Source organism: Streptomyces sp. NPDC020192 (assembly GCF_044388685.1).
In the GTDB taxonomy this organism is placed as follows: Bacteria; Actinomycetota; Actinomycetes; order Streptomycetales; family Streptomycetaceae; genus Streptomyces.
The window spans coordinates 1-57671 of record NZ_JBIRXG010000029.1 but is presented as its reverse complement, the minus strand read 5'-3'; the positions used below and the strand labels follow the sequence as shown (position 1 = coordinate 57671).

The window sequence follows — 57671 nt, the reverse complement described above, 5'->3', positions numbered from 1 at the left end:
TGCCGGACGGCGCCGGCACGGGCGTGGTGCCCGGTCGCCACCAGTAGCCCTGCCGGAGCGCGAGCTGCCGGGGCAGTGCGGGGCCGCCGGCAGGTCCGGCTCGGCGTGCTTCGGCGACCGCCGAGGCCACGTGTCCGGCCCAGCGGGTGAGGACGCCGTCGGGCAGGTCCAGCCAGTGGCCGTCCAGGGCACCCTCCTGGGGGGCGACCTCGACGGGCCCGGCGAGCAGCGCCAGTTCGGGCCTGTCCACCGTTCCGCCCACGGGCCGGGCACCGTACGACAGCCACCACACGCGTGGGGAGCCGGTCCGCCCGGACAGCGCCCGGGCCAGGGCCGCGGTGGTGTCCAGGCAGGCGTGGCGGGCGTGTTCCAAGGTGCCGGGACCGACCGGCCCCGTCACGTCCAGGGGCAGCGCGTGCACCCATTCCGCGTCGGCCAGGCCGTCGTCGGCGCCGTCCTCGGACAGCGCGTCGAGCAGCAGGCGCAGGGACGCCGGGTCGGCCGGGTCGGCCTCGAAGGCGTCGGGTCCCCTGCGGGCGAAGGTGCCGGACGGGTGTACCCGCACTACCCGCGACGCCACGGCCCCGAACGGTGCGAACGCTGCCTGCGGCGTGCTCGCGGCGGCCACGATGACGACGACGGACGCGCGGCCGGCCGGTGCGGCGGTGCCCGTGGTGGTGGCACGGCGCTGCCGGACCCAGTGCGGTTGGTGCAGCCAGTCGGACTGCGGCAGCCGCTGGGGTCCCGCGGCCACGGCCGCGGGCGTGCGGTCGAAGTCGTAGTGCGCGAGCGCGAAGGACGGGGGCGGGAAGTCCCAGGGCGCCGGCGCCGGGCCCGGTCGCCAGGCCACGGGCCTTCCGGCGGTCCAGTCCTCGGCGATGTCCCGTGCCGTGCGCCCGGCGGCCGGAACCGTCGCGGCGTCCGGGTCCGCGGTGCCGTGCGGGACCTCGCCCGCGGCCACCGCGCGCAGCCAGCGCACCGCGGCCGCGGCGTCCGCGACGGGTGCCGCCGTCCGCAGGCGGCGGGCCGCACGTCCGGCCTGCAGGTGGCGCAGCACCGACTCGTGGTGTTCCGGCCGCAGTTGGAGGTAGTCGGCGATCCGGGCGGCGTCGGCGGCGAGGGCGTCCGTGCTTGAGGCGGAGAGCACCAGGCACCCGGGTACGTCGCCGGGTGCGGCGGCGCCGGTCCCGGTGTCCTGTTCCACGACGACGTGGGCGTTGGTGCCGCCGATCCCGAAGCTGCTGACCGCGGCCACCCGTTCGCGTCCCTCGGGCCAGGGCGTGGCCCGGGTCGGCACATGGAAGGGGGCGGGGTCGGGTCCGATCTCCGGGTTGAAGGCGCGGAAGTTGATGGTGGGCGGGACGATGCCGTGGTGCACGGCGAGGACGGCGCGGACGAGGCCCACCACGCCTGCGGCCGCGCCCATGTGGCCGAGCTGACTCTTGACCGAGCCGAGCGCGCAGCGACTGGACTCGCTCACACCGAACGCCTGGCGGAGCGCGCTGACTTCGATGGGGTCGCCCAGCCGGGTGCCGGTTCCGTGCGCCTCGACGTAGCCGAGGTCCGCACCGGTGCGTCCGGCGCGGGCCAGGGCGGTGCCGATCACCTCGCGCTGCCCGGCCAGGGACGGCGCGGTGTAACTCATCTTGGCCGCACCGTCGTTGTTGATCGCGGAACCTGTGATCACCGCGTAGACGGTGTCGCCGTCGCGGCGTGCCTGCCGCAGCCGTTTGAGGACCACGACGCCGACACCGCTCGCGCCGACCGTCCCGGTCGCGTCGTCGCTGAAGGGCCGGCAGTCGCCGTCCGCGGAGAAGATGTGCTGCGGGCGGTAGCGGTAGCCGCCGGTCAGCCTCGGGTCGACGAGCACCCCTCCGGCAAGCATCACCTCGGCCTCGCCCTGCCGGAGCATGCCGGCCGCGAGGTGCACGGCGACCAGGGAGCTGGAGCACGCCGTCTGGGCGCTGAAGGCGGGACCGGTCAGCCCGAGGTGGTAGGCCACCTTGGTGGCCAGGAAGTCCTTCTCGTGGTGCAGGGCGAGCTGGAAGCCGTCGGGCAGCCGGCCGCGGTCCGCCTCGCGCAGCATGGACTGGAAGTAGGTGCTCTCCCCGGCGCCGGCCACCAGTCCCACGCGCGTGGTGGACGTGTCCGCGACGCCGGCATGGGCCAGGGCCTGCACACAGGCCATCAGCAGGTGACGCTGCTGGGGGTCCATCAGGCGCGCTTCCTGAGGGCTGATGCCGAAGTGGCCCGGGTCGAAGCCGAGCATCCCGTCGAGCGTGCTGTGCGCGCCGATGACGCCCTCCGGGGCGTCGACCCGGCGGATGCCGGTGCCGCCGGAGACCACCAGGTCCCAGAAGGCCGCCAGGTCCGGGGCGCCGGGCACCCGCACCGCCATGCCGACGACCGCGATCGGTTCGCCGGTCTCCGGGGCTCGGCCGTCCCGCGCGGCTGGCGCGGCAGGTGTCCGGCGGTCGCGGTGGTCGTCCCCGGCGAGGTGGCGGGCCAGGGAGCGGACGGTGACGTGCTCGAACAGGTCCGCGACGCCGAAGCGCAGACCGAGTTCCGTGGTGCAGCGCAGATGGAAGCGCATGAGAACGAGGCTGGAGGCACCCGCCTCGAAGAAGGTCTGGTCCGGTTCGATCGTCGCCCCGGTGACCTCCTCGAAGGCGGCGGTGAGCCGCTCCTCCTCGGCCGACAGCCAGGTGCGGGCGGGCGCCGAACGGCCCAGCTCCTCGCCCGGCGCCCGAAGCGCCGCCTTCCGGTCCAGCTTGCCGCTGGGCGTGCGCGGCAGCCTTTCCAGCATGCGGAAACGGTCCACGCGCACGTAGGAGGGCAGCAGAGCGGAGAGATGCGCGGTCAGGTCGTCGGCGGACGCCGGCTGACCGCGGAACTCCAGGCAGGCCGTCAGCCGGTCGCCGTCACGCGCGACGACGGCGCTGACCACCGCCGGATGGCGCAGCAGGGCCGCTTCGACGGAACCGAGTTCCAGCCGGTGCCCGCTCAGCTTGATCTGCTGGTCGTCGCGGCCCGCGTAGTGCAGCAGGCCCTCGCGGTCGAACCAGGCCCGGTCCCCGCTGCGGTAGAACAGGCCCTCGCCGGGCACCTCGACGAAGCGGGTGTCGTCGACAGCGGGTTCGTCGAGGTAGCAGCGGGTGGTCATGGTGCCGCCGATCAGCAGTTCGCCGGTGCACCCGGGCGGAACCGGGTCGCCCTGGGCATCCACCACGCGCAGGTCGGCGCCGGCCACCGGGCGCCCGATGGCGGGCCGCGCGGGCCACTGACCCGGATCGCCCTCCAGGCACAGGGCACTGACCACGTGCGTCTCGGTCGGCCCGTAGTGGTTGAACAGGCGGGCGCCGGGCAGTCCGGCGAACCAGCGGCGGATGGTGTCGGTGCACACCAGCTGCTCGCCCGCGGTGACCACCTCACGCAGCCGGGAGGGGAACCTGCCCAGGCGGACCCCGTACTCGGCGAGCAGTTGCAGGGCCACGTAGGGCATGAAGATCCGCTCGGTTCCCGCGGACTCCAGCCGCTCCAGCAGCGCGGGGGCGTCCTGACGCCACTCGGGGCGTATGAGCTGCAGGCTGCCGCCGGTGCACAGCGTCCCGAAGATCTCCTGGAACGACACGTCGAAGGCCAGCATCGAGAACTGCTGGGTGACCGCCGGGGCGGTCAGGCCCCCGGAGAGGGACTGCCACCGGATCAGATCGCACAGCGTGCGGTCATGGACCTGGACGCCCTTGGGGACGCCGGTGGAGCCTGAGGTGAACAGTGTGTACAGCGGTCGGGCGCCGTCGTGCGTGCGCGCGTCGTACGGCACCGTCGCCCCGGCGTCCGGCCGCGGCGCCGGGTCCGTCAGGGCCACGAGGTGACGGTCCACGCCGTAGGCGAGCAGCGTGTCCAGTGCCGGCGCGGCGTCGGGCGTGACCAGGACGCACAGCGGGTCGACCCGCTCCAGGACGCGGCGCAGCACCTCGACCGGGTAGGAGGGGTCGAGGGGGACGGCGGTGACGTTCAGCCGCGCCAGCGCCAGCAGGGCCACGACGTGCTCGGCGGACGGGTCCAGGTACAGGGCTGCCCGGCAGGGGCTGCCGTCCGCCGGGATCGGGTAGCGGTCGGCCAGGTCGGCGGCGAGGACCGCGGCGCGGGCGTCCAGCTCCGCGTAGCTCAGGGTGTCTCCGTCGGCGGTGACCACGGCCGGGGCGTCCGGGGTGCGGGCGACCTGCCGTGCGAAGCCCTCGGCGATCGTGGTGAAGCCCGGTTCCGGGGCGGCCCCGCGCCCGTGTTCCGGCAGGGACCGACGGTACGGCGCGACCAGCTCCCGCGCGGTGGAGCGGCCACCGGAGGCGAGCGCGTCCACGCCCCGCCGGAACAGGTCGGCCATCGCCTCGACGGCCTGGTCGGTGAAGCGGTCCTCGGCGTACTCCCACAGGACGTCGAGGCCGTCGGGGTGCTCGACGACGGCGACCGTCAGCGGGCACTTGGCCTCGGGCGCGGCCCACCACAGGGGGCGCTGGACGCAGCCGGGCAGCCGCAGCGCCCCGAAGTCGGTGTTCTCCAGAACGAACAGGACGTCGAACGGGGTGCCGTCGCCGACAGCCTCCCAGCCGGTCAGCACGTCCGCGAGTGCCACGTCCTGGCGTCGCAGCACCTCCCCCGTGCCGTCCCCGGTGCGGGCGAGCTGCGAGCGCAGGTCCTCACCGGGCGCGACGGTCACGGGCAGCAGCACGGTGTTCGCCAGCATGCCCACGCTGTCCTCGAACTCGCGTACCGGGCGGTTGGCGACGGGGGCGGCGATGCGCGGGCGGACCAGGCCGGTCACGCCGTACAGGCTCCAGGAGAACACGCCCAGCAGCACCTGGAAGCGGGTCAGCCCGAGTTCGGCGCAGAGCCGGTCCACTGCGGCCCGGCGCATGACGTCGAGGGAGGTCTGCAGCAGCCGTGCCCGCGGTGCCGGATGCACGTCCTCGGCGGGCAGCGGTTCCTGTGGCTCCTCCAGGTCCTGGTAGTACGCCAGGAGTTCGTCGCGCTGTGCCTGGTAGGCCGCCGTGGCGAACCAGTCGCTCTGCCAGGCGGCGAAGTCCAGCGGGTTCGGCGCGGATGCCCTCTGCCGGCCGGCTTCGCCGTCGCCGTCGTCGCCACTGCTGTCGGTGTCGGCGTCTGTGGTCTCGGCGTAGGCGGCGGACAGGTCCTGGAGCAGGACGCTCAGCGACCAGCCGTCGACGGCGATGTGGTGCAGGTGCAGCAGAAGCGTTCCGCCGCCGTCGTGCGGCAGCCAGCAGGTACGCAGCATGCGGGGGACGGCGAGGTCGAACGGCTCGGCGAAGAAGTTGTCGGCGAAGGCGTGCGCTTCCTCCTCGTCCCATGCCTGCAGCGTGCCCTGATCGTGCCAGGGGTCGTACGGTTCGCCGACTGTCTGCCGGAGTCCCTCGGCCCCGAGGGCGAAGCCCGTGCGCAGGGCCGCGTGGCGTGCCACCAGGGACCGCAACGCCCGCCGGAGGGCAGCGGTGTCGACGGGTCCGTCCACGCGGAACGCCTGAGGGACGGAGTACGCCCGGGAGCCCGGGGCGCGGCGCTGCAGCAGCCACAGCCGCTGCTGCTCGCTCGTGGCGGCTGCCGACAGGGCGCCGGTGATCACCGGTGCCGGACAGGTGCTCTTCTCGCCGGGGCGGCCCGCGGTGACGGCCTGGGCGATTGCGGCCAGGTCCCCGTGGAGGACGGCCGCCTGCGTCAGGTCGCGGCCCCACCGCCGCCGGACGGCGAAGCAGAACCGCAGGGCCTTCAACGAGTCGCCGCCGGCGGCGATCCACCGGTCGCCGAGCCCGAGGCCGGTCGTCCCCAGGATCTCCTCGGCAAGCTCCAGCACCTCGCGCTCCGTTCCCGTCGCCGCCGGTCTGTCGGAGGCGGCCGGCCGCCAGGGCCGGTCGGCCTGCTCCAGCAGCGCGGCCTGGTCCACCTTTCCGTTGGCGTTGAGTGGCAGTTCCGTCACGAGATGCATCTGGTGCGGCCGCATGTAGGCGGGCAGGTGGGCCGCGAGGTGGCTGTCGAACTCCTCGTAGGACAGCTCCCGTTGCAGGACGACGAACGCCAGCAGTTCGTTCGGCCCCTCCTGACCCGCGCGGCGTGTGCACACATAGGCCCGCCGGACCGCCGGGTGTGCCAAAACCTGCCGTTCCACCTCACCGGGCTCGATCCGGAAGCCGCGGACCTTGACCTGGCGGTCGGTCCGTCCGACGTACTCCACCAGGCCCTCGTCGTCGGCTCGTACGAGGTCACCGGTGCGGTAGTACCGCTCCTCGCCGCCGTCGAGCCATGCGAGCCGCACGAAGCGCCGCTCGGTCTCCTCGGGGAGGTTGCGGTACCCGACCGCGAGTCCGGCGCCGCTCAGCAGGAGTTCGGCGACCTCGCCGGGTGCGGCGATCCTCTCCTGGCCCGGCACGACCAGAACGGCACCGGTCTGCGGCAGGGGCCGGCCGATCGGCACCACGTCACCGGTGAAGTCCCGCGGGATCGGGTGGCACAGGGCGAAGGTGGTGGACTCCGTCGGCCCGTAGACGTTGAACAGGCGGGTGCCGCTGTCGGGGTTGTCCCGGTACCAGCGGCGCATCACCCGGGGGTCGACCCGCTCACCGCCCACCAGAACCTCGCCGGCCGCGGCGAAGCAGTCCGGCACGGCCGTGACCACCGCGTTGAACAGCGCGGTCGTGATGAAGACGGTGTCCACCCGCTCGCGCCGCAGTGCCGCGGCGAGCCGTTCGGGGGTCTGCACGTCCCCCTCGCGCAGGATCACACAGCAGCCGCCCGTCAGCAGGGGGGTCCAGACCTCGAAACTCAGCGCGTCGAACGCCGGATTGGCCAGACAGGCATAGCGCAGACCGGGCTCGACCCGGATGTAGCCGGGCCGCGCCAGCCGCATGACTCCGGCGTCGCGGACCTCGACGCCCTTGGGCCGTCCGGTCGTTCCGGAGGTGTAGAACAGGAAGGACACCTCGGACGCCTCGCCGGCGGCGGCCGGCGCGGGCACCGTGTCCACGGCCTCCGGGAGTTGGGTCAGCAGAGTGTCCACGGTGATCACCTTCACGCCCCGCACAAGCTCGGGGGTGCTTTCGGGATCTGCGTGCACCAGGGCGGCCGCCGCGGAATCCTCCAGGATGAAACGGCGGCGTCCGACCGGGCTCTGTGTGTCCAGTGGCACCACCTGGGCACCCAGCCGCAGAATGCCCAGCATCACGCAGACCAGACGCCACGAGCGCGGCAGCGCCACCGCCACGGCCTGTCCGGGAGTCACGCCCTGGCGGTCCAGCGCCTCGGCCACGGTGGCGGCCGCGGCGTCCAACGCCGCGTAGTCCAGCCGTACGTCGCCGTCGGCCACCGCTTCCGCCCGGGGTGTGCGCAGGGCCTGGCGGTGTACCTCCAGCGCGAGCCCGGCCGGTGCACCCGGATCCTCGGTCACGCCGGCGGGGGACGTTTCGACGCGCGGTTTCATCATTCCTCCGAGGCGCAGGAAAGGGCCGGGCGCTCCGTCACGGCCGCGCCGGGGCCGGTTGCCAGCCGGTCCAGTTCAGCGGCGAGGACGGCGGCGACGCGTGGCAGCTCGTCGCTCTCCAACATGTCCCAGTGACCGCAGGCCACCGGCTCGACCAGGAATCCGCCGCTGACGCGGCGCCGCCAGAAGGCGCGCAGGCGGTCGGCCGCGTCGGCGCCGTCCTCGTCGTCCACGGCTGTCGCCTGCATCAGCACGACACGGGCCGGCGATTCGGGTACGGCGTAGTCGCGCGCCGTCTCGCGATGGTGGTTGTACACGGTCAGGTACCGAGCCACCTGGTCGTCGTCGATGCCCGGGTACATGCCGTTGAAGCGCACCAGCTTCTCCCGGAACTCCGCCATGCCGACCGGCTCGGTGGCGGCGTGCCGCTCCGCGTCCTCCGCGCCGTGGGTGTCGAGCAGGACCACGCTCACCCTCTCGTGCCCGGCCGCCGCCAGGAGCCGGCCCATCTCGTACGCGATCAGGCCGCCGTAGGAGAGCCCGCACAGCAGCAGTGCCTCGTCCGGGCGGGGATCGACGAGCCGCAGATACTCCCGGGCCATCGCCTCGACACCGGGCAGGGTGGACTCGCCGGGGTTGATGCCGGGCGCCTGGAGGCCCACCACGCCGACCTCGTCGGGAAGCGCCGTGGACAGCGGCAGGTAGCAGAACGCGGTGCCGCCGGCCGGGTGCACGCACACCACGCGCTGTCGGCCGTCGCCGGCGCGGAACTCCACCAGGCTGCCGGGTTCCGCCGGCTGTCGGGGCTCGGCCCCGTCGCTGCGCACCCGCTCGGCGAGCGCCTCGATGGTGGGGTGCACCATGACGTCCCGGACCGGCAGCGTCACGCCGAGCTCTTCCTGGACGGCGGACGCCATCTTGATCGCCGAGATCGACGTGCCGCCGAGTTCGAAGAAGTTGTCGCCGATCCCGACGTCCGGGGCCAGCAGCACGCGCCGCCAGATCCGGTACAGCGCCATCTCGACGTGGTCGCGGGGCGCGGCCGTGTTGACCCGCCTGGAGCGGGCCCCCGCCGTGGCGCGCAGCACTGCCGTCCGGTCCACCTTGCCGTTGCGGTTCAACGGAAGCCGCGGGAACTCGGCCACCACGACGGGGATCATGTAGTCCGGCAGGCGGTCCTTGAGCGCCGCGCGCCACTCGTACGGCGTCCGCGTCGCTCCGGCGTCACATCCCACACCGGCGACCAGGTGGGGGCCGCCGGGTGTGTCGCGGTCGGCCAGCACCACGGCCTCCCGCACACCGGGCACCGCCAGGAGTGCTGACTCGACCTCGCCGGGTTCGATGCGGAAGCCGCGCAGCTTGAGCTGGTCATCTCGACGGCCGACGTACTCGGCGTTGCCGTCCGGCAGCCAGCGCGCCAGGTCGCCGGTGCGGTAGACGCGTTCACCGGGCACGAAGGGGTCGGGGAGGAAGCGCTCGTCGGTGAGGTCCGGCCGGTTCAGGTATCCGCGGGCCAGGCTCGCTCCGCCGAGGTAGACCTCACCGGTGACTCCCACGGGTACCGGGCGCATGCGGTCGTCGAGCAGGTACAGGCGGGTGCCGCGCAGCGGCCGGCCGATGGGGCACGAGCGCTCGTACGGCTGCGGGTCGGTGTAGGCGGTCGAGTAGAGCGTGGCCTCGGTCGGGCCGTAGCCGAAGCAGATGCGAAGACCGGGCAGCAGCTCGCGCATGCGGTGCAGGGCGCGCTCGGGCAGTGACTCCACTCCGGTGAGGAGTTGACGCAGGCTCAGCCCGGCCAGTCGCGCGGCCGGATCCTCGTCGATCCACAGCACGTAGGAGGGGGGAAGGAAGGCCTGGGTGACCTTGTGTTCACGCAGCCAGTCCATGAGGGCGGCCGGGTCGCCCCGCAGCTCGTCGGGAACCATGTGGAGCACGGCCCCGGTGGTCAGTGGCATGAGAAGTTCGTGCACCGACGCGTCGAAGCCGATGCTCGACCAGGCTGAGGCCGCCTCGCCGCGGGCGTCTCCCATGAGTTCACGCCAGTGGTCGAAGAGATTGACCACGCTGCCGTGCGTCACCGCAACGCCCTTGGGACGGCCGGTGGACCCCGACGTGTAGATGACGTAGGCGAGCCGGGTCGGGTCCGCGTCGATGGCCGGTGCGGCGTCGTGCGTTCCCTCGGCCTCCACCTTCTCCAGGTTCTCCCACCGCTGCCGGTCGTCGCCCGTGGTGTCCGCCCGGTCGGTCAGCACGAGTGCCGGTGCGGCGTCGCTCACCATGGCGGTGAGCCGTTCGGAGGGCTGTCCGGGGTCCAGGGGCAGGTAGGCGGCGCCCGCCTTGAGGATGCCGAGCACGCCTACGACGAGTTCGGCCGTGCGCCCGGCGTGCAGGGCCACCACGTGGTCGGGCCGGACACCGCGCGCGATCAGTGCGTCGGCGAGCCGGTTGGCCCGGCGGTCCAGCGTCGCGTAGTCCAGTTGCGTCTCCCCGGTCACCACCGCGGGCTGTCCCGGCCGTTCCCGCACCTGCGTCGCGAACCGCTCCAGCAGGCCTGCGGGTGCCGTCACGGTCACGGCGGGCCCCGCGCTGAAGGTGGCGAGGAGTTCGCGCTGTTCGTCCTCGTCCAGCAGCGTCAGATCGGCGATCCCGGCTTCCGGGCGTTCGGTCATCAGGCGCAGCACGCGCAGGAACTGGCGTACGTACCGTTCGACGGTCGTCCGGTCGAAGAGCGCCACCGCGTAGTCGATCTCGCCGGTGAGGTGCCGGCCCTCGTCGGCCAGGGCCAGGACCATGTCGAACTTCGCCGGGACGTGGGCCGCGTCCTCCCGCGGTTCCACCTGCAGGCCCGGGAGTTCGAGTTCCCTCCGCATGGAGGGGACCCAGGCGAACATGGTCTGGAACAGTGCCGTGTACGCGGGGCTCCGCGGCGGGTTGACCAGTTCCACGACCCGCTCGAAGGGCAGGTCGACGTGCTTGAGGGCGTCGCGGATCCGCTGGTTCACCTGCTTGAGGGCACCGCTGACGCTGAGGGAACCGGACAGGTCCACGCGCAGGGCGAGGGTGTTGACGAAAAAGCCGATCAGGCCCTCGACGTCCCCGCGACGGCGGTTCGACGTCGGGGCGCCGACCACGATGTCGTCCTGTCCGGAGAGTCGCGACAACAGCACCGACCAGCCGGTCATGACGGTCGCGTACAGGGAGACAGCGTTGTCAGCGGCGAGGTCGCGCAGGGCCTGCGTCAGTTCCGCGTCCACGGTCACGGGCACCCGGTCGCCCTGGAAGACCTGCTCGGGCGGGCGGGGCCGGTCGGTGGGCAGGGAGAACACGGCCGGAGCGCCGGCCAGCGTGTTGGTCCAGTAGTCGGCGTGCCCGGCGGGCTCTTCCCCCGACATCCAGTCCCACTGCCATCGGGTGTAGTCGCTGTACTGCCACGTCAATTCCGGCAGCGCCGGGTCCTGCCCCTCCTGGAGTGCGGTGTACACCAGGCCCAGTTCCCGCAACAGCAGCGAGCGGGACCAGCCGTCGAAGACGAGGTGGTGTGCCGTCAGGAGCAGGACGTGGTGGTCCGCTTCGAGCGCCACGAGTCGGCCGCGCACCATGGACTCCTCGCCCAGGCGGAACGGGGTGCCTTCCACCTCCTGCCGCATCCGCGCGAACCGCTCGGCCGCGTCCGGCACTCCGGTCAGGTCCTCGAAGGCCACCGGGAACCCGGTCTCCGGCGGATCGACGACCTGGAGCGCCGAGCCGCCGGAGGGCACCAGCCGGGTGCGCAGGCCCTCGTGCCGGGCCGCGAGCAGGTGCAGCGCCTGGAAGAGCAGGTCCCGGTCCAGCGGCCCCCGGATGTCGAAGGGCATCGGCTCGTTGTAGGCGGCGCTGGCGTCTCCGTCCATGCGCGTCATGACCCACAGCCGCTCCTGCGCCAGTGACAGGGGCGCGGGAGATGTTCCTTCGTCGGAGTGATGGGTGACTGTGGTGTGGAGGAAGGACACGAATTACCCTTCACGAGAAAAGAACGCAGCGGAATCGAATCCCGTGTTTCCGAGGATCGAGGTTTCAGGCAAAGGTGCGCGAATAAACCCGACATGTCCGTTCCTGAAGGACCTGGCACGGCGTCCGGAATGTGCGCAGAAAGGAAATGCCTGCAGGATCTCCAGCAAGGCTTTCACTGCGACCGATAGGCGAAGTGGCGTGGCTAACGCCGGTATTGAGTCGAGGTGTCGAACATGAGCGGCCGGCTACCGCGGATCTCGAACCGATATCCGTGCCGGTTCACCGGCGTCTTGCGCGAGCCCTGAATGTCGCCATTTCTAATGGAAGCTCCACAAAAGTGCGTCAGGTGCATAGGGGAGAGCGGTTAAAGAGGCGTCTATTTTGCTGGACCGTCTCTACTCTTGCCTCATTTCCGCAAATATTAAATGCGCGCTGCTTGAATGGTCAACTGTGACCCATGTCACATTCTTTTGGCGATGGATTGCCGTGCGTGCGCGAACGAGCGATGTCAACACATTGGCCGAAAAAGCTGTCTCGGATGTACTTTTGGGCACCGTAAATGCCCAAACGGACATCAGTTCTCGATGTCACGGGCGTGGTGTGCGGAAGTAGTGTATTCGGCGACGGAATCAGCGAACCGACCGCGACCGTTACCCACGCGCTCACCGCAGTGGGCATCCCAATGCTTCCCGGTGATCGGAAACCCACTGATAGGCCGTCTGAACCTGCCTCACCACGCCTGCGCCACGGAGCCGGGCCATGGCGACGTCACCCGCATCGGCCTGGGTCTCGATGCCCCGCCGGCACCGGTCCTGCCACCACAAGATCGTGGACATGAGACGTTGGCGGTCGGACAACTCGTAGCCGTCGACGATCAGCCTCATGCGCCGGGCTACTACGCCGCTGGCCGAAGCTCACCACTGCATAGCTGATAGAGGGTGTTCTTGGGCGACAGGTCGTTGTGACACACGACCTCTTGGTCTCCGCCCGGCAGGGTGCCGGCCGTCAGGTCGTGGAACTCACGCACAAGCCGGGCGACCGTCACCAGACTCTCGTCGGATGACACGGCAGCGGTTGGCGCGGTTCCCATGCCACATGGCCATCGAGGTAACTGAGGACTTCACGGCCCTCGTTGTCCAAACCGAGATACCGCGGAGCACCGCTCCAGCCGCTGGCTCCCAGCAACCTCAGCAGATCACTCACGAACTTCGTGTGACCCGAGGCTGGACGGCGCACCGTGTCTCCGACACGAACGACCGCATTGATGAAACCTCCGGGCAAGGACGACTCGGGCATCCGCCCACCTTGCCTGATCGCTCCCTCCAACGCTCAATGACTTGTCCGGCACTCGATCCCCGCCCGCCCTTTCCCGCGGGCGCGATCCGGTCGGGATCGCCGGCACCGCCTTTGCTTCCCCGACAGCGTGGCCAGAAAGGCGGCGCAGGCGAGCAGGGCGCAGTACAGAAAGACGCCGCGGGCAGCAGGTGTGGGCCGGGACCTGCAGCGGGGAACTGCCCCGGTGGCGGTTGCCACGACGGCCTTGCGAAGCCAGGACTGCCGGGAGACGGCGGAACGCTTCATCATGTTGGCATCAGGCCGGGCACGACGTCCCACGGCTCCTCGTCGGCCGGGGCGAGGGGCAGCTCGCGCAGCAGGTCGGCGGCGTCGGCTGGGCACAGCGGCCGCAACCGCAGCACGGGCAGGCCGAGTTCGTCGAGCGCCGACGCCATCGGATGGCCCGCGCGCACCGCCGCCGCCCTCGTGGTGGCCCGGTGGGCGAGATACGACAGCACGGCGGCCGTCGGCTGGTCGAGCCAGTGGACGTCGTCGGCGATGACCGCCACCGGGGCGGCGGCCTGAGGCTCCGTCAGCAGTGTGCGGTCGCCCGGGCCGCGGCCTGCGGGCTCGGGGCCGGTTTCCCGGGCGCCGCGCGGCCCGAGGGCGGTGGCGAGCACGTCGGCACGCGTCCGGGCGGTCGGGTCGAGCAGGACCGATTTGCCGACGCCGGGCTCCCCGACGACGAGGGCACCGCTGGCGCCCTCCCCCCGCCGGGGCCCGACGAGGTCGCCGAGCCGGAGCATTTCCTCGTCCCCACGACCGGACGGTGCCGGGGGCATGACGCGTGCCGGGCCTGCGGGGGCGCGGCTCAGCCGATGTACAGCACCGAGCCGACGCACCAGGCCGACCGGGAGCCACCGGGATTCTGGATCGCCCAGCTCAGCGCGGCCATGGCGCAGGCCGACGGGGTTCCGTAGTCCTTGGAGATCACCTCCGAGGCCGAGGCCGTTCCAGCGCCCGTGCACATGAGGACGGTGACCGCGGCCGCCGCGGTGGAGAACAGCTTCACCTTGTGCATGTCATTGGCTCCTTTGGTGAGTGGTGGTCGGGACCAGAAGGAGCATGGCTGGGGGACCCGCTGCCCATGCCGCGCTCGGCCCGGAATGCACCGGCGGGAAGACGGGTGTGCCCTTACGGCCCGTTCGGACGGCGGCGCCGGCCATTCCTGCCTTGTTCTGGGCTGGAGACCGCGCCCCCGGGCGAGGCAGGAGGATGGCCGGCGCAGTGATCGCCCGCGGCGGCGATCGCGCTCGTCAAGACCTCGGCCGGTCCGAACCGCTCAGCAGCGCAGCCGCCCCGCCCCTCGCCCGGGCCACGGCCCGCTCGTCGAGGCCGCACAGCCGCAGGCACGACGACGCGATGGCGTCCGTGTCGGCCGGGTCCGGCTCGCGGGAGCGGCGTATCTGGATGACGACCTCGACCAGCTGGATCAGCAGCTCGCCGATCCGTTCGGCGGGCATGCTCCGGGTGACGTCCTCGGGCGCCGCCAGGGCGCCGAGCGCGCCGTAGCCCGCCTGGAGCCGGCCCCGTTCCGCGCGGAAGGCGTCGAACCGTTCGGCCCGCACCTCCGGCAGCAGATAGAGCGTGCCGATGTTGTAGCTGGTGCGGGAGAGGGTGCGTACGTCCATCGCGGCCACCGCGTAGAGCGCGGCGGCCGGGTCGATCCGTTCGGGCACCAGCGCCTGGATGCGCTCCACCATCCGCAGACTCGGCCGTACGGACGTGGCCAGCAGCTCGGCGAGGATGTCCTCCTTGGTGGCGAAGTGGTAGTACAGCGAGGCCTGCCGGATGCCGACGTGCTCGGCGATCATCCGGGTGCTGGTGCCGGCGACCCCGCGTTCGACGAAGAGCGCCCCGGCGGCGTCGAGTATCTGTTCCCGCGCGGAGGCGCCGGGATCGGACGGCGGCGTGTGCCGGGGCCTGCCCTGACGGGGACGCGTCGTCGTCATGGCCCCATCCTGCCACCCCGGTGCCAGGACGCCCGCGCCGCCGCCTTCGCTCACGTGGCGGCCGTGTAGGCTCGCCAGCCGCCGAAGCGGGTGATGTCGGGCGCGCCCTCGACGGCGTACGGCTCGACGAGGAAGCCGCTGACCCGCCGCCCGTCGGCCAGTTCCACGGTGCCGATGGCCATCGGCGGGGGAACGGCAGCGGTGAACGTCCCGAACCCGGCCGCCGGAAGCCGCCAGACCTCGCCCTCGACGCCCCGCCCCGTACCGCCTGCCGCTTCCCCGGTGACGCGGACCAGACCCGGCTTGGGCGGCTCGGTCGGCAGGGCGTACAGGCGGTATTCGGCGGCCGTGCGCGCCGGGCCCACCAGGGTGCCGCCCGCCTGTACCACCTGGGCGTTGAGCGGCTGTCCGGTGAGGTGGGCGCCGACCACGAACAGGTCCAGCGACGGGTCGGCGAACCGCTCGGCCAGGGCGGCCAGCCTGCGGTCGGAGAAGGCCGGCCCGGTGAACATCACACCGAACGGCAGGCCGTCCACGAACCCCGCGGGCACGGCGAGCGAGGCGCAGTCCAGCAGGTTCGCGAAGTTGGTGAAGCGGCCCAGCCGGGCGTTGGCCCCGACCGGGTCGGCCGCCACCTGAGCGAGGGTGGGGTGCCAGGTGGTGGTCGGGGTCAGCAGCGCCGTACAGCCGCCGAGAAGGGCGCGTCCGGCGGCGCCCAGCGCGGCCAGGCGCGCGGTGTCGGCGGCCCAGTCGGCGGCCGTCTTCTCCCGGCCGGCCAGCACGAGCGAGGCGACGGTCGGATCGAGGTCCGTGCCGATCAGGTCGCGGTGCTTCTCCAGATGCGCGCCGACGGCGGCGTACCGCTCGGCGACGAACGCGCCCCCGTACAGCAGCTCCGCGGCCTTCAGCAGCGGCGTGACGTCGGCCTCGACGATCTCCGCCCCGGTGCTCGCCAGCCGGGCGACCGCGGCGTCGAAGGCGTCGCGCCAGCCGTCGGCCAGGCCCCGAAGGTGCTCCGGGGCCGGGACGGCGATCCGAGGGCGCGCGGGAGGCGGCGGGAGCGGGGTCCCGGCGCGGGAGAGCGGGTCGGCCGGGTCCGGGCCCTCGATCAGCTCCGCCGCCGTACGGGCGAGTCGCAGGTCGCGGGCGAAGACGGTGACGCAGTCGAGGGTGTAGCAGGCGGGGACCACACCGGTCACCGGCACCAGGCCCTTGGTCGGCTTGACGCCGACGATGCCGTTGAGGGCGGCGGGCACGCGCCCCGAGCCGGCCGTGTCGGTGCCGAGCGCGAGGTCTGCGATGCCCAGCGCGACCGCGACGGCCGAGCCGGAGGACGAGCCGCCTGAGATGCGGTCCGGGTGCCAGGCGTTGCGCACCGCACCGTAGGGGCTGCGGGTGCCGACGAGGCCCGTGGCGAACTGGTCCAGGTTGGTCTTGCCGAGCACCACCGCGCCGGCCGCGCGCAGCCGCGCGGCCGCGGTCGCGTCGGCCCGCGGGACGTACGCGTACGACGGCGCGCCCGCGGTCGTGGGCAGCCCGGCCACGTCGATGTTGTCCTTGACGGCGGCCACCAGGCCGGCCAGCGGCAGCGCGGGGTCGATCCCGGCCGCCTCGTCGAGCACCTCCTCGCGCGGCCTGAGGTGGATCCAGATCTCGGGCCGGTCGGCGCTCTCGACGCGGTCGTAGGCGGCTGCCACACGTGCGGCCGGTGTCATGGCACTCATGCTCGCACCGCCGCGAGGATCTGGCCGGGCGCGACCTGTTCGCCGGGCCTGACGTAGATCTCCAGCAGGGTTCCGGCGGCGGGGGTTTGTACCTTCGACTCCATCTTCATCGCCTCCAGGGAGAGGATCGGATCGCCGTCGGCCATGGTGGCGCCGGGTTCGGCGGTGATCTGCCAGACGGTGGCGGTGAACGGCGCGGTGACCGGGACCGCGCCGTCCGGGACGGTGACGGTGGCGGCGGCCGTCGCGGGTTCCGGGTCGTCGTCGCGGTCGAACTCGCCCGCGGCCCGCCAGCGCCGCTTCTCGGCCTCGAACGCGGCGCTCTGCCGCTGCCGGAAGGCCGCGATCGAGTCGGCCTCGGCGGCCAGGAAGGCGTGGTGCTCGGCGATCGAGAAGGTGCCTTCCTCGACCGGGAAGTCACCGCGGCCGGCGTCGGTCTCGGCGCGCAGTTCGAGCAGTTCCTCCGCCGTGACGGGATACCACTCGATGCGGTCGAAGAAGCGCAGCGCCCAGGGGGAGTCCTGGAACAGTCCACCCCTGCGGAATCGGTTCCAGACCTGCACGGTGCGGCCGACGAACTGGTATCCGCCGGGGCCCTCCATGCCGTAGACGCACAGGTAGGCGCCGCCGATGCCGACGGAGTTCTCCGCGGTCCAGGTCCGGGCCGGGTTGTACTTGGTGGTCACCAGGCGGTGGCGTGGGTCGAGCGGGGTGGCCACGGGGGCGCCGAGGTACACGTCGCCGAGCCCGAGCACCAGGTAGGAGGCGTCGAAGACGGTGCGGTAGACGTCGTCGGCGCTCTCCAGGCCGTTGATACGGCGGATGAACTCGATGTTCCACGGGCACCAGGGGGCGTCGTCGCGCACCCCGGCCATGTACCGCTCGATGGCCAGTCGGGTCGCCGGGTCGTCCCAGCTGAGCGGCAGCCGCACCGTGCGGGAGGGCACCACCAGCTCGTTGCTGGGCGGGACCTCATCCTCCAGTTCGCGCAGCAGGGCCGTCAGGTCACGGGCCCGGAGCCGGCGGGCGTCGGTGTGGATCTGGAGGGAGCGGATGCCCGGGGTGACGTCCACGATGCCGTCGGGTGCATGCGCGGCCAGGGTCTCCTGCAGGGCGTGCACCCGCATGCGTAGACCGAGGTCGAGCACCATGGGACCGTACTCGACCAGGACGTTGTCGTCGCCGTCCCGGCGGTAGGTGACGGCCGGCCGGGCGTCGGTGGCCTCCAGACGGCCCAGCACGCCGTCGTCACCGTCACCGCCCGCGCTGGTCAGCGCGGGGGAGGCACGGCGGGCGTCGAGGCCGGCCGCGTCGGCCTCCTCGACCGGTACGAAGCGGACGGTGTCGCCCGGCCGGACCTGGCCGAGCTTCCACAGGTCACCGCTGGCGACCACGGCGGGGCACACGAACCCGCCGAGGGACGGCCCGTCGGGCCCCAGGACGATCGGGGTGTCCCCGGTGAAGTCCAGCGCGCCCACCGCGTACGGGGTGTCGTGGATGTTGGAGGGGTGCAGTCCTGCCTCGCCGCCGTCCTGGCGAGCCCACCGGGGTTTCGGCCCGATCAGGCGGATGCCGGTGCGGGCGGAGTTGTGGTGCACCTGGTAGTCGGTGGCGTAGAGGGTGTCGATGTCCTCGCGGGTGAAGAACTCGGGTGCCGCGTGCGGGCCTTCGGTCACACCGATCCGCCAGTGCGAGACCATCGCGGGCCGCCGCCCGGCCGGGGTGGGGCGGCCGCCCGCGGCCTGGGCGGTCCCGGGCCGCAGGACGTCCCCGGCGCGCAGCGCCCGCCCGCCGTGCCCGCCGAAACCGCCGAGGGTGAACGTCGAGGTGCTGCCCAGGTACGCGGGTGCGTCGATCCCGCCCCGGACGGCCACGTAACTGCGCAGGCCGGGCCCCTGGCAGGGGCCGAGCACCAGGGTGGCGCCGGCCGGCACCGGCACCGGTTCCCACCGGGCCGCCGGGGTGCCGTCCACCGTCACCGGGACGGGGGCGCCGGTGACGGCGACCACGGTGGCGTGCGAGAAGCGCAGGGTCAGCCCGCCCGCAGTGACCTCCAGGCCGGGCGCCGTCCGCGGGTTGCCGACGGCCAGGTTGGCCTCGGCGAACGAGACGGCATCGAACGGCCCGCTCGGCGGCACGCCCACGTGCCAGTGGCCGAGCCGGCCGGGCAGGTCCTGCACGGTGGTCAGTGCCCCCGGCACCAGCACGTCGATGCGCGGCTCGGGGTCGCGGGCGGTGTCGAGCGTGCTGGTGCTGTGCACCGCCCCGCGCACCTCGCCCCGCACGGTCAGCTCGCGCAGCAGGCCCAGGTTGGTCACGATGCCGTCGACCCGGCTCGCGGCCAGGGCCCGGCCGAGCAGGTCGAACGCGGCGTCGCGGGTGGGGCCCTTGGCGATCACCTTGGTGAGCATGGGGTCGTAGTACGGCGACACCTCCAGGCCGGTTTCGGCGAAGCCGTCGACGCGGACGCCGGGCATGGCGTCCGCGCCCTCGCCGGGGAAGACCGCCCGGGTGATCAGACCCGAGGAGGGCAGCGAGTCCTTGCCGGGGTCCTCGGCGTAGACGCGGGCCTCCACGGCGTGCCCGGTGGGTACCCACTCCCGCTCGAACACGGCGTCGTCGACCTCGCCGTCCCGGGCCAGCAGCAGCATGAGTTCGACGAGGTCGACGCCGTACGCCTCCTCCGTCACCGGGTGTTCGACCTGGAGGCGGGTGTTGACCTCCAGGAAGGCGGCCTCCTCGCGCACCGGGTCGTAGACGAACTCCACGGTGCCCGCGCCCCGGTAGCCGACCGAGGCGAGCAGCCGGCGCGAGGAGTCGTGCAGCAGCGCGCGCACCCGCGCGGGCAGCGCCGGGGCGGGGGCCTCCTCGATCACCTTCTGGTTGCGGCGCTGCAACGAGCAGTCCCGGTCGCCGAGTACGGCGATCCGGCCGGTGCCGTCGCCGAAGACCTGCACTTCGACGTGGCGGGCGGGGCGCACCAGGCGCTCCAGGAACACCCCGACGGAGCCGAAGTTGGACTCCGCGAGCGCCGCGACGCGGGCGAATGCCTCGCGTACCTCGTCGGCCGTGGCGCAGGCCTGCATGCCGATGCCGCCGCCGCCACCGGTGGCCTTGACCATCACGGGCAGCCCGATCGAGGAGGCCGCGGTGACGGCCTCCTCGGCACTCGCGAGCAGTTCCGTTCCGGCCAGCAGCGGCACTCCGGCCGCCTTCGCCAGGGCGCGCGCGGTGTGCTTCTCGCCGAAGGCGGTGATCTGGTCGGCGGTGGGCCCGGCGAACCTGAGGCCCGCCTCCTCCACGGCACGGGCGAAGGCGGTGTTCTCGGAGAGGAAGCCGTACCCGGGGTGGATGATGCCCGCGCCCCGGGCGAGAGCAGCCTCGATGATCGCCTCGCCGCGCAGGTACGACTCGCGGGCCGGCGCCGGTCCGAGGCGGACCGCGTGGTCGGCCTCGCGGACGTGCGGCGCGGCCCGGTCGGCGTCGGAGAAGACGGCGACGGTGGCGAGCCCCATCCTGCGGGCGGTACGGATCACGCGGCGGGCTATCTCACCGCGGTTGGCGACGAGTACGGCGGTGGGACGGGTCACGCGGCTCCCTCCGGAGTGCCGGCGGCCCGAGCGGAGCGTGCTTCGCCGGCCGCCGGTGCCGGGTCCACGACGAGCATCCGCAGCGGGGTCGGGTTGAAGTCGTTGCACGGGTTGTTCATCTGCGGGCAGTTGGACACCAGCACCAGGACGTCCGTCTCGGCGCGCACCGCGACCCGGCGGCCCGGCGCTGACATGCCGTCCACGATGCCCAGCGCGCCGTCCGCCTCGACGGGCACGTTCATGAACCAGTTGAGGTTGGAGACGAGGTCCCGCACCCCGAGACCGCGTCGGCCGGCCTCCGCGAGGAAGTTCTCCCGGCAGCCGTGCTGGAACATCACGTGGTGGCCGTAGCGCAGGGTGTTGGACTCTTTGCCGCAGGCGCCGCCGATGGTGTCCTGGCGGTCGATCTCGTCGGCGACGACGGTCATCAGCGGGCGGCCCTCGTTGCTGCGCAGCACGGTGCCGGTGCGCACATAGGCGTTGCCCTGCCAGGCCAGGGTGTCGGGGACGCTGTAGCGCTCCTCGGGATCGTCGGCGTCGTACAGGAGGCAGTCGGCCGACTGGTTGCCACCGACGTCGACGATCGTCAGGACGTGCCCCTTGCGCACCACCGCCGACCAGGGGGCGTTGGGGGCCACCGTCTCGTCGAGGACGACGGTGCCCTCGACCAGGCTCGCTCCCCGGTCCAGGCGGGAGTCCTCCGCGTACACCGCGCCGACCGGGACGGTGGAGACGACGGTGCCGCCCGAGACGGTCGCGCAGGTGACCGGTGTGCTCCCGCTGCGTGTGGTCGCCATGTCACAGCCCCCGTGCTTCGCAGTAGTCGACGGTGTTCAGGTACGCCCGGTGCAGTTCCGGCGTGGCGGTGAAGCGCGGCTCGCCGGGGCCGGTCGGGGTGCCGCGCCAGGCGTGCACCCGCAGCGGGCCGACGACGTACTCCGGGCGCGGGTCCAGCGGGTGGACGACGTTGGCGACCAGCACCAACAGGGGCATTTCCGCGACGAGTTCGACATGTGTGCCCGGTCCGGCGCTGCCCTGCCAGCCGAGGGTGCCGTCCGCCTCGACGCGCACGCCCTGGAAGAAGGAGACGCCGGGCGGCAGGTCGCGCCGGCCCAGACCGTGCTTGGCGGCCGCCTTGAGGAAGAGCCCACGCCCGGACGGAGACGGTCCCTCGGGCCGGGCGTCACCGTACTTGCGCTCGTTCCAGGCGTCGGTGGTGGTGCCGCAGAAGGCGTCGTGCCGGCCGGAGGAGTCGGCGCTGACGACGGCCAGGACCCGGCCGTCCCCGGACAGCAGTGGATGGTTCTCGCCCAGGTAGGCCTGCCAGGGCACCTTCTGGGTGTCGGCGACGTTGAGCCGCTCGACCGGTTCCAGGGCGTTGTAGAGCAGCAGGTGGGCGCAGGCGTCGCCGGTCGGGTCGTCGAACCGCAGCCGGGTGCCGCGGGCGAGCACCTTGTGCGTGTAGCCGCCGGGCGCCACCGTCTCCGCCCACACCAGGGTGGCCGGGTCCACCCCCGGCGGGCGGTGCGGGCTGCCGGACGCCGGAAGGTACGGCATCCACTCCCCGGACCGCCCGCCCTGGGCACGGGCGTCGTGCCGGGCGCTGCGGACACTGTCGGTCAGATGCAGATCACGGGCGCGGGCGGAAACCCACCCGTCGGGGTGGCTGCCGTGCGGCGCGCCGGCCGTCGGACTCTGCGCAGTGGTCATGATGCTCCCGTCGTCCCTTCGTCGGTGCGTGGTCGGTGCCGCTGTCCGCGTCGCCGGACCCTCAGGCGGGCTCGGCGACGGCCTCGGCCTCGCGGGGCGGCTCGGTGTGCGTGTGCGGCACGTGCCGCAGCTCGATATGGCGGTGCAGCCGGCGGGCCAGGAAGTAGCCGGCACCGGCGGCGAGGCTGAGCCCGATGAACAGCAGGGCGCTCCAACGCAGCCACCAGGTACCGCCGGTGAGGTCGTAGATCTCCGCGCGCGGCCAGACCAGGTTGACGGTCATCCCGGCCTGGTAGAGCACCGCGACCGCGTTGACCGCCACTCCCCACCGGCCCAGCGAGAACAGGGGCCGCCCGGTCTCGTCGACGCCCGCCGGCAGCCCGCCGGCGGCCCGCTGCCGGATCCGGCCGACCAGCAGCGGCAGCGTCACACCGAGATAGGCCAGGTACAGCAGGGCGATGCAGAGGCTGGAGAGCGCGGTGAAGATCGCCGCCTGGCCGATGTTCACGACGAGCGCGGCGGCGGCCGCGACACCCACCACGATCGACGTGGTGACCGGTGTGCCGGTGCGGGCCGAGACCTTCGCGAGGCGCCGGTGGAACGGAAGGGCGCCCTCGCGCGCCATGGAGTACATCATCCGCGCCCCGGAGGTCTGCACGGCCAGGGTGCAGGCGAACACCGCGACGGCCACACAGCACAGCAGCAGCCGGCCCACGACCGCGCCGAGACGGTCGGTGAGCACCCAGGACAGTCCGCCCGCGGCCAGCTTCCCGTCGGTCAGGCTGCCCGCCGCCATCAGCCCCGACAGGATCAGCAGCGCCCCGCCGACGCCGGAGGTGATCAGGGCCCGCAGGATGGTGCGGGGGGTGGTACGGCGCGGGCTGTGGGTCTCCTCCGCCAGCTCGCCCGCCGAGTCGAAGCCGACCATGACGTACGCCGCCATCAGGGAGGAGGCCAGAAAGGCCCCGGCATAGCCGCCGTGTCCGGCCCAGCCGGTGTGGTGGAGCACCACCTGCGGCCCCCGCTCGGGAAGGAAGAACAGCGCCAGCACGAGGGCGATCACGCCGATGATCTCGACGGTGACGCCGAGGCTGGTGGCGGCGGCCATCTGACGGATGCCCAGGATGTTCACCACCGTGGTGACCGCCAGCAGCAGACAGCCCAGCAGGACCGCGTTCCGCGCGCCGGTCGGGGAGCCGACCGACGGATCGGCGCCCGGTCCGCCGACGATCTGGAACCCCGACCAGATGCCCGGCAGGACCGCCTGCGCGGCGATCGCCGCCGCCGCGACGGTGAGGATCTGACCGATGACCATGATCAAGCCGACGAACCAGCCCGCCGTGGTGCCAGCCAGCCGGCTCGACCACTGGTAGATGGCCCCGGATATCGGCCAGCGTGCCGCCAGTTCGGCGAAACAGAGCGCGACCAGCAACTGCCCGGCGAAGACGAGCGGCCACGTCCAGAAGAACGACGCGCCGCCGAGGCCGAAGCCGAGCCCGAACAACTGGAAGACGGTGGTGAGGATCGACACGAAGGAGAAGCCGGCGGCGAAGGAGGCGAAGCCGCCCACTCCGCGACGGAGTTCCTGCTGGTAGCCGAGGGGAGCGGTCCTGGTCGTGGCGCCGCCGTGCGGACTGTGCCCGGGGGGAATCTGGGGCCGGCTCATCACCGCACCTCCGATCGGTCGACGAATACCTGTCGTTTGACAGGTATGGCGATCGTCGGCCGGACCCGTCTCCCGCCCGGGTCGCAGGGGTTAACTTCGTGTATCCGCAGCCACGAAAGGGCCCACCCCGGCCAGGGGCGGGCCCTTTCGTGGCTGCGGCGGGCCGCCGGTCAGTAGGCGAACTGCTGGATCTGCCGGTCGCCCGGCCCGTACGTCCAGCCGGTCCTGGTCGCCGGATCCAGTTGCAGGGCGTTCTCCGCCCCGCCGTGTCCGGCGGCGGTGACCCCGGTCAGGGTGCGCAGCACCGTCCCGGTCGCGAGGGACACCACCGCGAGCTGGCCGGTGGCATTGTTGTCGGGCACCCACATGCCCGACCCGAAGTACGGCGCGCCCGCCGGTGTCGGGAACGAGACCACGGCGATCCGGTGGGCACCGTCCACCGCGAGGGCGGCGGCCTTGCCCAGCCGGATCTGGACCGGGTCGGCGGCCGTACCGCGGTGCTCGTCCCGGCGCCCAGCACGGTGGTGGGCACGATGTTGACGCTGGGCACCGGGGTTGCGAGGTTGAACAGCGAACCGGAGCCGTCCGAGGCGATGCCGTGGCTGCACCCGGACGTGCTGTCCAGAGCGGTCACCGTCCGGGCCGTGAGGTCGACCTGTGCGGGTACGGCTCCGCCCAGACAGTTCAGGGGCACCGGCCGCCTTCGCCAGGAAGAGGTCCCCGGTGGCGGGGTCCACGGCAAGCAGACCGCAGGCCCCGGCGGCCGCCCCCGGCGGATCGGCCGGGAGCGGAGCCGTCGCCGTGCCCGTGCCGAGATCCACAGCCAGCACCAGGTCCGCGTGGTCGCCGGCCCGGTGCAGCCGTGATGCTGTGGTCCTTGGCTCGGTCGGTTCGTTCTTCCGTGGCCCGGTGCCGTTCGTCGTCAGCGGGCTGCTCGGGCCGCGATGCGGGACATCGGCCGGCGCCGTCAGGCGGTCAGGGACTCCACGCGGCGCATCACCTCGCGGCAGAACGCGCCTACTCCGTTCGGGTCGTCGGTGAACTGCGAGGGCTTGACGCAGAAGGTGGTGAATCCTTGGGCCAGCTGCTCGGGGATGGGTTCGAGGGCCTGTGCCAGGTCGGCGCAGGAGTCGTCGTCGGGGAACACGGCGCGGGTGCCGCAGATCATCTCCAGGTCGGCGATGTCGCGGCCCACGGCGGCCATCGCGGCCTTCAGCGTCTGCATCTCCTCGGGCGTCACCTTGCCCAGCGGGTTGAAGGCGTGGCCGTACCGGACGATCCTGCGGGCCATCGCGTCGTGCATGCCCGCGCCACCGAAGCACAGTCGGGGGCCGTCCGGGCGGTATGCCTTGGGCTCGAAGTAGACGTCCTGGAAGGTGTAGTACTCGCTCTCGTGAGACACGGGCGAGGGGCCCCACAACTTCGCCCAGATCTCCAGGTGTTCGTCGAGGAGCTTGCCACGCCGGGAGAACGGGACGCCGAGTGCCGCGTACTCGTCCCGGCTCCAGCTGACGTTGGGCAGCACGATCACGGCCCTCGGAGAGAAGGTCGAGGGTGCCGAGCTCACGGGCCAGGAGCAGGGGATGCCGCAGGGGAGCGATGACCGCCGAGGCGGCGAGACGCAGGCGATCGGTGACAGCGGCGATCGCGGTGAGCAGCATGAGCGAGTTGGGCCATGGGGTGTGGGGGTCCTGGTTGCCGGGCAGGGCGTAGTCGCGGGGGTTGCCCATCACGCCGCCTGCTCCGGCGTCGGGGCCGAGCACGATGGCCGAGACGGCCCCTGCCGTGGCCGCCGCAGCCGGTCCTGACCGCGTGGACGGCCTCCCTGCCCAGATCCGGCCAGTCATCGCGGACACCAGCGGTGAGGGCCTGGCACTGTTCTGAGCGAGCACCGGGAGACCTGACACCCCAACGTCACCTGCGCAATTGCAGGACGTGGCTGGTGATGCGACGGGAGGCGCACGGGGACCAGGTGTGGCCAGATGCGAGGGGAGTCAGGCCGAACATCCGACAATCCGCACTCAGGGCGCACCCGAGACCTTTGGCACCCCGCAGGCTGGGCGGCCGCGAGTGCGCTGCCGGAAATCACGTAGAGATCGTCGCGTTACGAGCCGCACTTAACGTCCCCTCATGGCGGATATATTCGACGCATACGCGTTGGCCGACGCGTGGGACGAGATGTTTGTGCGGCCGGGTGAGGTCAGGACCGCCTATGAGCCGGTACTGGCGGCGCTGCAGCCGATCGCACCGAGTGAACTGCGTTTCAGAGCAGACCAGATGGCCCGGTCGTTCACCGACCGTGGTGTGACCTACGCCTTCGCGGGCGAGGAGCGGCCGTGGCCGCTGGACCTCGTGCCGCGCATCCTCGACGCCCTCGAATGGGATCTCATACAACGCGGCGTCGGCCAGAGAGTCAGGGCCCTGGAGGCCTATCTCGCCGATGCCTATGGTCCCTGCCGTGCCTTCGAGGACGGCGTCGTGCCCTGGCGGCTGCTCCTCAACTCCCCCCATTTCCACCGGGTCGCGCACGGGATCGAGCCTCCCGGTGGTGTGCGCATCCACGTCGCCGGCATCGACCTCGTGCGTGACGAGGCCGGGGACTTCCGGGTGCTGGAGGACAACGTGCGGGTGCCCAGCGGGGTGTCGTACGTGATCGAGAACCGGCGTGCGATGACCCGCATCTTCCCTTCCCTCTTCGCCGAGCAGTACGTGCTGCCCGTCGACGGTTACGGGCACCGCCTGCTGGCCGCCCTGCGCGCCGCCGCGCCCGACGGGACCGCCGACCCCAGGGTCGTGGTACTGACCCCCGGGCCCAACAACGCGGCCTACTTCGAACACGCGCTGCTCGCCCGGCTGATGGGCGTGCAACTGGTGGAGGGGCACGACCTGCTGTGCCGGAACAACCGCGTGTGGATGCTGACCACGCGCGGCGAGGTGCCCGTCCACGTCGTGTACCGGCGTCTGGACGACGACTTCCTCGATCCGCTGCACTTCCGGCCCGACTCGGTGATCGGCTGCCCGGGGATCATGAACGCGGCGATGGCAGGCAACGTCACGCTCGCGAACGCCATCGGAAACGGGATCGCAGACGACAAGCTGCTCTACACCTACGTCCCGGATCTGATTCGGTACTACCTGTCCGAGGAACCCGTCCTCCCCAATGTGGAGTCCTACCGGCCCGACGAACCCGGGCAGTTGGAGGCAGTGCTCGACCAGATCGAGCAGCTCGTCGTCAAGCCCGTGGACGGAGCGGGCGGTCAGGGCATCGTCATCGGGCCGAAGGCCGACCCCGACACCCTCGAACGCACCCGCAAAGCGGTCATCACCAACCCGCGCGGCTTCATCGCGCAGCGGCCCGTCGCCCTGTCCACCTCCCCCACCCTCGCCGGCGAGCGCATGGCCCCGCGCCACATCGACCTGCGCCCGTTCGCCGTGCACGACGGCAACGATGTCTGGGTGCTGCCCGGCGGCCTCACCCGCGTCGCCCTCCAGGAGGGCAACCTGATCGTCAACTCCAGCCAGGGCGGCGGCTCCAAGGACACCTGGGTACTCGCCGAGGGCCCCGCCGAACGGCCGGCCCCTGTCGGCTCCGGCGATCTGCCCGACGTCGCTCCCCGCCAGCTGGGTCCCGACGGTACCTCTACGGTCGTACAGGAAGGGGCACAGCAGCAGTGAACGACGTGATCCTCTCCCGGATAGCGGAGGCGCTGACCTGGACCGGGCGGTACGTCGAGCGAGCGGACGCCACCGGCCGGATCCTCGACGCCTATCTGCACCGCATGCTGGAGGACCCCTGGCGCGACGAGGACGCGGCCTGCCGGTCGCTGTACGCGATCCTCGGCGTGGACGCGGGGGCGGAACCGGTCGACATGCAACAGGTGCTGGACCAGCTCGCGTTCGACGCGGGCTCGACCGGTTCCATCGAGGGTGCGCTGGGTGCTGCCCGGCTCAATGCCCGCAGCGCCCGTGAGGCCGTCTCCTCGGAGATGTGGGAGTGCCTCAACTCCACCTGGCACGCTCTCGCCGACCAGCGGCTCGCCGCCCGCCGTACGGGTCCGTACGCCTATCTGGAGCTCGTCCGGCGCCGCGCGGCTCTCTTCTTCGGGCTCGCCGACTCCACGATGAGCCGGGACGACAGCTGGCGGTTCGTGGTCCTGGGCCGGAGTCTGGAACGGGTCGACATGACCGTACGGCTGCTGAGCGTGCGCGTGCTGGACGCAGCGCACGCGCCGGACTGGCCGACGCTGCTGAGCGCAAGCGGCGCCGACGAGGCGTACGCGCGCGTCTACGGCAGTTCCGGCGACACCCCGCGCGTGGCCGAATTCCTGCTTCTGAATCGGGACTTCCCACGCTCGGCGCTGCACGCACTGACCACGGCCGAGGAGTGTCTGACCGCGCTGGGCCGCTCGCGCCAGGACCCGGCACGCCGCCCGATCGGCCGCCTGCGTACCCGCCTGGAGTACCTGGACTCGCACGCCCTCGAGAAGCAACTACCGGTTCTCCTACGGGACTTGCAACAGGATTGCATGACGTCCGCCGACGCGGTGGCGGAACGGTTCTTCCCGTACCGAGGGGCCTTTGAGTGGGCCCAGGAAGGGGCGTGAGCGTGACCGGCAAGGGAATCCGCCGCCTCCGCATCCGGCACGTCACCCGCGTCTCCTACGCGCAGGCCGCCGTCTCCTCGCACAACGAGGTCCGCATGACCCCGCTGACGCTGCCCGGCCAGACCGCCCTGGACGGTCGGGTGACCGTCGGCCCGGCGGCCACGACATGGTCGTACTGGGACTACTGGGGCACCCAGGTGACCGGCTTCGACCTGATGGACCCGCACTCCGACCTCACCATCACCGCGTCCAGCCTGGTCGAGACGGCCCCGCCCGGTCCGCTTCCCGGGCCGCCCGGCTGGGCGGAGGTGGCCGAACGCACCACGCGCACCCGCCTGCTGGAGTTCGCGAACCCGACGGTGCGTACGACGGTCCCGGCGGAGCTGATCGCCCACGCGCGGGAGGTCACGGCGGGCCTCGACCCGCACGAGATGGCCGTCGCCGTCTCCGCGCTGGTCGCCGACCGGGTGTCGTACCTGCCCGGCACCACCGGCGTGAACACCTCCGCCGCCGAGGCCTGGGAGCAGGGCACGGGCGTCTGCCAGGACATCGCCCACGTCAGCATCGCCCTGCTGCGGGGCCTGGGGCTGCCGTCCCGCTATGTCTCCGGCTACCTGCACCCGGAGAAGGAGGCCGAGCTCCACCGCCCGGTCGCCGGGCAGAGCCACGCCTGGATCGAGTACTGGGCGGGCGACTGGTGCGGCTACGACCCGACCAACCGCACCCGCGCCGACGAGTCCCACGTGGTGGTCGGCCGCGGCCGCGACTACGACGACGTGCCCCCGCACAAGGGCGTGTACCGGGGGGTGGCGGGCGGGCCGCCGGAGGTGACCGTGGAGTTCACGCGGGTCGCCTGAACGCGACGGAGGGCCGGGAACCACTCCCGGCCCTCCGGACGACCCCTTCATGGCGCGCCACCCGACACCGAGCAGGCCGGGCGAAGTCCGCTGCGGTTCGGCAGCGCCCTGAAGGGGCGCGGGGCTGTGCCTGATATGCGGCTCCGCCGCGGGGCGCTTGGTCAGCTCTCCACTGCAACGGCCTCCTTGACGGCCACTCCGCTCCGCCCCTCGGCCATCAGCGCCTCCACCAGCCCGATGATCCGGCTCGCGGCTTCCCGCACCGGAATCCCCGCGCGGTGGATGTTGGAGAGGAGGTTGCGGTCCGCGTCCGTGTGCCCGGGACGCGGCCGGTACGCCAGGTACGCGGAAAGGCTTTCCGCCGTCGCCAGGCCCGGGCGTTCACCGATCAGCAGCACGACCACCGCCGGGTCCAGCAGCTCGCCGATCTCGTTGAGCACTCCGACCCGGCACTGCCGCACCACGATCGGACGGCCCACGGACCAGCCGCGCACCGCGCAGCCCTCGTGCAGCAGCGGCAGCAGAGCCGGCACCTGGGCGTGTACGGCGGTGGAGGACAGCCCGTCGCCGATCACGAGCTGCACGTCCGGGCCGGGTCCGTGCTCGGCGGAGATCGTCTGCCGCGCTTGCGGGGTGAGGCGCCGGCCCAGGTCCGGGCGGCGCAGGTAGCGGTGCCGGGAGTCGGCCATGGTGGCGACCACCGTCCAGGGGAAACGGCCGGCCAGCGCGGCCATCCCGGGGGCGTCGAGGTCCAGTGGCGTCGAGACCGCGTCCCGTGCGGCCGCATGGTCGCCGCGCAGGGCCAGCAGGGTGGCGGTGCGGTAGGAACTGCCCGCCCGGCCGGTGAAGATACGAGCGGGGGTCGCCGCGCGCAGCCAGGCAGCGGTTCGCTCCGCGGGCGTCGGGTCGGCAGAAGGGGCGGAGAGCTCCAGGTGCTCCGTCACGCCACACCTCCGGGGAGGAGTTCGCGCAGGGCTCCACTGCCCTCCAGGGCGGAGGCGAGCTCGGCCAGGCTGGTCGGCAGGGCGTGCGCTCCGCCACCCGGGCGGCCGTCGGAGCGGATGCCCATCTCGGCCAGCCAGAACTCGAACTCCGGAGCGGTGCGCAGCCCCAGCGTCCGGCGGACACTCACCACGTCGTGGTAGCTGGTGGTCTGGTAGTTGAGCATCACGTCGTCCCCGGCCGGGATGGCCATCACGAAGGTGCACCCGGCGGAGGCGAGCAGCACCAGCAGGTTGTCGTTGGAGTTCTGGTCGGCGTCCGCGTGGTTGGTGTAGCAGACGTCCACGCCGGTCGGTACGCCCATCAGCTTGCCGACGAAATGGTCCTCCAGGCCCGCGCGGGTGATCTGCACCGAGTCGGCCAGGTACTCCGGCCCGATGAATCCGACCACCGAGTTGACCAGGAACGGGTCGTAGAGCCGGGCCACCGCCTGCGCCCGCGCCTCCAGGGTGAGCTGGTCGACGCCGTGGTGGGCCTCGGCGGAGAGCGCACTGCCCTGGCCGGTCTCGAAGTACATCACCTGATCGCCGGCGAACTCACCCACCCGTTCGGCGTGGTGGGCGAGCACAGCCTCCCGGCCGCGAGCGAGCAGGCCGAGGTCGATGCCGAAACTCGCGTTGGCCGCCTCCGTCCCGGCGACCGACTGGAAGAGCAGATCCACGGGTGCGCCGGCCTCCAGTGCGGCCAGCTGGGTGGTGACGTGCGCCAGCACGCAGGACTGGGTGGGTATGCCCAGCCGGGCGATCAACTCGTGAACGCCGCGCAGCACCTCGCCGATCACCGGCACGGACTCGGTAGCCGGGTTGACGCCGATCATCGCGTCGCCGCAGCCGAACGCCAGGCCGTCCAGCGCGGACAGCATGATGCCGCGCACGCCGTCGGTGGGGTGGTTGGGCTGGATTCGAGAGCCGAAGACGCCCGCACCGCCCATGGTGTTACGGCAGCGGGTGGTACGGCGCAGCGGGGCAGCCGCCACCACCAGGTCCAGATTGCTCATCAGCTTGGCGCAGGCGGCGGCGATCTCGGGGGTGATCGCCGCGTGCAGCCCGCCCGACCAGCGCTGCCGGAAGCCGGGCTCCAGGACCGACTCGCGCAGTTCACCCACGGTGAGCGAGGCGATCTCCGCGAAGCGCGCCGGGTCGGCGGGCACGGAGACCGCCTCCGTCACGGCGTCCTCCACGACGGGAGTCGCGGCGATCTCGGCCAGCCGTACGTCGGCCAGGGCGAGCTTGGCCGCTACTCGCTCCCGCTCGCTGCGTGCGGCGAGTCCGGCGAGCTGGTCACCGGACTTCGTCTCGTTCGCCTTGGCCAGCAGCTCGGGCAGCGTGGCGAACGTGAACCGCTCGCCACGCAGGGTGCTGCGGTAGACCATGCTGTCAACCTCTCCGAAGTCTCTCTGCGGTACGCATGAGGGGCTTTCAGCGCTCGTGGGACTCGGCCAGAACGGTGCTGCCGATCTGCTCGTAGCGCGCCCGGTCGGTGGACCGGAGCACGAGCGCAATCACCGCGCCCAGCACGCCCACACCGATCACCAGGTAGGGGGTGAGGGTGTAGACGGGGCTGTTGGAGGCGGCGCCTGCCGCGAAGGAGAGGTTGCTGAACAGCAGGTAGACGACGTAGGCCATGCCCGCTGCGCCCACCGCCGGACAGAGCAGAGTCCGCCACCAGCTACGGGTCTCCGGGTGGCGCTTGCCGCCGTGGAAGTACCAGATCACCGAGACGGAGCAGATCGCCTGGACGATGAGGATCCCCATCGTGCCCATGATCGCCAGCAGGCCGAACTCGTAGTAGTACGGCACGTCCGGCGCGGCCTTGCTGGGGGCCTGGAAGAGGAAGAAGTACAAGGTGATGAGCAGGGTGATCACGGACTGCACGATCGAGGCGACCCACGGGGACTTGTGCTTGTCGTGGGTGGCGCCGAGCGGGGTGACGGCCTTGTGCAGGCCCTCGCGGCCGATCGCGTAGAGGTAGCGGGAGGCCGAGTTGTGGAAGGCCAGCGCGCAGGCGAAGGAGCCGGTGACGGTCAGGACCTGGTAGAGGTCCTTGGCCCAGACACCCACGAACTTCTGGGTGATGCCGAAGAAGAGGTCGAAGGGGTTGCCGGTACCGCCCTGGGCGATGGTGACGGCGTTGTGCGCGCCGTTGCCCGCGATGGTCATCCATGAGACGAAGGTGTAGAGCGCGCCGAGCGCGATGACGACGAGCAGGGTGGCGCGCGGGATGATCCGGGTCGGGTTGCGGGACTCCTCGCCGTAGACCGCCGTGGTCTCGAAGCCCACCCACGACCAGAAACCGAAGAACAGACCGATCGCCACGCTGCCGCCGGCCACCGCGGTGAAACCGCCTGCCGGGTCGAGGGAGCCGGTCATCAGCCCGTCGGGGCCGCCGCCGTGGAAGAGCACCGAGCCGCCCATCAGCAGCAGGATCAGCACCTCGGCGACCAGGAAGACTCCCAGCACCTTCCCGGAGAGCTCGATGTCGAAGTAGCCGAGTACCGCGATGGCGAGGATGCCGAAGAGCGCGTAGACGATCCAGCTCAGTTTCGGCCCGCCGAAGGTCTCCACGTCCGTCTTGAAGAAGGACGCGAAGATCCCGATCAGCGAACCCTCGAAGACCACGTAGGCAAGGGTCGCGATGAGGCCGCTGGCCAGCCCGGCGACCCGGCCCAGGCCGCGGGTGATGAAACCGTAGAAGGCGCCGGTGGCGGTGATGTGCCGGGCCATCGCGGAGTAGCCGATGGTGAAGATCACCAGAACGGCGGTGCAGAAGATGAAGGTGGCCGGGGTCCCCGTGCCGGCTCCGGAGCCTATCGCGATGGGCACGTTGCCCGTCATGGCGGTGATGGGAGCGGCCGTGGCCAGCACGGTGAAGACGACGCCCCACATGCCCAGCGCCCCGGTGCGCAGGCGCTTGGGCTCGGGGGTGGCGCCCGTGCCGGGTCCGCCGAGGGGCGTGTGGGCGGATTCTGTAGTAGTCACGCGATCTGGCTCCGGATGTTGCGCTGGGCGGTGTAAGTGCCCGATCGTCGCGAACCCTCTTTACGGAATGCGGCGGCCGCCGTTTCATCTTCGTTAAGCAGGGCGAAAAGACATATCTCACGCATTCGTGGCCGCGTAGGCCGTAGTGAGGAAGTCCTGCGACACCTCCGCGAGCTGCAATCGCGTCGGGGGTGGTTCACGTTTGCTCTTCCGCCCCGCCCCGCCCCGCCCCGCCCCGCCCCGCCCCCGGCGCCCGAGCGTGACGTCGCGTCAGCGAGCCGAGCACCGCTCAACTTCGAAGACCCCGGAAAGCGGGCCTGTCTCCGCCGCGGCGAGCGAGTGCGGGACGAACGAACCGTCGCGGTCACCCCGCCCCGCACACTGGCCACCGGAGGGGCTCGGCGGTCAGCTGCCGACGAGCATCTGCCAGGTCTGCGGTCCCACCTGGCCGTCCACGCCGAGGCCGTGCCCGGACTGGAAAGCCCGGGCGGCGCTGTCGGTGCCGGAGCCGAAGCTGCCGTCGACAGCGGGGCCGTAGCCGAACCGGTTCAGCTCCACCTGGGCGGCCCGGACGTCGTCGCCGCTGGAGCCCGCCTGGACCTGGACGATCAGCGCCGACCAGGTCTGCGGGCCTATCTGGCCGTCCACGCCGAAGCCGTCCGCGGACTGGAAGCTCTTGGTCGCGGCGAGGGTGGCCGGCCCGAACTGGCCGTCGGCGGTGATCGAGGCACCGTGGTAGCGCAGAAGATACTGCGCCGCCTGCACGCTGGGCCCCGTCATGCCGTCGGTGATGTTCGGTCAGGACGGCAGGATGACACCGCCGCCGCCCTTGCCGCCCCACTGCCCGAAGTCGGCGGCCATCGCCTGGTCGAGGTCCGCGTCATGCCCGGCGACCGTGATGTCGTTCTGGACCTGCCGCAACTGCGCGCGGCTGTCCCAGTTCCCGCCGGACCACGCGTACGTCTGCCAGCCCCAGGCCTGCACCGATGTTGACGACCGCGGCCCGATTGACCAGCGGAACCGACCTTCTCTCATCATTCGTCGAGGGACTCGGTCCGGACATGATGTAGACGGCCCCAAAACTCCGGAATGCCGACCTCCCCGAAGGTGTCGGGGAGGTCGGCGTTCCGTTCTTGATATGCCCGGCAGCGCTGCGAGCGACAGCTCTACCGGTCCTACTCGGTCCGCAGCGCGGTGGCGGTCCGGGTCCGTGCCGCCCAGCTGGCCGGCAGCAGTGCGCCGAGCAGGGCGATCACGATCCCGCTGGCCAGCAGGGGGATGAGCAGCCCGGCGGTGTAGACGTGGGACACGCTCGGCGGCAGGTGCCGGCCGATCGCGTTCCCCATCGGGGTCAGCGTCGCCTTCTCCACCGCGACCCCGAGCGGGACCCCGATCAGCCCGGCGATCAGGCCGGTGAGTGTCACCGAGGTCAGAACCATCGCGATGGTCTGCTTGGGTGTCATCCCGAGGGCCTTGAAGACCCCCAGATCATGGACCCGTTCCCGGGTGTCCTGCACCACCATGCTCAGCACCCCGAGCGCGGCGACCGCCATCATCATCAGCGTGAGCGTGGCCACCAGGGCGCCCATGGTGATCACGATGATGTTCTTGCCCCCGCCGTCGTTCGGCTGGACCGAGGCGTTCAGCGGGGTCAGCGCGGCGGCGGCTGCGGTGGACCAGTCCGTTCCGCTGACGTTGTCGGCCAGCTCGACGTTGAACTGGTCGATGTGCGGGGTCAGACCGGCGGCGGTGAAGGTGGCAGCATCCGTCATGACCGTGTAGTCGCCCTGGTTGGTGTCGAAGTTGATGCCGACGACCTTCAGCGGCAGTTGCTTGTTCTGCTGCACCACGGTGACGTCGTCACCGACATGGATCCCCGCCGCCGTGGCCAGCTTGTCGCCGACCACGGCCTCGCCGGGCGCCGAGTACCAGCGGCCGGACAGCAGCTCCAGGTGCGTCCAGGAGAAGTCGCCGGTGACCGTGAACACCTTCGCCGGTTCGCCGCCGAGCGGGGCGCCGACCATGGTCGCGCCGCTGTCGCCCCAGCCGAACGCGGTCTTCGTGCCCGGGGTCTTGGCGAGCGCGGCGGCCACCTTGGCGGCGTCCAGGTGCGGGTTGCGCGGGTCGTTGGGGCCGTAGAGACCCCAGGGCACGCCTACGTCGGCTGTGGGTTCCACGATCTTCGACGCGACGTTGAAGCCCGAGGTGCTGGTGTCCAGGTACCTGTTGAACCCGGTCTCCAGCCCCACCGCGAACGTGACACTCACCACGCCGAACAGCACCGCCGCACCGACCAGTACGGCCCGGGCCGGCCGGGCGAAGGGCTGGGCCAGACCCAGCGACATGGCCCGGGGCAGCGGCAGCCGCGAGGCAAGACGCTGCGCCGTCTGGCCGCCCCCGGCCCTGGGGGCGCGGCCGGCCACCAGGGCCTGCACCGTCGGCATCCGGCCGGCCCGCAGTGCCGGGATCAAAGCCGTGGTGCCGACGATCAGCAGGGTGCCCAGCGGCACCACGGCGCTGACCCACAACGGAATCGTGGCACTGGCCGCGCCGAGCTGCTTGGTGGCCCCGTCCAGGATCGGCACAGCCAGGAGGTTGCCGAAAACCGTGCCGAGCACCAGGCCGAGTGTCGCCGGGATCATGGCCTGCGCGGTGTAGGCGCGGGCCACCTGCGACGGGGTGAAGCCCAACGACTTCAGAATCCCGATGCGCCGGATTCCCGAGGCCACAGCCCCGCTGACCACGATCGCGATGATCAGCACCGACATGAACAGCCCGAGGATCCCGAAGCCGGTCAGGAACGGCACGTAGGCCTTGGCGTTGCCGGTCGCCTGCTCTTCCGCGGTCAGGTACGACTGTGCGCCCTCGACCGCGCCGGCCGGCGCAGCGGCGGCCACTGTCTGCTTGTCGGTGGCGATGTCGGCGTCGGTCCCGGCCTTGGCGAACCGGTAGAGCATCTGCTCGTCGGACTTGGCACCGGCGGCGGTGAGCCGCGCGAAACCGTCGGCGGTGGCGAAGGCGGTCGCGCTGTTGGTCACCGAGCCGCCGAAGCCGACGACCTTGAACGACGGCTTGCCCGGCAGGGAGGAGAACACCACCGAATCGCCGAAGCAGACGGTGGCATAGTGCTGCCACGGCAGGGCGATCTCGCCCGGGCTGGTCGGCCAGCGCCCCTGGGTCAGCACGAGTTGGTCCATCCCGGAGGTGCTACCCAGGTCGGGCCGGGTGGTTACGGTGATCGGACCGTTGTCGTGACCGGCGAAATCCTTCTTGGGGCAGTCCGTGCCGACGGTCGTGTCCAGGGCGGCGGCGATCGGGTACGGTCCGGCCGCCTCGGTGACGCCGGCGGCGTGCGCGGTGGCGGCGGCCTGCGCGGCCGTGGCCTTCGAGCCGTCGAACTGGACCGCCAGGTGCGCCCCGTTCCGAGCACTGAAGGCGTGGTCGAACGGGGTCTGCACGACGGCCAGCAGGCCGAGGGAGAGTACTGAGGACGTCACCGCGGCGAACGTCGTCAGGGCCATGACGAGGGACTGCAGGCGGCGCCGGCCCACGCCGGAGCGTACGACCTTGCCCAGGGCGCTCACCCGCTCACCGCCAGCAGCGGGCGGGCCATGGCAAGGAATCCGACCTCGAAGAGGCGCCGGGGCATCGGCGGCTTGCGCAGTGTCATCCGACCGCTCCCGCCGGACGGGTCAGCGGCGTGCGGGCGGCCAGGCCGGCACCGCTGCCGTCGTTGATGACGTCCCGCTCGACCGCGCCGTCCACCAACTCGATCGTGCGGCGCGCGGTGCTCGCGGCCAGCTGCACGTCGTGGGTGACCAGCAGGATGGTCTGGCCCTCGCTGTTCAGGTCGAGCAGCAGCTGGCGCACGTCCTCGGCCGAGCTCGAGTCCAGCGCGCCGGTGGGCTCGTCGGCCAGCAGCAGCGCCGGCTTGTTCATCAGGGCCCTGGCCACCGCCACCCGCTGCCGTTGCCCGCCGGACAGCCGCTGCGGGTAGGCCTTGGCATGCCGGTCGATGCCCAGCGAGCCGAGCAGCTCGATGGCCCGCCGCTTCGCTTCGCCCTTGCCCATCCCGGCCAGCTGCGCCGGAACCATGACGTTGTCCAACACGGTCAGGTCGTCGAGCAGGTTGAAGAACTGGAAGATCATGCCGATCGAGGCCCGGCGGTACTTCGCCGAACCGGCCTCACCGAGCTGATCGACGCGGGTGCCATCGACGGTCACGGTGCCACTGGAAGGCTTGTCCAGACCGGCGATCAGATTCAGCAGCGTGGACTTGCCACTGCCGGAATGGCCGAGGATCGCCACGCAATCACCGGACGCCACGGACAAGGTCACACCGGCCAGCGCGGGCGGGCCGTCGTCGTACTTCTTTGTCGCATCTTGGAGAGCGATCATCGGTGCATTGGTCATGGCCATGAACCTAGGAACGGACCATGCCCCATCGCGTCGGCCGGCGGATGTCACCTCTCCCCAGGCCATCGGCCCGGCGGCGTACCCCGCGTACATCCCCGGGGCGACGCGCAGAGCCGACGCCACTGAATACGATCTCCGTATGGAAGAGCTTCTCCAGCGTCTCTCGACATCGAAGCGCGTGACCTGGCTGATGTCACAGGCCGTGGTGCCGGCCACCGCCTGCTTCTACGCGATGCTGCTCCCCTGGACGATGCCGACCCCTGAGGACGGCCTGTTCCGGTTCCCCGACCTCGAGCCCGTCCAGATGCTGGGTCTGTACGTCGTGCTCGCCCTTCCGGTTCTGCTGGTGCGCCGTCTGCCGGCGACCGTCTTCGCGGTGATCCTGGGCGAATCAGTCCTCGGCGAGGCCTTCGGCGCGCGGCCCTTGATCGTGTTCGTCCTGCTCGTCGCCTTGGGCGGGTACCTCGCCGCCCGGCGGCCGAAGGCTGCCGCCGTCGGCTCCGTCGCGGGCGTCGCGGCCGCGTTCGTCAACGACATCCACGGCTACCCCGGGGAGACCGTCGGCGACGCGGCCCAGTGGACCGGGGGGCTCGCGTTGTGGTTCGCGGTCGCGTGGGTCTTCGGGGGGGTGTATCGCAAACGCCGTGAGTACCTCGAAGCCCTGCAGGAGCAGACCGAGGCCCGCGCCGTCATGGCCGAGCGGCTGCGGATCGCCCGTGAACTGCACGACAGCGTCGCGCACAGCATCGGGATCATCACGGTGCTGTCGGGAGCGGCGGCGCGGGTCGTGGAGACCAAGCCCGAGCAGACGCGGCGGGCGCTGACCGGCATCGAGACCACCAGCCGGGAGACGCTGCTCGGGCTGCAGCGCATGCTCGGGGCGCTACGCCGCGCCGAGCCGGACGACGCCATGCCGCGGGCCGCTCCGCTGGCGCCGGCCGGCAGCCTGGCCGACGTCCCGCGGCTCGCCGAACGCACGGCCGACGCCGGGGTGCGGGTCCACGTGACCTGGCAGGGCGAGCGGCGTCCACTGCCGCCGGAGATCGAGCTGTCGGCATTCCGGATCATCCAGGAGTCGGTGACCAACGTGGTGCGGCATTCCGGGGCGCGAACGTGCCGGGTCGCGGTCGGTTACGAGCCGGAAGGAGTGAGGATCGAGGTGGTGGACGACGGGGACGACGGTTCCGGCGGGCCGGGCCGTCCGAGGCACTCCGCGGCCGGCGGGAGCGGCTTCGGCCTGCTCGGCATGTGCGAGCGAGTGACGTTGCTGTCCGGCCAGTTCAGCGCGGGCCGGCGTCCGGAAGGCGGATTCCGGGTGACGGCGAGCCTCCCGGCATGAGCGTGCGAGTGCTGCTGGCCGACGACCAACCCCTGATGCTGGTCGGGCTCGCCATCCTGATCGGCAACACCGACGACCTGGAGGTGGTCGGCGAGGCCGGCGACGGCCGCGAGGCGGTGCGCCTGGTACGTGAGCTGCGGCCGGACGTCGTGGTGATGGACATCCGGATGCCGGGCATGGACGGGATCGAGGCGACCCGGCAGGCGACCGCCGAACCGGACCCGCCCAAGGTGCTGGTGCTGACAACCTTCGACGACGACGAGTACGTCTACGGCGCACTCCGCGCCGGGGCCAGCGGATTTCTGCTCAAGAGCATGGCCCTGGACGCGATCCTGGACGCGATCCGCGTGGTGGCGGCCGGCGACGCGCTGATCGCGCCGAGCGTGACCCGACGGCTGATCGCGGACTTCGCCGGAACGTCCGGCCCCGCGGCCCCCGAACCGGACGCCGAGCCCGCCGCGGACTCGAGTCTCATCGCGGGGATCACCGACCGGGAGCGCGAGGTGCTGGCACTGGTCGGACAGGGACTGTCGAACGGTGAGATCGCCGAGCGGCTGGTGATCAGCGCGGCGACGGCGAAGACTCATGTCGCGCGCCTGTTCGCCAAGCTCGAGGCTCGGGACCGCGTCCACCTGGCGATCATCGCCTTCGACACCGGACTTGTGCCGCGTAGACGGTAGGGCAGGATGAGAAGAACGATCGCCGACCACGAGTTAGCCGCGTTCGGCTCCGGCCTGTGCACTGACCAACCGTCACTCACGACCGGCACGAGCTTCAGCGCCGAGACACAGTAGCCATGCCAGGCTGCCTGACGGTCGACGCCGACTGCGACTGTCTAGATGATCTATTCCAAGCCGTCAGTGGTCATACGCGGTCAGCGACCGCATGACGGGTTGGCCGGCGTGCTCGTTGTGCCAGATGGCGGCGGTCAGCGCGAGGACTCGCTGGAGCACGCGGGCGATCACGCCGTTGGGGGTTCGGCCGCGGTGCCGCTCGAGGTCGAGCTGGCCTTTGAACGACTCGTTGATCGACTCGATGACCTGCCGCAGCGGCTTGAACAGCTTTGATCCGGCCCGCTCGGCCTCGCCCTTGCGGGCCGGGCGCAGCAGTTCGATGTTCAAGTCGGCGAGCTGTGACTCGAACTCGCGGCCGAAGTAGTTCTTGTCGCCGATCAGCGTCTGTCCAGGTGGGCGGTCGGTGACGAGCATCGGTTCGGTGGCGAAGATGTCGAGGAGCGTCTCGCGCTCGTCGGCCTTCGCCCCGGTCAGCGCGAATGCGCCCGGCAGCCCGCCCAGCGTGCACAGCAGGTGCAGCCGAAGTCCCCAGAAGTAGCGCGTGTGGCTGGCGCAGTAGCCGTACTGTGCCCATCCGGCCAGGTCGGAGTGCTTGACGGTCTCCCGGGAGCGGCCGCACTCGACCGGTGTGGAGTCCACTACCCATACGTCGTCGGTCCACAGCGCGGTGTCCATGGCCAACGCGCGCGTGACGTGCCGGATCAGCTCGGCCGCTTTCCGTAGCCGCTTGTTGTAGCCGGGCTGCTTCGGCAGGTACGGGAACAGATGCCGCAGGTGGTTTCGGGCATGCCGGAGCCACCGGGCCTCGGAGGTGTAGCCGAGCATGACCTGCATCATCGACAGCGTCACCAATTCGGCATCGCTGAGCTGCGGTGTGAGGCCGACCACCGGCCGCCACGGGGCGAGCTGCGGCGAACCCTGCAGCAGGTCGTCGGTCCTGACGTAGAGTGCGGTCGCGAGGGAGTCCATGTCTGGTGTCACAACCCGACTGTGGACTCCCTCGTCACATGCGCGGCCCAACCCTTGGGATCGATCATCTGAATGTCAGAGTTCACAACCTGTCATCAAACACGCACGCTCGCCGCGCTGGCAGACTGAACCCATGGCAGGGACTCTGTACGCCCAGACAGCCGGCGATCCCTCGAACCCGGCTCTGATCCTCCTCCACGGCGGTGGCGCGGCGTCCCGCATGTGGAAGAAGCAGCTGTCCGGCCTGTCCGAGCAGTATCACGTCATCGCCCCGGACCTGCCCGGCTTCGGCAGGTCCCCGGGACCGTTCTCCCTCCATGCGTGCGCCGACGCGGTCGCCGACCTGATCGGCAAGTCCCAACCGGTCCACCTGTGCGGCATGTCATTGGGAGCCCTTGTCGCCGCGCAGGTCGCCGCCGACCACCCCGCGAGTGTCAGCCGCCTGATCCTGCAAGGCGCCTCGATGCGCCCAGCCGAGCGCGGTCGACGTGCCATCCGCTTCTATCGCTCCCGCCCCGGCTGGTGGTACATGAAAGCCGTCTCCGATCTCCACGACCGCCCGACCCTCCTGGCCATGGTCAACGCAGCGGAGGAGGCCGACATCGCCGATCTCCTTCCTCGTATCGCCGCCCCGACGCTCATCCTGTGCGGCGCGCGCGACAAGGAGTGCCTGCCGAACGCGCAACTCCTGGTCGACGCCATCCCACGTGCGTACCTCGTCGTCGTTCCCCATACCGGACACGGGATGCCGATGACGGCTGCCAAGGTGTTCAACACGATCGTCGATGGCTTCCTCGCCGACGCGTCCCCCACGAACGACTCACGTAGCCGCGACGACAGCTCCATGCGGTAGGTGTCCGACCCCACCGCAACGCACCGAGCCAGTCATCGTCGTCCACTGGAAGCCCAACAGCCCTTGGAATCGATCATCTAGGGCTCACCCGCCGCCCGGGGCAACGTTGCTCCGGGCGGCGCGTCCTTTGCGGCTGTGTCACTTTCGCGGGGCTCTGGTCCACCTCCTGTGGTCCCAGTGACGCTCAGTTGCGCCAGCAGGACTCGTTTGCGGAGGAGTTCGAATCCTGCGCGGCCGAACATCCAGCGGGCGACCACCGCGTGCGCCAGGGCGAACACCTGCTCCGCCTCCACCCTTAGTGGTCGGCTCCTGAAGTCCTTCGGGGGTTGATCATGCGGCGAGGCCGAACGAGGATCCTTCCTGACGATCGGCGGCGTGCTGGTCGAGCCTGGCCAGCAGATCGTCCAGGTCGGAGGTGGTGAACTTCCCCGATGTGGCTGGGCTTCCACACGCGCCCTTCGGGCATCGGGCCAGTGCCCGCGTTCAGGCCGAGCCGCGCCCGCATCCTCCCCGAGGATCTCGCACGCGCTCTGGCCGTCCGGACGACGTGACAGACTGGCGGCTCAGGCAGCGGTGAGCGGGGGATGATCCGGTTGGGTCTGGAGATCGAGAGCCGGCCGTCGGAACTCCCGTACATCGAGCGGGTGTGGCGCAGCCGCAGCGACGACGTGGGCCGGATGACGTCGATCGCGACATCGCACTGGGAGCTCGTCTTCTGGGAGCACCACGGTCAGGTCCGGGCGGCCGTACTGGGCCCGGAGCCCAAGGCCTGCCTGGCCCCCGTCCCCGAGGACGCTACGTTCTTCGGCATCAGCTTTGCCCTCGGCACCTCGATGCCGCACATACCGATCAGCCGGCTCGTGGGAGGTAGCGCGGAGATACCTGGCGTGACGCGGCGTTCCGTCTGGCTGAAGGGCTCCGCTTGGCACCCGCCCGATTACGACAACGCGGAGGCGTTCGTACGGCGCATGGTGCGTGAGGGCATCGTGGACTGCGATCCGATCGTGCCTGCCGTGCTCGACGGCGCCACCTCCGACGTCTCCGAGCGCACCCTCCAGCGGCGCTTCGTCGCGGCGACGGGCCTCACCCGGGGCGCCATCCGGCAGATCCACCGCGCCCGCGAGGCGGCGGTACTGATCCAGGAGGGTGCGTCGGCCCAGGAAGTGGTGCACCGGCTGGGCTACTTCGACCAGCCGCACCTGGCGCGGTCCTTGACCCGTTATATCGGCCGGACCGCCACCCAGCTGAGCGCTCCGGAGGGGGCGGAGCCCTTGTCGCTTCTGTACAAGACCTCAGCCTCGGTGCCCGCATAGTCTTCCTGACGCGGCCGACGGGGTCGGCTTGCCCCGGCCAGAGGGCCGTCCCGGCCGGGACCGAGCAGACAACCATGCACTCATCACGGAGGAATCATGCGCAAGGTCGTTTCGGGCCTGTTCGTCTCGCTCGACGGTGTCGCCCAGTCGCCGAACGAGTGGCAGTTCGCTTTCGACGAAGAGATGGGCGCGGCGCTGGAAGAGACGCTGGAGACGGCCGACACGATTCTGCTGGGCCGGGTGACCTTCACCGAGTGGGCCGGGTACTGGCCGACGGTGACCAATGGCGAGGACGCCGGCTTCGCCAAGTGGATCAACGACTCGCCCAAGTACGTCGTCTCCTCCACGCTGGACAGCGTCGAGGACTGGGCGAACAGCACGCTCATCAAAGGCGATCTGGCGGCCGCGATCGAGGAACTCAAGGCGGGCAGCGGCAAGGACATCACTGTCGCAGGCAGCCCGACGCTGGTGCGCTCGCTGCTGGAGCAGGACCTGCTGGACGAACTGGTACTGCTGATCCACCCGGTGGTCGCCGGCGAGGGCCGCAAGAAGCTGTTCGCCGACGACGCCACCCTGAAGAAGTTGCATCTGGTGAGCGCTCGGCCGACCAGCAGCGGAGTGATCATCGCGACCTACCGTCCGACGCGCTGAGCGCTGCTTGGCGCGGGCGTGAGCCCACGAGACGCCCCCAGCAGGAAACGGCATGCTCCAACCTGGTGCGGCAGGCTACGGCCCGTCATGATCCGCTTCTCCTGATCGGCCTGCCTGCCTTGCCAGTTGCGGTTGCCCGCCCGATAGCCCCGACCCCGGCCGAACGCGAGCGGCTGAAGAAGATGGCCTACGGCCACAAGACCGAGCATCGGATGCGGATGCGCGCGCAGGTGGTACTGCACGCCGCGCGTGGACGCTCCAACGCGCGCATCGCCCGCGAGACGGGGCTGCACCTGGACACTGTCCGGACCTGGCGGGACCGGTTCGCCCAACAGGGCCTGCCGGGCCTGGCCGACCGCAAGCGCACCGGCGGCCCACCCGCCTTCAGTCCCTTGCAGGCCGCCCAGGTTAAGGCCCTGGCCTGCCGGCTGCCCGCCGAGACCGGGGTGCCGCTGGCGCGGTGGTCAGCCCCGGACCTGGCCCGGGAGGCCATCGAGCGGGGCATCGCCGCGTTCGATGGCCTCCACCGTGCGCCGCTGGCTGGACCAGGACGCGCTCAAGCCCTGGCAGCACCGATCCTGGATCTTCATCACCGATCCCGACTTCCGCCCCAAGGCCCAGCGCGTGCTGGACCTGTACACCCGCACCTGGCAAGGCAAACCGCTCGACCCTGACGAGTACGTCATCAGCGCCGATGAGAAGACCTCCATCCAGGCCCGCTGCCGCTGCCACCCCACCCTCGCCCCCGGGCAGGCCAGAGCGATGCGCGTCAACCACACCTACGGACGCGGCGGCGGCCTGGCCTACCTGGCCGCCTACGACGTCCACGCCGCGCAGGTGTTCGGCCGCACCGAGCCCACCACCGGCATCGACCCGTTCATGAACCAGGTCGCCCAGGTCATGAGCACCGAGCCCTACGCCAGCGCGAAGCGCGTGTTCTGGATCGTCGACATCGGCTCCTCCCACCGCGGCAAGAAGGCAGCCGACCGGCTGGCTGCGGCGTTCCCGAACGCAGTCATGGTCCACACACCCGTGCACGCCTCCTGGCTGAACCAGGTCGAGATCTACTTTTCCGTCGTCCAGCGCCCAGCAGCCGCTGCAGACCGTGGCCGGCGAACCCAAGCGCCGCCGCCCGGCCCCGTCCGATGAGCCGCCGGTGGCAGAGCTGCCCGACTCCTTCGCGCCGGTGAAGGCCGACCTCGGGCCGACCCGGAGGCGCCGGTGATCGCCAGCGGATACGTTGCACCGAGCCGACGTTGCAGCTTCTGCGGCCGGTCAGCCCCAGTCCGGCGCCACTTCCGGATGGACAACGCCTCGCTGCCCGCGTGCAGCAAGTGCCAATCCAAGCCGATCGGACCGTGTACCGCTTGCGGCAAGACCGGCGCCCTCTACGGCACCCGGCAGCGCGTCCCACTCGTCTGCGGCTTCTGCTGGAGGGACCATGCCGGGGCTTGCGCGAACTGCAACGTCGAAACACTGCTGGTCCCCACGGGCGACGGCTCTCCCTCCCTCTGTGAACTCTGCTACCGACCGCGAGGTCGCCGCTGCGGAAGCTGCCTGAAAACCGGCGGCCGCATCAAGGTGATCGCCAAAGACGGGGAGCCGGACCTGCGCGATAACTGCTGGCTGGGCCCCCGAACGACCTGCGTCGTCTGCGGTCGCGAACGCCGCTGCCCGACCGGGAAAAAGGCAGACACCCCGGCCTGCGCCGTCTGCATCCCCCGCAGGCCTCGGCCCTGCGGCGCCTGCGACCGGACCGACATGCCGTTCGCCGTCGTCGACCGCACGGCGATCTGCTGGCCCTGCCACCGCGCCCAACACGTCAACACGCACCCGCCTTTCACCCGCGACGGCGAACACGCACCTACCGTGCGCGCAGGTGACCTGAAGCGACCTGTCGGTTGGAAGCGTGACTACGGCTGCCACCACTGCGGCACAACGCACCCGTGCTACACCTACGGCCGCTGCGACCAATGTGCACTCGCCGGGTCTCCGACCACCTGACCCCGGACGCCCATGCCCGACGCACACTGGCCCCACCGCGCGAAGCACTGCTCAACGGACCTCGGCCGCTGAGTTCACTGAAGTGGCTGCGCACGAACCCGGAGTTGCTGATCGGCATGGGCACCGGCACGATCCCGAACCGACCATGCCGCTCTCGATACCCTCCCGGGGAGCCGTACCACCGAGACCTTTCGCAGCCAGCTCGTCGCCACTGGATGCTTGCCGCCACGCAACAACTACGCTGCAGATTTCGAGAGTTGGTTGGCCTCCCATCTCGGCGATGTCGCAGTAACCGACCGTCGGCTCCTCCTCCGCGAGTACGGCACCCGCAACTCCTCGGCGCCGTCGAACCGTTCCTCCGGTGGACGACACGGACCCGCAAGAGCCGCAAACTCACCTGCCGCAAACAGCGCAGTGACCAGCCCAAGCCTGCCATCACCCCCGACGAGCGGTGGCAACTACTTCGGCGTCTGCTCCACGACGACAGCCTCGACCTGGCGGACCGCGTCATGGGCGCAATCATCCTGACCTACGCCATCCCGCTGACGAAAACACTGATGATCTGCACCGGCGACATCCGGATCACCGGCAACGGAGACGGCGGCGTCGATGTCGACCTGCGGCTGGGAGTGACCGAGCTTCGCCTACCACCGCTACGCGACCAACTCGTCGTCCGATACTTGCAGCAAGGTCGCCTGCCATGCGCGGGAGTGGCCATCGTGACGGGCTCTTGTCTCTTTCCCGGCATGAAGGCGGGCCAGCCACTCAGACCCCCGAGCCGTGGTTCGCCTGCGCCGGCTCGGGCTCCACCCCGGACCGGCACGGTCACGGGCCTTGCTTCATCTGGCCGCACACATCGAAGCCCCCCTCCTTGCACAGGCTCTCGGCATCACCCCGAGTACCGCAGTCCGTTGGTCAGACCTGGCGGGCCGCACCTACAGCGGCTACGTCGCCCGCGTGGTGGAGAGTGATACGTCAAACCTGTGAAGCGGATCCCTCCCGTTCGGCAAGGAACTTGTCGAGCAACTCGAAGAGCACCTTGAGAACGTGCACTTCCTGTTCGGGCATGAGGTCCCACCCGCCCGGCCAATCCGGAAGGGCAATCTGCCGAATCTGGGCCTCCCAGACGAGATTGTCGCTGACCTGGTGGTTCGCCATCAGCCACTCGCGCCAACCATCCAGGCCGGGCCCGCCATGCCGGCGGGCAGCTTGGTCATAACCCACCATGAAGGCGGTCGCTCCGCCAAGCGTCGTCCGGCCGATGAACATGCCGGTCCGCTTGGCGAATTGGGCGAAGTACTCGCGCTCACTCATCTCGGTCAGATTCGTCACCCCCGCATTCTGCCGCCTCGGCCATCGGCTTTGGCGGCCGGTCAGAGCTGATCGCTGATCCGTTGTGCCAGCCCTTCGAGGAACTCTTGGAGGCTTGCGGCGGCAAGGTCGAACTGATCGAACCAGGAGGCGGTGGTGGACCTCCAGACCCGCCCGGATCCTGCCAGTGCGAACAGACGGCCGCCGCCGTCGCTGGCGAACACCAGGGCAGGCTCTTCCCCGTCGATCTGCAGCGCCCCGTACTCGCGGAAGTGGCCTGCCACCGTTGAGGACGGATGGATGAAGTAGCCGTTGTCCACATCGGGCAGGGAGACCTCGTCGATCACCCAGTACATCGTGGTCAGGTCCGAGGGAATCGGCGTCAGTTCCACGAGCGCGTCCGTCGCCTTATGACTCTCCTCCGTTGCGAGCGCGACCGCGTTCCTGCCGGGCGGGAAACCGTGTCGCGCCTGGAACGACTGCATCAGTTCAGTGAGTGCCACACCCGCTTGCTCGCACCAAGCCCGGACCCACTCGGCATCAAGCCGTTCATCAGCCACGATCGACCTCTTCAGCCCCAGGGAACTCACCCTCCGCGAGCCCGAAAGAACATACAGGAGGGTCCGCGCAAGGCTGCCAGAGCCCTCGGAATGACTCACTCCCGACTCAGGAATCCCCAGACGGTTCCACATACCGGGCGGGTCGTCACGCGAGAACGGCGAACTGGCCACGGCTGGCCGGACATGCGCGGCCGGTGGCTGCGCGATTGCCGTGACCTGCTGTGGTCGGGCCCGTGGTCGGGGCGTTGCGCTGGGCCACGGGCAGAGCGGCTAAGGGTGGTGGGACTGGGTCCAGCTGACTTTCCGGTCCCGGTCTGGGATCTGGAACGAAGTCGAGCGGACGATCAACGCCCTTAAGAACTTCCGGGCCGTGGCCACGAGGTTCGACAAGCGTGCCTATGTCTTCCAGGGCACCGTCACCGTCGCAGCGATCCGGCTCTGGCTCCGGGAGTAGATCCATTATCCCGGTGCGGGGAGGCGTCTGTCACCGTTCTCCGGAATGATCTTTACATCCGTTTTGCACCTCTAGGCTTGCGGGCGGGCACAAAGCACGGATCTGACCTGGGAGTTGAGAGTGGCGCACGACGTTGCCGCGCTGGCGGTGGAACTCACGGACATGGCTGCGGTCGATCACCAGTCCGCAGCCCGCGCGAACAGCGATGACCCCGCCGAGCAGCTGGCGTGGCGGCGGCTGACCGCCCGGCACGGTGACCGGCTTGACGAGATCATGGAGGAATTCGGCTGGCCGACGGCGGAACTGGTCGGCGAGGAGGCCGCACGCGCGGCATGGCTGATCGCTCAGCACGCCGACCGGCAGCCCGACGTTCAGCGTCGTGCCCTCCAGTTGATGCAGCAGGCGGTGTCGGCAGGCTCGGCCAGCCCACGCGAGCTGGCCTTTCTGCGTGACCGCACGCTGGTCAATGAGGGCCACAAGCAGGGCTACGGCACTCAGCCCATGAAGCGATCATCTCGGCGGTCACCTGGTAGACGGGTTCGGATGGGCGTCACGCGACAGGCGCGGCCACACAGGAACACGGGCGCGTGGCAGCGACGGCTCTCGCGGGCGCGGTGCGTCATCGCGCGTGTTCCCCTATGGGGTGTACGTGACTCTCGTATGCTTATGCCACGAGCCGCAATGGGTGGGGCACTTGAGGCGGCTGTTGTCACCTGTGCTGTGCACCGGTGCGGGCTTGTCAGGGTGGAGCTCACGTCGGCTCGCAACACCCCGAGGTCCCGACCGGCATCGCACTGCCCACGCTGCGCGAGACCTTGGCGGCCGAGTTTCCCGACGCCGAGATCCTCTCCGCGCCCGGTGCGACGGTCGACGGCGACAGCACGGCCGGCTTCGCCGAGGCGGTCGCGGCGGCCCGCATCGCCGACGTCGTGGTGCTCGCCCTCGGGGACCGCGCCGGCCTGTTCGGCCGCGGCACCAGCGGCGAGGGAAGCGACGTCGAGTCGACACAACTTCCCGGCGTGCAGCAGCAGTTGCTCGACACCCTGCTGGACGCAGGCACACCTGTGGTGCTCGTCATGCTGGCGGGCCATCTGGGGACCGAGCCGCGGCACGTCGAGGGGATGCGCACAAAGCTGAAGCGGCTGGAGGAGCGCGGGAGCCTGGCCGAGCCTTCGGCCGGCTGTTCGAGGTCGACGGCAGGAAGCAGGGATGGTGAGCGTGGCGAGGCCGTCCGACGGTGCGCTCGCGGAGTACGTCGGCCACTCCGTTCGACGGGCGGTCTCGCGGCATGTCGCGTGCGGCGCCCGCACGGACGCAGGTGTCGCACGCGGCCGAAGGCCGAGCGTCAAGCGGAGGGCGCCGAGGCCGGGGTGTACTCGTACCAGTCGAAGGCGACCGTGCCCTCGGTGGCGTACATGCCGATAACGCGGCCGGTGAAGCCGCCGGCGACCTCGGTGGACAGGTAGCGCCCGTCCAGTTCGACGAGTGGCTGGGCGTCCGGGGCGTCGGGATCGCCGAGCCAGAAGGCGACGGTGTCGGGGCCGGTGATCCCGCCATCGGTGAGTTCGGGCGAGGCGGGTACAAGGTCGGACGTGCGGATCGCGACGGTGAGGGTCAGCGGCCCGGACGGGACCGGCCGGCTGGCCACGGTCTGGCGCAGCGGACCGATGCGGGCGACGACGCTGGCCTCTCCGTTTCCGACCTCCAGTTCGTAGTGGTGGGCTTCGTCCAGGCGCACGCTGAGGCCGCCGCGTCCCGTACCCGGGTCGATCGCAGCGGTGACGCGGCAGTCGTGGTGTTGCTGGCGGCGTCCGATGAAGGTGTACCCGGGGCGGTCGAGGGTGGCGCCGGTGGCTCTGAGGGACAGCCAGCCAGGGCGCTCGGTGAGCGACCAGGAGCCCTCTGGGCGGGTGAATGGCGAGACCCAGTGAGGCGCGAGGGCGGACTCGTCGAAGTCGTCGCGGGCGGGCAGGGGTGGAACGGGGTGCCAGGCACCGCCCGGGGTCACGTGACTCTCGGGAACGGGCGCGACGACGGGCCAGCCGTCCTTGTCCCACTCGACGGGGGCCAGGAACGTCTCACGGCCGAGCACGTGCACGTCGGGTGTGAAGCCGCGGGGCCGGACGCCGAGCAGCACCATCCACCAACTGCCGTCGGCAGCCTGCACCAGGTCGGCGTGGCCGGTGTTCTGGATGGAGCGGGCGGTACCGCTGTGGGACAGCAGGGGGTTGGCGGGTGCGCCTTCCCAGGGGCCGCGCGGCGAGCGGCCGCGGGCGATGGACACGCTGTGGCCGCGTTCGGTGCCGCCTTCCGCGATCAGCAGGTACCACCAGTCGCCGATGCGGTAGAGATGCGGCGCCTCAGGGTACTTGAGGCCGCTGCCCGACCACGTGGCGAACGGCCCCTCCAGCACCTCCCCCTTGACCGGATCGATCCTGGCCATGTTGATGCCGCCTTCGGGCCCGGAGAAGGCGCACCAGCAGGTGCCGTCCTCCTCCCAGGCCAGATCGGGGTCGATCCCGGTCAGGTCGATCCACACCGGGTGGCTCCACGGCCCCTCGGGTCGCTCGGCCGAGACGACGAAGTTGCCGCCGCCGTCGACATTGGTGTTGATGACCCAGTAACGGCCGTCGTGGTGGCGGATCGTGGGGGCGTAGAGGCCGCCGGACGCCTTGGCGCCGGGCAGAGGCAGCGGCAGTTGCTCGGGCCGGTCGAGCACGTTGCCGATGTGCTCCCAGTGCACGAGGTCCTTGCTGTGGAAGAGCGGCAGCCCGGGGAAGTACTCGAAGCTGGAGCACACCAGGTAGTAGTCGTCACCGACCCGGCACACGCTGGGATCGGGGTGGAAACCGCTGATCACAGGGTTGTCGTACGTACGCACAGGATGTGTTCCTTTCGGGCCGCCGGGCGCCGTGGAGCGAGTCCAAGAGGTGCCGTTACTGCTGGTCGCATTTCACCGGGTTGAGTCCGCGTCAGTTCGGAAAGCTGGTCACAGCGCTGCGGCTGGAGGGGGCGGCCCCCCTCCAGCCCGCGCCTTGCCCGCGCGTGTCCATCTGAGGTGGGCGTACCCGGCGGTGCCCTGAGCAGGTTCTCCAGCACAGGTCGGTGTACACGCGCGGCCTCTCGTTGCGTCAGCGGGGCTCGACGGTGACGACGGGGTGCAGCCTGCGGGTGTGGTCGACCTCCCGGACCGGGCCGGTCAGGTGCAGCGGGACCGTGATGCGGTGGTCGGTGCTGCTGGCGGAGATCCGCAGCTCCAGTTCGCCGGGTTCGACGATGCGACGGCCTGCGCGGCCGGTGAAGGAGGCCAGGTCTGCGGGCAGTTCCAGGAGGACCCGGCAGACTTCCCCGGTTTCGAGCGGGAGGCGCCGGTAGCCGACGAGGCGCTGCACCGGCTGGACCACGGAGGCCACCGGGTCGTGCAGGTAGAACTGCACCACCTCGCAGCCTGGGCGTTCGCCGGTGTTGCGGACCTCGAAGGCGATCCGGAAGCTGCTGTCGGTGCTGGTCTCCGCGACGCTGACGTCGAGCGCGGACCACTCGAATTCCGTGTAGCAGAGCCCGTGGCCGAACCCGTAGGCCGCGCTGGTACTGGTGCTGGACACATCGCTGTCCTGGGCCAGCCGCGCGGCCAGGTAGGTGGAGGGCTGGACGCCCTTGTGCCGCGGCACACTCACGGGCAACCGTCCGGAGGGGTTCACCCGCCCGCTGAGCACGCCGGCGATCGCCTCGGTGCCCGCCTCCCCGGGGAAGAAGGACTGCAGGATCGCCGCCGCCTCCGTCTCGGCGCGCCCCAGTGTGTAAGGGCGGCCCGCAAGCATGACGAGCACCACGGGCGTGCCAGCATCCAGCAGGGCGTCGAGCAACTGCTCCTGGACGCCGGGAAGTTGTGTCGACTCGACGTCGCATCCCTCGCCGCTGGTGCCGCGGCCGAACAGGCCGGCGCGGTCCCCGAGGGCGAGCACCACGACGTCGGCGATGCGGGCCGCCGCGACCGCCTCGGCGAAGCCGGCCGTGCTGTCGCCGTCGACCGTCGCACCGGGCGCGGAGAGGATCTCGGCGTCGGGGAACTCGGCCGCCAAGGTCTCGCGCAGCGTGGGCAGTGCGATGCCGGTCGGGACCTCGGGGTGTTGGGAGCCGACGTGCACGGGGAAGGAGTAGCAGCCCAGCACGGCCGTCGGGGTGTCGGTGTTGGGGCCGATCAGCGCGACCCGGCGGGGGCGGCCGAGCGGCAGCGTGCCGTCGTTGCGCAGCAGCACGACGGCCTGTTCCGCCAGCTCGCGTGCCAGCCGCCGGTTGGCCGGGGGGTCGAGGTCGACGCTGCCGCGCAGCGCCTCGGGATCGGTCGGATTCGCTCCGCAGAGCGCCTGCGGAACCGGGTTCCAGTCAGAGTCGAGCAGGCCGAGCTGTGCCTTCTGGATGAGGACCCGGCGCAGGGCGCGATCGATCAGTTCCTCGGGGACGGTGCCGGCCTCGACCGCGTCGAGCAGCGGCTGTCCGAATGTCTTGACGGTCGGCAGCTCGACGTCGACGCCGCTGGCGAGGGCGAGCCCGGCCGCCTCGGCCCAGCTTCCGGCGACGCCGTGCAGGAGCTTGAGGAAGGCGATGCCGAAGTAGTCCGCCACCACCGTCCCGTCGAAGCCCCAGGTGTCCCGTAGCAGACCGGTGAGCAGTTCCTGGTCGGCTGCCGAGGGGATGCCGTCGGTGTCGGTGTAGGCGTGCATGACCGAGCGTGGTCGGCCCTCGCGCAGCGCCATCTCGAACGGGGGAAGGATGACGTCGGCGCGCTCGCGGGCGCCCATGGTGACCGGTGCGAGGTTGCGGCCGGCCCGCGAGGCGGAGTAGCCGGCGAAGTGCTTGAGCGTGGCGACGATCCCGGCGGACTCCAGGCCCTGCACATAGGCGGTGGCGATGGTGCCGACCAGGTACGGGTCCTCGCCGATGGTCTCCTCGACGCGGCCCCAGCGGGCGTCGCGCACCACGTCGAGCACGGGGGCGAGGCCCTGGTGGACGCCGACGGCGCGCATGTCGGTCCCGATGGCGGTGGCCATGGTGCGCACCAGCTCGGGGTTGAAGGTCGCTCCCCAGGCCAGCGGGACCGGGTAGGCGGTCGCCCCCCAGGCCGCGAACCCGGCCAGGCACTCCTCGTGGGCGATCGCCGGGATGCCGAAGCGGTTGGCGGCGGCGATGCGCTGCTGGGAGCGGGCGAGCGAGAGCGCACCGACGGCGGCGTCCACGGGAACGGTGCCGAAGGGCCGGGTCAGCTGGCCCAGACCGTGCGGCAGCAGGTCGTCCAGGTCCGGCGGCTCCTCCATCTCGTGCTGGTGCGGGGCGACCTCGCCGCCCTCGTCGGAGGCGCCCACCCAGACGCCGACCAGCTGCGCTGTCTTCTCCCGCAGGGTCATCGCCGCGATCAGGGCATTGGCCCTGGTCGCGGGGTCGAGCGAGACGTCCCGCCACACGGGGGCGTCGACCTCGGCGGTGGGGTTCATGTTGCCGGTCACTTTCCTCCGACCCCCATGAGCCCCTGGACCAGGGCGCGGCGGGCGAACAGGTAGACGATGAAGATGGGGAGCATGGACAGCACCACGGCACTGAGCAGTCCGGGGACGTCGACGCCGTGTTCGGTCTGGAAGTTGTACAGACCGAGGGTGATCACCTTGGTCGAGTCCGACTGGGTGAGGATCAGCGGGAAGAGGAAGCCGTTCCAGGCCTGCAGGGCCGAGAAGACGACGATGGAGGAGAGCCCGCCTTTCGACAGCGGCAGGACCAGCTGCCTGAAGACCCGCCACGGGGAGGCTCCGTCCATCGCCATGGCTTCGTACAGCTCGGGGGTGATGTCGCGCATCGCCCCGGTCAGTACCAGGGTGCACACCGGCAGCGAGAACGCGGCGGTGGGCAGGATGACGCCGATCAGGTGGTCATAGAGCCCGGCCTGGCTGATCACGTAGAACATTGGCACGATCACCGCCTGCGCGGGGACCGCGAGTCCCAGCAGGAAGACCCGGAACACGACGGTGATGGTCCGGCCCTGGGCGCGCACGATGGCGTAGGCGAGCGGCGGAACCACCACCAGAACGATGCCGACGACGCTGACGGTGACGATCAGGGTGTTGAGGAAGTCCTGCCCGAAGCCGTTGGAGAACGCGTTGAAGTAGTTGCTCAGGGTCAGCTGCGACGGAAAGCTCAGCGGGCCCTGGCTGGAGTAGTTGGAGGTGGTGCGCAGGGTCGCCATCAGCAGCACGTAGAGCGGCAGACCGATCAGAGCGAGCCATATCAGGGAGCCAAGTCCGGCAAGGTAGTTGGGGCGCCGCCGCATCAGACCCCCTCCGCCGTGCTGCGCATCTTGTCGTAGCCGGAGAGCCGGACCACGGCCAGGGAGATGAGAGTGGCGACCACGACCAGGACCAGCGCGATGGCCGAGCCGGCGCCGAAGTCGTATTCCTTGAAGCCCTGCTCGTACATGTAGTAGGCGCTGACCGTGGTGTCCGTGCCGGGGCCGCCCTGGGTGAGGATCAGCACCGTGTCGAAGGTGGTGAGCCCGCCGACGACCATGAGGATCATCGATGTGATCATGGTGTTGCGCAGTTGCGGCAGGGTGATGTGGAAGAACTGCCGCACGGTGCCGGCCCCGTCGATCGCCGCGGCCTGGTAGAGCACCTGCGGAACCGCGCGGGCGCCGCCTTGGTAGAGCAGCGCGTGCAGGGGGGTGAACTGCCACATTCCGACGAAGGTCAGCACCGCGATCGAACCGGCCTGGCTGCCGAGCAGGTTGCCGTTGCCGAACAGCCAGGGAAGCTGGCCCGGGACGCCGAAGTTGGGGTCGAGCACGGCGCGCCACAGCACCGAGACCGCGGTCGCCGAGAGCAGCAGGGGGAGGAAGAAGATCGCGGACAGCACGGCCCGGTTGCGCTGGGGTCCGGCCGCCCAGACCCCCAGCAGGATGCTGACGGGCGTCTGCGTCACGACCCCGAGCACGGTGAGCACGACGGTGAGCCAGATGCTCTGGGTCATCACGGGGTCGTGGATCAGCTTGGTCCAGTTCGCCAGCCCGTTGAAGTGCGGCGAGGTGACACCGTCCCAGCTGGTGAAGGACAGCACCGCGACCAGCACCAGCGGGAGGATCGCGAACAGCAGGAAAAAGAGGGTCGCGGGTACCGCCCAGGCGAAGCCCGGTCGGGTCACCCCGACGCCGGCCTGGCGCGCCTTGAGGCGGCGGCCGGACATGGCTGCGAGAGAAAGTGAGCTCATCGGTCCTACTACTCAGGAGTTGGACAGTGACTGCATCGCCTGGATGAAGCCGTTGGCGTCGGTCTTGCCGTCGAAGAACTTCTGAATGGCCGTGTGAAGCGGCGTGGCCGCCGCCGGCGGGTAGGCCTGGTCCCAGGACAGCTGGAACGACGGCGCCGCCTTGACCAGGTCGTACTGGAACTTCGAGTAGTCAGGACTGGCCGAGGTGGACAGGAAATTGGCGGTGTTGGTGGTGGTCGGCAGGTTGCCGATGCCGAGCTGGGCCTTCACGAACTCGTCGGAGTACATGAGCTTGAGGAAGGCCGCCACGGCGTCGGGGTGCCGGGTCTTCTTCACGACGGAGTAGAAGTTGTTGGTGTTGCCGACGACGTCCTTCGGGTCGCCCTTACCGCCGCTGACGGTCGGGAAGGCGCTGTAGCCGAGGTCGTTCTTGGCGAAGTCGGGGTTGTTGGACTGCTGCGTGGAGTACTCCCAGGAGCCCATCAGCTCGAAGGCGGCCTTGCCCTTGGCCAGCAGCGCCGGGGACCCGCCGTCGGTGAACTTCACCGAGTCGAAGTTGCTGCCGAATGCGCCGGCGTCGATCAGCTGCTTCAGCATGCCCAGAGCCTTCTGGCTGTCCGGGCCGGCCCACGCGCTCTTGTCACCTGCGAGCGCCTTCTGGAACAGGTCCGGTCCGGCGACCCGGTCGAAGACGTACTCGAACCACATGAGACTGGGCCACTGGTCGCCGCCGCCGAGCGCAATCGGAGTCAGGCCCTTGGCCTTGAGCACCTTGACGTCGTTGATCAGGTCGTCCCAGGTCCGCGGGACGCTCAGGCCGGCGCTCGCCAGGACCTTCTTGTTGTTGAAGAGCAGCACGGGCTGCGTTCCGCGCATCGGGACACCGTAGGACTTGCCGTCGACCACCGCGGTGTTGAACACCGAGGGGAGGAAGTTGGACTTGAGCCCCGGGTCCTTGGCGATCATGTCGTCCAGGGGGAGCAGGAGGTTCTTCTTGGCGAAGGGCGCGATGCTGCCGCCGCCCCAGTTGAAGAAGATGTCCGGGGCCTGCGGGGTGTTGATGATCGTGTTGAGCTTTTGCTGGTAGTCGGCGCCCGGGATGGTGTCCAGCACCGCCTTGATCTTCGAGGTCTTGTTGAAGGTGTCGACGATCTGCTTCTCGACCTTGTTCGCGGCGTCCCCGTAGACGAGGACGTGGATCGTCCCGGAGTTGGAGCCGCCGCTGGACCCGCACGCGGTGGTCAGACCGAGCATCAGCGCGGTCGTTGCCGCTACTGCGGCGAATCTGTTCCGGGTCGCACCGTTGCGAACGGTCATGCGAAGAGAACCCATGGCTCGCCATCCGTCGATAGTTTCGAAGCAAGTTCCGAATGATGCGGGAAACCTAGGCGCAACATCGACCATCGTCAAGGAGTTGGCAGGTCCGTCTCGACGGGGACGTACGGGCGAGCCCCTGACCAGCTAGCATCCGTACCGTCAGTCGCGAGGGCTTCGTACTTCGCACACCCGGGGCAGCACAGGAGGGGTCGTGGCCAGAGCGGCAACACTCGCCGAAATCGCGCGCGAAGCGGGGGTGTCCACACCGACTGTTTCGAAAGTCCTCAACGGCCGCGAGGACGTCGCCTCCGCCACCCGGAAGCGAGTGGAGGAGCTGCTGCATCAGTACGGCTATCAGCGGCGAGGCAGCAACAGCGCCACGTCCAGCCCATTGCTGGAACTGGTGTTCCATGAGTTCGAGAGCGCCTGGGCGATGGAGGTCATCCGCGGGGTCGAGAACGTCGTCCGCGAGGAGGGAATGAGCGTCGTCCTGTCAGAGTCCTCGGGCCAGCTCAGCCTTGGGCAGTCCTGGATCGACGGGGTGCTCGCCCGCCGCCCCACGGGCGTGGTCCTGGTGCTGTCGGGGCTCGACAAGGCCCAGCAGGCGCAGCTGACCAGTCGCGACATCCCGTTCGTGGTGATGGACCCGGCAGGGGACCCCGGTCCGGACATGCCGGCGGTCGGGACAACCAACTGGAACGGCGGCCTTGCCGCCACCCGCCACCTGCTCGACCTGGGCCACCGGCGCATCGGCATGATCGCCGGACCACGGCGAATGATGTGCAGCCGCGCCCGTATTGACGGCTATCGGGCCGCGCTGGAGACGGCCGGCGTCGCCTTCGATCCGGCACTGATCCGCGAGGGCAACTTCCACCACGAAACCGGCTACCAGGTGGGCCTGGAGCTGCTCAGCCTCAAGGACCGGCCCACTGCGATCTTCACCGGCAACGACCTGCAGGCGCTCGGCCTCTACGAGGCCGCACGGGAGTTGGGCCTACACATCCCGGAGGATCTCAGCGTCGTCGGCTTCGACGACCTGCCCATCGCCCGCTGGGTCGGCCCACCCCTGACCACCGTCCGCCAGCCGCTGACCGAGATGGCCGAGGTCGCCGCGCGCATGGTGATCGACCTTGCCCGCGGCAACCCACCGTCCGCGCTGCGCGTGGACCTGGCCACCAGCCTGGTCGAGCGCAGCAGCACAGCCCAGCCTGCGGCCACCGACCACCACTGAGTCGTCGGCACCTTCGAAATTTCGAAAGCACGTGACCCGTCGCTCCGGTCGCGTACCGCGAGCCCTGGGGTCATTCCTGCTCCTTCCGTACTTGGCAGCCGTGGCCATCGAAGCCATCTGACTCATCGGTGCCAGGGTGGGGATCACTACCTCGACCGTTGCCGAAGCAGCGCGCTGTCCAGCTGTGGGCCCAACTCCAGCCGATTTCATGACAGTTAAGAGGTCATCTCATTTGGCGTGTTCGGTAGCCTGTTGGCGTGGGAATCGTTGAGCGGCTGGTGCCGGACGAGTTGTGGGAGTTGTTCCAGCGG

39 protein-coding genes and 5 pseudogenes (1 of these 44 running past the window's edge) are annotated in these 57671 nt (G+C 70.8%); 15 read left to right on the top strand and 29 right to left on the bottom strand.

Going from position 1 to position 57671, the window contains the following annotated elements:
* From ACH47Z_RS38025 to ACH47Z_RS37970, 12 genes are all read right to left on the bottom strand, one after another.
* Window positions 1-7489, bottom strand: partial view of an amino acid adenylation domain-containing protein gene (locus ACH47Z_RS38025; RefSeq protein ID WP_399082260.1) — the 5' portion only. It extends 1877 nt beyond the left edge of the window; 7489 of the gene's 9366 nt are visible here — the first part of the coding sequence; it begins with the start codon at window positions 7487-7489; the stop codon falls past the left edge of the window.
* Window positions 7489-11388, bottom strand: coding sequence for an amino acid adenylation domain-containing protein (locus tag ACH47Z_RS38020; RefSeq protein ID WP_399082205.1), 3900 nt, complete (start codon window positions 11386-11388; stop codon window positions 7489-7491). The genes ACH47Z_RS38025 and ACH47Z_RS38020 overlap by 1 nt, the downstream gene beginning before the upstream one ends.
* Window positions 11389-12141: 753 nt before the next feature.
* The gene (locus ACH47Z_RS38015) at window positions 12142-12363 is read right to left on the bottom strand and encodes a hypothetical protein (protein ID WP_399082202.1); all 222 of its coding nucleotides are present in this window, start codon (window positions 12361-12363) and stop codon (window positions 12142-12144) included.
* A 696-nt stretch (window positions 12364-13059) separates the two neighbouring features.
* Window positions 13060-13560 carry a hypothetical protein gene (locus tag ACH47Z_RS38010; protein ID WP_399082199.1) on the bottom strand — a complete coding sequence of 167 codons (501 nt, stop codon included), beginning with the start codon at window positions 13558-13560 and terminating at the stop codon, window positions 13060-13062.
* Between the two features lie 65 nt (window positions 13561-13625).
* Window positions 13626-13835: a hypothetical protein gene (locus tag ACH47Z_RS38005; protein WP_399082197.1), complete on the bottom strand. Its 210-nt coding sequence runs from the start codon at window positions 13833-13835 to the stop codon at window positions 13626-13628.
* A 235-nt stretch (window positions 13836-14070) separates the two neighbouring features.
* The gene (locus ACH47Z_RS38000; RefSeq protein WP_399082194.1) at window positions 14071-14766 is read right to left on the bottom strand and encodes a TetR/AcrR family transcriptional regulator; all 696 of its coding nucleotides are present in this window, start codon (window positions 14764-14766) and stop codon (window positions 14071-14073) included.
* A gap of 50 nt (window positions 14767-14816) precedes the next feature.
* Window positions 14817-16481, bottom strand: coding sequence for an allophanate hydrolase (locus ACH47Z_RS37995; protein ID WP_399082191.1), 1665 nt, complete (start codon window positions 16479-16481; stop codon window positions 14817-14819).
* A 5-nt stretch (window positions 16482-16486) separates the two neighbouring features.
* Window positions 16487-20080 carry an urea carboxylase gene (uca, locus tag ACH47Z_RS37990; RefSeq protein WP_399082188.1) on the bottom strand — a complete coding sequence of 1198 codons (3594 nt, stop codon included), beginning with the start codon at window positions 20078-20080 and terminating at the stop codon, window positions 16487-16489.
* Window positions 20077-20877, bottom strand: coding sequence for an urea amidolyase associated protein UAAP2 (locus tag ACH47Z_RS37985; RefSeq protein WP_399082185.1), 801 nt, complete (start codon window positions 20875-20877; stop codon window positions 20077-20079). Before ACH47Z_RS37985 ends, uca begins: the two co-directional genes overlap by 4 nt.
* A gap of 1 nt (window position 20878) precedes the next feature.
* Complete coding sequence (locus ACH47Z_RS37980; protein ID WP_399082182.1) at window positions 20879-21790, bottom strand: urea amidolyase associated protein UAAP1; 912 nt, start codon at window positions 21788-21790, stop codon at window positions 20879-20881.
* Window positions 21791-21851: 61 nt separating this feature from the next.
* Entirely contained in the window at window positions 21852-23456 is a 1605-nt protein-coding gene (locus tag ACH47Z_RS37975) for an amino acid permease (protein WP_399082179.1), read from the bottom strand.
* A gap of 170 nt (window positions 23457-23626) precedes the next feature.
* Window positions 23627-23872 carry a hypothetical protein gene (locus ACH47Z_RS37970; RefSeq protein WP_399082266.1) on the bottom strand — a complete coding sequence of 82 codons (246 nt, stop codon included), beginning with the start codon at window positions 23870-23872 and terminating at the stop codon, window positions 23627-23629.
* 9 nt (window positions 23873-23881) lie between these two features.
* Here ACH47Z_RS37970 and ACH47Z_RS37965 point away from each other — a divergent pair, with 9 nt between their 5' ends.
* Window positions 23882-24322, top strand: coding sequence for a hypothetical protein (locus ACH47Z_RS37965; protein WP_399082176.1), 441 nt, complete (start codon window positions 23882-23884; stop codon window positions 24320-24322).
* 101 nt (window positions 24323-24423) lie between these two features.
* On the opposite strand, the gene ACH47Z_RS37960 is transcribed toward ACH47Z_RS37965, so the two are convergent.
* Window positions 24424-24981, bottom strand: a complete 558-nt coding sequence (locus ACH47Z_RS37960; protein ID WP_399082173.1) for an LLM class flavin-dependent oxidoreductase — start codon at window positions 24979-24981, stop codon at window positions 24424-24426.
* 64 nt (window positions 24982-25045) lie between these two features.
* Window positions 25046-25117 (bottom strand): annotated as a pseudogene (locus tag ACH47Z_RS37955) (hypothetical protein); the annotation flags it as partial.
* 469 nt (window positions 25118-25586) lie between these two features.
* On the opposite strand from ACH47Z_RS37955, the gene ACH47Z_RS37950 reads away from it, so the two are divergent.
* From ACH47Z_RS37950 to ACH47Z_RS37940, 3 genes are read left to right on the top strand one after another with little or no spacing between them, the layout of a single operon-like run.
* Window positions 25587-27131, top strand: a complete 1545-nt coding sequence (locus ACH47Z_RS37950; protein ID WP_399082170.1) for a circularly permuted type 2 ATP-grasp protein — start codon at window positions 25587-25589, stop codon at window positions 27129-27131.
* Window positions 27128-28060, top strand: a complete 933-nt coding sequence (locus ACH47Z_RS37945) for an alpha-E domain-containing protein (RefSeq protein WP_399082167.1) — start codon at window positions 27128-27130, stop codon at window positions 28058-28060. Before ACH47Z_RS37950 ends, ACH47Z_RS37945 begins: the two co-directional genes overlap by 4 nt.
* 2 nt (window positions 28061-28062) lie before the next feature.
* Complete coding sequence (locus tag ACH47Z_RS37940; protein ID WP_399082164.1) at window positions 28063-28917, top strand: transglutaminase domain-containing protein; 855 nt, start codon at window positions 28063-28065, stop codon at window positions 28915-28917.
* A 161-nt stretch (window positions 28918-29078) separates the two neighbouring features.
* Here ACH47Z_RS37940 and eutC read toward each other — a convergent pair whose 3' ends face one another.
* The 7 genes from eutC to ACH47Z_RS37905 form a co-directional block, all read right to left on the bottom strand.
* Window positions 29079-29861 (bottom strand): ethanolamine ammonia-lyase subunit EutC, encoded by a 783-nt coding sequence (gene eutC, locus ACH47Z_RS37935; protein WP_399082161.1) that lies wholly within the window; start codon window positions 29859-29861, stop codon window positions 29079-29081.
* Window positions 29858-31291 (bottom strand): ethanolamine ammonia-lyase subunit EutB, encoded by a 1434-nt coding sequence (gene eutB, locus ACH47Z_RS37930; RefSeq protein ID WP_399082159.1) that lies wholly within the window; start codon window positions 31289-31291, stop codon window positions 29858-29860. The genes eutC and eutB overlap by 4 nt, the downstream gene beginning before the upstream one ends.
* Window positions 31292-31337: 46 nt before the next feature.
* Window positions 31338-32897 carry an APC family permease gene (locus ACH47Z_RS37925; protein WP_399082156.1) on the bottom strand — a complete coding sequence of 520 codons (1560 nt, stop codon included), beginning with the start codon at window positions 32895-32897 and terminating at the stop codon, window positions 31338-31340.
* A gap of 405 nt (window positions 32898-33302) precedes the next feature.
* Window positions 33303-33677, bottom strand: coding sequence for a peptidoglycan-binding protein (locus ACH47Z_RS37920; protein ID WP_399082153.1), 375 nt, complete (start codon window positions 33675-33677; stop codon window positions 33303-33305).
* Window positions 33678-33695: 18 nt separating this feature from the next.
* Complete coding sequence (locus tag ACH47Z_RS37915) at window positions 33696-33881, bottom strand: hypothetical protein (protein ID WP_399082150.1); 186 nt, start codon at window positions 33879-33881, stop codon at window positions 33696-33698.
* A gap of 191 nt (window positions 33882-34072) precedes the next feature.
* A complete protein-coding gene (locus tag ACH47Z_RS37910) occupies window positions 34073-36481 on the bottom strand; it encodes an ABC transporter permease (RefSeq protein WP_399082147.1) in 2409 nt (802 codons plus the stop codon).
* Window positions 36482-36563: 82 nt separating this feature from the next.
* A complete protein-coding gene (locus ACH47Z_RS37905) occupies window positions 36564-37310 on the bottom strand; it encodes an ABC transporter ATP-binding protein (RefSeq protein WP_399082144.1) in 747 nt (248 codons plus the stop codon).
* A 142-nt stretch (window positions 37311-37452) separates the two neighbouring features.
* Here ACH47Z_RS37905 and ACH47Z_RS37900 point away from each other — a divergent pair, with 142 nt between their 5' ends.
* Together ACH47Z_RS37900 and ACH47Z_RS37895 are read left to right on the top strand one after the other, a co-directional pair.
* Complete coding sequence (locus ACH47Z_RS37900; protein WP_399082141.1) at window positions 37453-38652, top strand: sensor histidine kinase; 1200 nt, start codon at window positions 37453-37455, stop codon at window positions 38650-38652.
* Window positions 38649-39332 (top strand): response regulator, encoded by a 684-nt coding sequence (locus ACH47Z_RS37895; protein WP_399082138.1) that lies wholly within the window; start codon window positions 38649-38651, stop codon window positions 39330-39332. Before ACH47Z_RS37900 ends, ACH47Z_RS37895 begins: the two co-directional genes overlap by 4 nt.
* A gap of 177 nt (window positions 39333-39509) precedes the next feature.
* Here ACH47Z_RS37895 and ACH47Z_RS37890 read toward each other — a convergent pair whose 3' ends face one another.
* Complete coding sequence (locus ACH47Z_RS37890; RefSeq protein WP_399082135.1) at window positions 39510-40427, bottom strand: IS982 family transposase; 918 nt, start codon at window positions 40425-40427, stop codon at window positions 39510-39512.
* A 121-nt stretch (window positions 40428-40548) separates the two neighbouring features.
* On the opposite strand from ACH47Z_RS37890, the gene ACH47Z_RS37885 reads away from it, so the two are divergent.
* The 5 genes and pseudogenes from ACH47Z_RS37885 (at window position 40549) to ACH47Z_RS37865 (ending at window position 44381) form a co-directional block, all read left to right on the top strand.
* Entirely contained in the window at window positions 40549-41268 is a 720-nt protein-coding gene (locus ACH47Z_RS37885) for an alpha/beta fold hydrolase (RefSeq protein WP_399082132.1), read from the top strand.
* A 584-nt stretch (window positions 41269-41852) separates the two neighbouring features.
* Window positions 41853-42581 carry a helix-turn-helix domain-containing protein gene (locus tag ACH47Z_RS37880; RefSeq protein WP_399082129.1) on the top strand — a complete coding sequence of 243 codons (729 nt, stop codon included), beginning with the start codon at window positions 41853-41855 and terminating at the stop codon, window positions 42579-42581.
* Window positions 42582-42677: 96 nt separating this feature from the next.
* A complete protein-coding gene (locus ACH47Z_RS37875; protein ID WP_399082126.1) occupies window positions 42678-43232 on the top strand; it encodes a dihydrofolate reductase family protein in 555 nt (184 codons plus the stop codon).
* A 182-nt stretch (window positions 43233-43414) separates the two neighbouring features.
* Window positions 43415-43672, top strand: a pseudogene (locus tag ACH47Z_RS37870) (helix-turn-helix domain-containing protein); the annotation flags it as partial.
* Between the two features lie 76 nt (window positions 43673-43748).
* Entirely contained in the window at window positions 43749-44381 is a 633-nt protein-coding gene (locus ACH47Z_RS37865) for a transposase (RefSeq protein ID WP_399082123.1), read from the top strand.
* Window positions 44382-46211: 1830 nt separating this feature from the next.
* Here the strand turns inward: ACH47Z_RS37865 and ACH47Z_RS37860 are convergent.
* Together ACH47Z_RS37860 and ACH47Z_RS37855 are read right to left on the bottom strand one after the other, a co-directional pair.
* Window positions 46212-46568 (bottom strand): hypothetical protein, encoded by a 357-nt coding sequence (locus ACH47Z_RS37860; protein WP_399082120.1) that lies wholly within the window; start codon window positions 46566-46568, stop codon window positions 46212-46214.
* Between the two features lie 41 nt (window positions 46569-46609).
* The gene (locus ACH47Z_RS37855; RefSeq protein ID WP_399082117.1) at window positions 46610-47107 is read right to left on the bottom strand and encodes a hypothetical protein; all 498 of its coding nucleotides are present in this window, start codon (window positions 47105-47107) and stop codon (window positions 46610-46612) included.
* A gap of 325 nt (window positions 47108-47432) precedes the next feature.
* On the opposite strand from ACH47Z_RS37855, the pseudogene ACH47Z_RS37850 reads away from it, so the two are divergent.
* From ACH47Z_RS37850 to ACH47Z_RS37840, 3 pseudogenes are all read left to right on the top strand, one after another.
* Window positions 47433-47561 (top strand): annotated as a pseudogene (locus tag ACH47Z_RS37850) (IS5/IS1182 family transposase); the annotation flags it as partial.
* A 120-nt stretch (window positions 47562-47681) separates the two neighbouring features.
* Window positions 47682-48059, top strand: a pseudogene (locus ACH47Z_RS37845) (DUF6624 domain-containing protein); the annotation flags it as partial.
* 254 nt (window positions 48060-48313) lie between these two features.
* Window positions 48314-48649 (top strand): annotated as a pseudogene (locus ACH47Z_RS37840) (glycoside hydrolase family 3 C-terminal domain-containing protein); the annotation flags it as partial.
* Window positions 48650-48906: 257 nt separating this feature from the next.
* On the opposite strand, the gene ACH47Z_RS37835 reads toward ACH47Z_RS37840, so the two are convergent.
* The 5 genes from ACH47Z_RS37835 to ACH47Z_RS37815 all read right to left on the bottom strand — a co-directional run bounded on the left by ACH47Z_RS37835 (window position 48907) and on the right by ACH47Z_RS37815 (window position 56129).
* The gene (locus tag ACH47Z_RS37835; RefSeq protein ID WP_399082114.1) at window positions 48907-50442 is read right to left on the bottom strand and encodes a glycoside hydrolase family 43 protein; all 1536 of its coding nucleotides are present in this window, start codon (window positions 50440-50442) and stop codon (window positions 48907-48909) included.
* Between the two features lie 250 nt (window positions 50443-50692).
* Complete coding sequence (locus tag ACH47Z_RS37830) at window positions 50693-53053, bottom strand: beta-glucosidase (protein ID WP_399082111.1); 2361 nt, start codon at window positions 53051-53053, stop codon at window positions 50693-50695.
* 8 nt (window positions 53054-53061) lie between these two features.
* Window positions 53062-53880 carry a carbohydrate ABC transporter permease gene (locus ACH47Z_RS37825; RefSeq protein WP_399082108.1) on the bottom strand — a complete coding sequence of 273 codons (819 nt, stop codon included), beginning with the start codon at window positions 53878-53880 and terminating at the stop codon, window positions 53062-53064.
* The gene (locus ACH47Z_RS37820) at window positions 53880-54788 is read right to left on the bottom strand and encodes a carbohydrate ABC transporter permease (protein ID WP_399082257.1); all 909 of its coding nucleotides are present in this window, start codon (window positions 54786-54788) and stop codon (window positions 53880-53882) included. The genes ACH47Z_RS37825 and ACH47Z_RS37820 overlap by 1 nt, the downstream gene beginning before the upstream one ends.
* 36 nt (window positions 54789-54824) lie before the next feature.
* Window positions 54825-56129, bottom strand: coding sequence for an ABC transporter substrate-binding protein (locus tag ACH47Z_RS37815; RefSeq protein WP_399082105.1), 1305 nt, complete (start codon window positions 56127-56129; stop codon window positions 54825-54827).
* Between the two features lie 211 nt (window positions 56130-56340).
* Between ACH47Z_RS37815 and ACH47Z_RS37810 the strand changes: the two genes are divergently transcribed.
* Window positions 56341-57360, top strand: a complete 1020-nt coding sequence (locus ACH47Z_RS37810; protein WP_399082102.1) for a LacI family DNA-binding transcriptional regulator — start codon at window positions 56341-56343, stop codon at window positions 57358-57360.
* The last annotated feature ends 311 nt before the right edge of the window (window positions 57361-57671 follow it).

What these genes read in the sequence shown, in the direction of transcription:
- ACH47Z_RS38020 (WP_399082205.1), bottom strand. Translation starts at nt 11,388, where the DNA reads ATGACGCGCATGGACGGAGACGCCAGCGCCGCCTACAACGAGCCGATG.
- ACH47Z_RS38015 (WP_399082202.1), bottom strand. Translation starts at nt 12,363, where the DNA reads ATGAGGCTGATCGTCGACGGCTACGAGTTGTCCGACCGCCAACGTCTC.
- ACH47Z_RS38010 (WP_399082199.1), bottom strand. Translation starts at nt 13,560, where the DNA reads ATGCTCCGGCTCGGCGACCTCGTCGGGCCCCGGCGGGGGGAGGGCGCC.
- ACH47Z_RS38005 (WP_399082197.1), bottom strand. Translation starts at nt 13,835, where the DNA reads ATGCACAAGGTGAAGCTGTTCTCCACCGCGGCGGCCGCGGTCACCGTC.
- ACH47Z_RS38000 (WP_399082194.1), bottom strand. Translation starts at nt 14,766, where the DNA reads ATGACGACGACGCGTCCCCGTCAGGGCAGGCCCCGGCACACGCCGCCG.
- ACH47Z_RS37995 (WP_399082191.1), bottom strand. Translation starts at nt 16,481, where the DNA reads ATGACACCGGCCGCACGTGTGGCAGCCGCCTACGACCGCGTCGAGAGC.
- ACH47Z_RS37985 (WP_399082185.1), bottom strand. Translation starts at nt 20,877, where the DNA reads ATGGCGACCACACGCAGCGGGAGCACACCGGTCACCTGCGCGACCGTC.
- ACH47Z_RS37980 (WP_399082182.1), bottom strand. Translation starts at nt 21,790, where the DNA reads ATGACCACTGCGCAGAGTCCGACGGCCGGCGCGCCGCACGGCAGCCAC.
- ACH47Z_RS37975 (WP_399082179.1), bottom strand. Translation starts at nt 23,456, where the DNA reads ATGAGCCGGCCCCAGATTCCCCCCGGGCACAGTCCGCACGGCGGCGCC.
- ACH47Z_RS37950 (WP_399082170.1), top strand. Translation starts at nt 25,587, where the DNA reads ATGGCGGATATATTCGACGCATACGCGTTGGCCGACGCGTGGGACGAG.
- eutB (WP_399082159.1), bottom strand. Translation starts at nt 31,291, where the DNA reads ATGGTCTACCGCAGCACCCTGCGTGGCGAGCGGTTCACGTTCGCCACG.
- ACH47Z_RS37920 (WP_399082153.1), bottom strand. Translation starts at nt 33,677, where the DNA reads ATGACGGGGCCCAGCGTGCAGGCGGCGCAGTATCTTCTGCGCTACCAC.
- ACH47Z_RS37905 (WP_399082144.1), bottom strand. Translation starts at nt 37,310, where the DNA reads ATGACCAATGCACCGATGATCGCTCTCCAAGATGCGACAAAGAAGTAC.
- ACH47Z_RS37900 (WP_399082141.1), top strand. Translation starts at nt 37,453, where the DNA reads ATGGAAGAGCTTCTCCAGCGTCTCTCGACATCGAAGCGCGTGACCTGG.
- ACH47Z_RS37895 (WP_399082138.1), top strand. Translation starts at nt 38,649, where the DNA reads ATGAGCGTGCGAGTGCTGCTGGCCGACGACCAACCCCTGATGCTGGTC.
- ACH47Z_RS37885 (WP_399082132.1), top strand. Translation starts at nt 40,549, where the DNA reads ATGGCAGGGACTCTGTACGCCCAGACAGCCGGCGATCCCTCGAACCCG.
- ACH47Z_RS37880 (WP_399082129.1), top strand. Translation starts at nt 41,853, where the DNA reads ATGATCCGGTTGGGTCTGGAGATCGAGAGCCGGCCGTCGGAACTCCCG.
- ACH47Z_RS37875 (WP_399082126.1), top strand. Translation starts at nt 42,678, where the DNA reads ATGCGCAAGGTCGTTTCGGGCCTGTTCGTCTCGCTCGACGGTGTCGCC.
- ACH47Z_RS37865 (WP_399082123.1), top strand. Translation starts at nt 43,749, where the DNA reads ATGGCCTCCACCGTGCGCCGCTGGCTGGACCAGGACGCGCTCAAGCCC.
- ACH47Z_RS37830 (WP_399082111.1), bottom strand. Translation starts at nt 53,053, where the DNA reads ATGAACCCCACCGCCGAGGTCGACGCCCCCGTGTGGCGGGACGTCTCG.
- ACH47Z_RS37825 (WP_399082108.1), bottom strand. Translation starts at nt 53,880, where the DNA reads ATGCGGCGGCGCCCCAACTACCTTGCCGGACTTGGCTCCCTGATATGG.
- ACH47Z_RS37820 (WP_399082257.1), bottom strand. Translation starts at nt 54,788, where the DNA reads ATGTCCGGCCGCCGCCTCAAGGCGCGCCAGGCCGGCGTCGGGGTGACC.
- ACH47Z_RS37815 (WP_399082105.1), bottom strand. Translation starts at nt 56,129, where the DNA reads ATGACCGTTCGCAACGGTGCGACCCGGAACAGATTCGCCGCAGTAGCG.